At 38.5% G+C, this 57,339-nt stretch carries 60 protein-coding genes (2 of these 60 only partly in view); 15 read left to right on the top strand and 45 right to left on the bottom strand.

From position 1 onward, the window contains the following. Nucleotides 1-82, top strand: partial view of a glycosyltransferase family 9 protein gene (locus tag CQA58_RS02050; protein WP_115569058.1) — the final stretch only. Its footprint begins 857 nt before the window's first position; only the last 82 of its 939 coding nucleotides appear in the window; its start codon lies off the left edge, out of view; its stop codon occupies nt 80-82. On the opposite strand, the gene selD is transcribed toward CQA58_RS02050, so the two are convergent. Genes selD through CQA58_RS02020 form a run of 6 tightly spaced genes read right to left on the bottom strand, consistent with a single transcriptional unit; the run spans nt 79 to nt 6,354 of the window. Continuing rightward, a complete protein-coding gene (gene selD, locus CQA58_RS02045) occupies nt 79-1,056 on the bottom strand; it encodes a selenide, water dikinase SelD (RefSeq protein WP_147288591.1) in 978 nt (325 codons plus the stop codon). The two genes, CQA58_RS02050 and selD, sit on opposite strands and share 4 nt — an antisense overlap. Before the next feature lie 58 nt (nt 1,057-1,114). Then, a complete protein-coding gene (yedF, locus tag CQA58_RS02040) occupies nt 1,115-1,726 on the bottom strand; it encodes a sulfurtransferase-like selenium metabolism protein YedF (protein ID WP_170126718.1) in 612 nt (203 codons plus the stop codon). After that, the gene (gene dapE / locus CQA58_RS02035) at nt 1,723-2,838 is read right to left on the bottom strand and encodes a succinyl-diaminopimelate desuccinylase (RefSeq protein ID WP_115569055.1); all 1,116 of its coding nucleotides are present in this window, start codon (nt 2,836-2,838) and stop codon (nt 1,723-1,725) included. Before dapE ends, yedF begins: the two co-directional genes overlap by 4 nt. Nucleotides 2,839-2,840: 2 nt before the next feature. After that, nucleotides 2,841-3,551: a carboxy-S-adenosyl-L-methionine synthase CmoA gene (cmoA, locus tag CQA58_RS02030; protein ID WP_115569054.1), complete on the bottom strand. Its 711-nt coding sequence runs from the start codon at nt 3,549-3,551 to the stop codon at nt 2,841-2,843. Continuing rightward, complete coding sequence (locus tag CQA58_RS02025) at nt 3,548-4,927, bottom strand: NAD(P)H-hydrate dehydratase (RefSeq protein WP_115569053.1); 1,380 nt, start codon at nt 4,925-4,927, stop codon at nt 3,548-3,550. The genes cmoA and CQA58_RS02025 overlap by 4 nt, the downstream gene beginning before the upstream one ends. After that, nucleotides 4,927-6,354 carry an acetyl-CoA carboxylase subunit A gene (locus CQA58_RS02020; protein ID WP_115569052.1) on the bottom strand — a complete coding sequence of 476 codons (1,428 nt, stop codon included), beginning with the start codon at nt 6,352-6,354 and terminating at the stop codon, nt 4,927-4,929. The genes CQA58_RS02025 and CQA58_RS02020 overlap by 1 nt, the downstream gene beginning before the upstream one ends. Nucleotides 6,355-6,482: 128 nt before the next feature. Between CQA58_RS02020 and CQA58_RS02015 the strand changes: the two genes are divergently transcribed. Beyond that, on the top strand, nt 6,483-7,247 hold the full coding sequence (locus CQA58_RS02015; RefSeq protein ID WP_115569051.1) for an undecaprenyl-diphosphate phosphatase: 765 nt from the start codon (nt 6,483-6,485) through the stop codon (nt 7,245-7,247). Between the two features lie 45 nt (nt 7,248-7,292). Here the strand turns inward: CQA58_RS02015 and CQA58_RS02010 are convergent, their stop codons facing one another. The 13 genes from CQA58_RS02010 to CQA58_RS08190 all read right to left on the bottom strand — a co-directional run bounded on the left by CQA58_RS02010 (nt 7,293) and on the right by CQA58_RS08190 (nt 20,807). Continuing rightward, on the bottom strand, nt 7,293-7,529 hold the full coding sequence (locus CQA58_RS02010; protein ID WP_115569050.1) for a hypothetical protein: 237 nt from the start codon (nt 7,527-7,529) through the stop codon (nt 7,293-7,295). Nucleotides 7,530-7,683: 154 nt separating this feature from the next. Then, nucleotides 7,684-8,781, bottom strand: a complete 1,098-nt coding sequence (locus CQA58_RS02005; RefSeq protein WP_115569049.1) for an HP0729 family protein — start codon at nt 8,779-8,781, stop codon at nt 7,684-7,686. Nucleotides 8,782-8,847: 66 nt separating this feature from the next. Next, nucleotides 8,848-9,036 (bottom strand): hypothetical protein, encoded by a 189-nt coding sequence (locus tag CQA58_RS02000; RefSeq protein WP_115569048.1) that lies wholly within the window; start codon nt 9,034-9,036, stop codon nt 8,848-8,850. A 63-nt stretch (nt 9,037-9,099) separates the two neighbouring features. Beyond that, a complete protein-coding gene (locus CQA58_RS01995) occupies nt 9,100-10,293 on the bottom strand; it encodes a DUF445 domain-containing protein (protein WP_115569047.1) in 1,194 nt (397 codons plus the stop codon). A gap of 2 nt (nt 10,294-10,295) precedes the next feature. Next, nucleotides 10,296-11,318 carry a patatin-like phospholipase family protein gene (locus CQA58_RS01990; RefSeq protein ID WP_115569046.1) on the bottom strand — a complete coding sequence of 341 codons (1,023 nt, stop codon included), beginning with the start codon at nt 11,316-11,318 and terminating at the stop codon, nt 10,296-10,298. A gap of 3 nt (nt 11,319-11,321) precedes the next feature. After that, nucleotides 11,322-14,453 carry an ATP-binding protein gene (locus CQA58_RS01985; RefSeq protein WP_115569045.1) on the bottom strand — a complete coding sequence of 1,044 codons (3,132 nt, stop codon included), beginning with the start codon at nt 14,451-14,453 and terminating at the stop codon, nt 11,322-11,324. After that, nucleotides 14,453-14,959, bottom strand: a complete 507-nt coding sequence (locus tag CQA58_RS01980) for a hypothetical protein (RefSeq protein ID WP_115569044.1) — start codon at nt 14,957-14,959, stop codon at nt 14,453-14,455. The genes CQA58_RS01985 and CQA58_RS01980 overlap by 1 nt, the downstream gene beginning before the upstream one ends. Nucleotides 14,960-15,047: 88 nt before the next feature. Next, on the bottom strand, nt 15,048-15,755 hold the full coding sequence (locus CQA58_RS01975) for a hypothetical protein (protein ID WP_115569043.1): 708 nt from the start codon (nt 15,753-15,755) through the stop codon (nt 15,048-15,050). A 10-nt stretch (nt 15,756-15,765) separates the two neighbouring features. Next, nucleotides 15,766-17,919 (bottom strand): acetate and sugar kinases/Hsc70/actin family protein, encoded by a 2,154-nt coding sequence (locus CQA58_RS01970; RefSeq protein WP_115569042.1) that lies wholly within the window; start codon nt 17,917-17,919, stop codon nt 15,766-15,768. 41 nt (nt 17,920-17,960) lie between these two features. After that, nucleotides 17,961-18,881, bottom strand: coding sequence for a coiled-coil domain-containing protein (locus CQA58_RS01965; RefSeq protein ID WP_115569041.1), 921 nt, complete (start codon nt 18,879-18,881; stop codon nt 17,961-17,963). Beyond that, a complete protein-coding gene (locus CQA58_RS01960; RefSeq protein ID WP_170126717.1) occupies nt 18,878-20,083 on the bottom strand; it encodes a GTP pyrophosphokinase in 1,206 nt (401 codons plus the stop codon). The genes CQA58_RS01965 and CQA58_RS01960 overlap by 4 nt, the downstream gene beginning before the upstream one ends. A gap of 232 nt (nt 20,084-20,315) precedes the next feature. Beyond that, a complete protein-coding gene (locus CQA58_RS08195) occupies nt 20,316-20,480 on the bottom strand; it encodes a hypothetical protein (RefSeq protein WP_170126716.1) in 165 nt (54 codons plus the stop codon). Nucleotides 20,481-20,516: 36 nt separating this feature from the next. After that, nucleotides 20,517-20,807, bottom strand: coding sequence for a hypothetical protein (locus tag CQA58_RS08190; protein ID WP_170126715.1), 291 nt, complete (start codon nt 20,805-20,807; stop codon nt 20,517-20,519). 251 nt (nt 20,808-21,058) lie between these two features. Between CQA58_RS08190 and CQA58_RS01955 the strand changes: the two genes are divergently transcribed. Then, nucleotides 21,059-22,099, top strand: a complete 1,041-nt coding sequence (locus tag CQA58_RS01955) for a ParA family protein (RefSeq protein ID WP_115569039.1) — start codon at nt 21,059-21,061, stop codon at nt 22,097-22,099. 61 nt (nt 22,100-22,160) lie between these two features. Here the strand turns inward: CQA58_RS01955 and CQA58_RS01950 are convergent, their stop codons facing one another. Continuing rightward, nucleotides 22,161-22,550 carry a DUF445 family protein gene (locus CQA58_RS01950; RefSeq protein ID WP_115569038.1) on the bottom strand — a complete coding sequence of 130 codons (390 nt, stop codon included), beginning with the start codon at nt 22,548-22,550 and terminating at the stop codon, nt 22,161-22,163. A 72-nt stretch (nt 22,551-22,622) separates the two neighbouring features. Then, nucleotides 22,623-23,753 (bottom strand): YcjF family protein, encoded by a 1,131-nt coding sequence (locus tag CQA58_RS01945; protein WP_115569037.1) that lies wholly within the window; start codon nt 23,751-23,753, stop codon nt 22,623-22,625. A gap of 235 nt (nt 23,754-23,988) precedes the next feature. Between CQA58_RS01945 and CQA58_RS01940 the strand changes: the two genes are divergently transcribed. Continuing rightward, nucleotides 23,989-24,267 (top strand): hypothetical protein, encoded by a 279-nt coding sequence (locus CQA58_RS01940; protein WP_115569036.1) that lies wholly within the window; start codon nt 23,989-23,991, stop codon nt 24,265-24,267. Here the strand turns inward: CQA58_RS01940 and CQA58_RS01935 are convergent, their stop codons facing one another. The 7 genes from CQA58_RS01935 to CQA58_RS01905 form a co-directional block, all read right to left on the bottom strand. Beyond that, nucleotides 24,268-25,140, bottom strand: coding sequence for a helix-turn-helix transcriptional regulator (locus CQA58_RS01935; RefSeq protein ID WP_115569035.1), 873 nt, complete (start codon nt 25,138-25,140; stop codon nt 24,268-24,270). Between the two features lie 111 nt (nt 25,141-25,251). Next, nucleotides 25,252-25,998 (bottom strand): hypothetical protein, encoded by a 747-nt coding sequence (locus CQA58_RS01930; protein WP_115569034.1) that lies wholly within the window; start codon nt 25,996-25,998, stop codon nt 25,252-25,254. Next, nucleotides 25,986-26,183: a hypothetical protein gene (locus CQA58_RS01925; RefSeq protein ID WP_115569033.1), complete on the bottom strand. Its 198-nt coding sequence runs from the start codon at nt 26,181-26,183 to the stop codon at nt 25,986-25,988. The genes CQA58_RS01930 and CQA58_RS01925 overlap by 13 nt, the downstream gene beginning before the upstream one ends. Nucleotides 26,184-26,193: 10 nt before the next feature. After that, entirely contained in the window at nt 26,194-26,421 is a 228-nt protein-coding gene (locus tag CQA58_RS01920; RefSeq protein WP_115569032.1) for a hypothetical protein, read from the bottom strand. Beyond that, nucleotides 26,414-26,593: a hypothetical protein gene (locus CQA58_RS01915; RefSeq protein ID WP_115569031.1), complete on the bottom strand. Its 180-nt coding sequence runs from the start codon at nt 26,591-26,593 to the stop codon at nt 26,414-26,416. Before CQA58_RS01915 ends, CQA58_RS01920 begins: the two co-directional genes overlap by 8 nt. Before the next feature lie 22 nt (nt 26,594-26,615). Then, nucleotides 26,616-28,124 (bottom strand): VWA domain-containing protein, encoded by a 1,509-nt coding sequence (locus tag CQA58_RS08380; protein ID WP_245942737.1) that lies wholly within the window; start codon nt 28,122-28,124, stop codon nt 26,616-26,618. A 27-nt stretch (nt 28,125-28,151) separates the two neighbouring features. After that, entirely contained in the window at nt 28,152-29,597 is a 1,446-nt protein-coding gene (locus tag CQA58_RS01905; RefSeq protein ID WP_115569030.1) for an AAA family ATPase, read from the bottom strand. 232 nt (nt 29,598-29,829) lie between these two features. Here CQA58_RS01905 and rpoD point away from each other — a divergent pair, with 232 nt between their 5' ends. The 4 genes from rpoD (at nt 29,830) to CQA58_RS08185 (ending at nt 33,845) form a co-directional block, all read left to right on the top strand. Next, entirely contained in the window at nt 29,830-31,698 is a 1,869-nt protein-coding gene (gene rpoD, locus CQA58_RS01900) for an RNA polymerase sigma factor RpoD (RefSeq protein WP_115569029.1), read from the top strand. Nucleotides 31,699-31,829: 131 nt separating this feature from the next. After that, entirely contained in the window at nt 31,830-32,510 is a 681-nt protein-coding gene (locus tag CQA58_RS01895) for a hypothetical protein (RefSeq protein WP_115569028.1), read from the top strand. A gap of 9 nt (nt 32,511-32,519) precedes the next feature. Further along, nucleotides 32,520-33,179 carry a hypothetical protein gene (locus CQA58_RS01890; RefSeq protein WP_115569027.1) on the top strand — a complete coding sequence of 220 codons (660 nt, stop codon included), beginning with the start codon at nt 32,520-32,522 and terminating at the stop codon, nt 33,177-33,179. Between the two features lie 9 nt (nt 33,180-33,188). After that, nucleotides 33,189-33,845, top strand: a complete 657-nt coding sequence (locus CQA58_RS08185; RefSeq protein ID WP_170126714.1) for a hypothetical protein — start codon at nt 33,189-33,191, stop codon at nt 33,843-33,845. A gap of 8 nt (nt 33,846-33,853) precedes the next feature. Here CQA58_RS08185 and CQA58_RS01875 read toward each other — a convergent pair whose 3' ends face one another. Genes CQA58_RS01875 through CQA58_RS01860 form a run of 4 tightly spaced genes read right to left on the bottom strand, consistent with a single transcriptional unit; the run spans nt 33,854 to nt 41,290 of the window. Then, nucleotides 33,854-36,535 (bottom strand): cytochrome c biogenesis protein, encoded by a 2,682-nt coding sequence (locus CQA58_RS01875; protein ID WP_342767770.1) that lies wholly within the window; start codon nt 36,533-36,535, stop codon nt 33,854-33,856. A gap of 8 nt (nt 36,536-36,543) precedes the next feature. Next, nucleotides 36,544-37,131 carry a thioredoxin fold domain-containing protein gene (locus tag CQA58_RS01870; protein ID WP_115569024.1) on the bottom strand — a complete coding sequence of 196 codons (588 nt, stop codon included), beginning with the start codon at nt 37,129-37,131 and terminating at the stop codon, nt 36,544-36,546. 38 nt (nt 37,132-37,169) lie between these two features. Further along, complete coding sequence (locus CQA58_RS01865; RefSeq protein ID WP_245942735.1) at nt 37,170-39,332, bottom strand: rhodanese-like domain-containing protein; 2,163 nt, start codon at nt 39,330-39,332, stop codon at nt 37,170-37,172. A 44-nt stretch (nt 39,333-39,376) separates the two neighbouring features. Continuing rightward, on the bottom strand, nt 39,377-41,290 hold the full coding sequence (locus CQA58_RS01860; protein ID WP_115569022.1) for a cytochrome c3 family protein: 1,914 nt from the start codon (nt 41,288-41,290) through the stop codon (nt 39,377-39,379). A gap of 366 nt (nt 41,291-41,656) precedes the next feature. Between CQA58_RS01860 and htpG the strand changes: the two genes are divergently transcribed. Genes htpG through CQA58_RS01840 form a run of 4 tightly spaced genes read left to right on the top strand, consistent with a single transcriptional unit; the run spans nt 41,657 to nt 47,008 of the window. After that, a complete protein-coding gene (htpG, locus tag CQA58_RS01855; protein ID WP_170126723.1) occupies nt 41,657-43,513 on the top strand; it encodes a molecular chaperone HtpG in 1,857 nt (618 codons plus the stop codon). 13 nt (nt 43,514-43,526) lie between these two features. Beyond that, on the top strand, nt 43,527-44,267 hold the full coding sequence (locus CQA58_RS01850; protein WP_115569020.1) for a hypothetical protein: 741 nt from the start codon (nt 43,527-43,529) through the stop codon (nt 44,265-44,267). 21 nt (nt 44,268-44,288) lie between these two features. Continuing rightward, nucleotides 44,289-46,670 carry a heavy metal translocating P-type ATPase gene (locus CQA58_RS01845; RefSeq protein WP_115569019.1) on the top strand — a complete coding sequence of 794 codons (2,382 nt, stop codon included), beginning with the start codon at nt 44,289-44,291 and terminating at the stop codon, nt 46,668-46,670. Beyond that, nucleotides 46,667-47,008, top strand: a complete 342-nt coding sequence (locus CQA58_RS01840) for a fluoride efflux transporter FluC (protein WP_115569018.1) — start codon at nt 46,667-46,669, stop codon at nt 47,006-47,008. Before CQA58_RS01845 ends, CQA58_RS01840 begins: the two co-directional genes overlap by 4 nt. On the opposite strand, the gene CQA58_RS01835 is transcribed toward CQA58_RS01840, so the two are convergent. The 7 genes from CQA58_RS01835 to lpxD all read right to left on the bottom strand — a co-directional run bounded on the left by CQA58_RS01835 (nt 47,005) and on the right by lpxD (nt 52,086). After that, the gene (locus CQA58_RS01835) at nt 47,005-47,286 is read right to left on the bottom strand and encodes a YkgJ family cysteine cluster protein (RefSeq protein WP_425454670.1); all 282 of its coding nucleotides are present in this window, start codon (nt 47,284-47,286) and stop codon (nt 47,005-47,007) included. The genes CQA58_RS01840 and CQA58_RS01835 overlap by 4 nt on opposite strands. 44 nt (nt 47,287-47,330) lie before the next feature. Beyond that, nucleotides 47,331-47,660: a hypothetical protein gene (locus CQA58_RS01830; protein WP_115569016.1), complete on the bottom strand. Its 330-nt coding sequence runs from the start codon at nt 47,658-47,660 to the stop codon at nt 47,331-47,333. Nucleotides 47,661-47,672: 12 nt separating this feature from the next. After that, nucleotides 47,673-48,209 (bottom strand): hypothetical protein, encoded by a 537-nt coding sequence (locus tag CQA58_RS01825; protein WP_115569015.1) that lies wholly within the window; start codon nt 48,207-48,209, stop codon nt 47,673-47,675. After that, a complete protein-coding gene (locus tag CQA58_RS01820) occupies nt 48,209-49,213 on the bottom strand; it encodes an ATP-binding protein (RefSeq protein WP_245942734.1) in 1,005 nt (334 codons plus the stop codon). The genes CQA58_RS01825 and CQA58_RS01820 overlap by 1 nt, the downstream gene beginning before the upstream one ends. Nucleotides 49,214-49,500: 287 nt before the next feature. Next, nucleotides 49,501-49,767, bottom strand: a complete 267-nt coding sequence (locus tag CQA58_RS01815; RefSeq protein ID WP_115569014.1) for a hypothetical protein — start codon at nt 49,765-49,767, stop codon at nt 49,501-49,503. Nucleotides 49,768-49,913: 146 nt separating this feature from the next. After that, on the bottom strand, nt 49,914-51,101 hold the full coding sequence (locus tag CQA58_RS01810; RefSeq protein ID WP_115569013.1) for a HipA domain-containing protein: 1,188 nt from the start codon (nt 51,099-51,101) through the stop codon (nt 49,914-49,916). Nucleotides 51,102-51,126: 25 nt separating this feature from the next. After that, the gene (gene lpxD, locus CQA58_RS01805) at nt 51,127-52,086 is read right to left on the bottom strand and encodes a UDP-3-O-(3-hydroxymyristoyl)glucosamine N-acyltransferase (protein WP_115569012.1); all 960 of its coding nucleotides are present in this window, start codon (nt 52,084-52,086) and stop codon (nt 51,127-51,129) included. Nucleotides 52,087-52,152: 66 nt separating this feature from the next. On the opposite strand from lpxD, the gene CQA58_RS01800 reads away from it, so the two are divergent. Continuing rightward, nucleotides 52,153-52,923 carry a pyridoxine 5'-phosphate synthase gene (locus CQA58_RS01800; RefSeq protein ID WP_115569011.1) on the top strand — a complete coding sequence of 257 codons (771 nt, stop codon included), beginning with the start codon at nt 52,153-52,155 and terminating at the stop codon, nt 52,921-52,923. Continuing rightward, nucleotides 52,920-53,837 carry a 4-hydroxythreonine-4-phosphate dehydrogenase gene (gene pdxA, locus CQA58_RS01795; protein WP_115569010.1) on the top strand — a complete coding sequence of 306 codons (918 nt, stop codon included), beginning with the start codon at nt 52,920-52,922 and terminating at the stop codon, nt 53,835-53,837. Before CQA58_RS01800 ends, pdxA begins: the two co-directional genes overlap by 4 nt. Here the strand turns inward: pdxA and CQA58_RS01790 are convergent. From CQA58_RS01790 to CQA58_RS01770, 5 genes are read right to left on the bottom strand one after another with little or no spacing between them, the layout of a single operon-like run. Next, nucleotides 53,794-54,426: an energy-coupling factor ABC transporter ATP-binding protein gene (locus CQA58_RS01790; protein WP_115569009.1), complete on the bottom strand. Its 633-nt coding sequence runs from the start codon at nt 54,424-54,426 to the stop codon at nt 53,794-53,796. The two genes, pdxA and CQA58_RS01790, sit on opposite strands and share 44 nt — an antisense overlap. Further along, the gene (locus tag CQA58_RS01785; RefSeq protein ID WP_147288590.1) at nt 54,384-55,007 is read right to left on the bottom strand and encodes an energy-coupling factor transporter transmembrane component T family protein; all 624 of its coding nucleotides are present in this window, start codon (nt 55,005-55,007) and stop codon (nt 54,384-54,386) included. The genes CQA58_RS01790 and CQA58_RS01785 overlap by 43 nt, the downstream gene beginning before the upstream one ends. Continuing rightward, nucleotides 55,004-55,585, bottom strand: coding sequence for a cobalt transporter CbiM (gene cbiM / locus CQA58_RS01780; protein WP_115569007.1), 582 nt, complete (start codon nt 55,583-55,585; stop codon nt 55,004-55,006). The genes CQA58_RS01785 and cbiM overlap by 4 nt, the downstream gene beginning before the upstream one ends. Next, entirely contained in the window at nt 55,585-56,019 is a 435-nt protein-coding gene (locus CQA58_RS01775) for a hypothetical protein (protein WP_115569006.1), read from the bottom strand. The genes cbiM and CQA58_RS01775 overlap by 1 nt, the downstream gene beginning before the upstream one ends. Next, entirely contained in the window at nt 56,016-56,705 is a 690-nt protein-coding gene (locus tag CQA58_RS01770) for a DUF4198 domain-containing protein (protein WP_115569005.1), read from the bottom strand. Before CQA58_RS01770 ends, CQA58_RS01775 begins: the two co-directional genes overlap by 4 nt. Nucleotides 56,706-56,938: 233 nt before the next feature. Here CQA58_RS01770 and CQA58_RS01765 point away from each other — a divergent pair, with 233 nt between their 5' ends. Beyond that, nucleotides 56,939-57,247, top strand: coding sequence for a DUF5666 domain-containing protein (locus CQA58_RS01765; protein WP_115569004.1), 309 nt, complete (start codon nt 56,939-56,941; stop codon nt 57,245-57,247). Between the two features lie 21 nt (nt 57,248-57,268). On the opposite strand, the gene fic is transcribed toward CQA58_RS01765, so the two are convergent. Beyond that, a protein-coding gene (gene fic / locus CQA58_RS01760; protein WP_115569003.1) for a protein adenylyltransferase Fic crosses the window boundary here: on the bottom strand, nt 57,269-57,339 show its 3' end. 538 nt of this gene lie beyond the right edge of the window; the window shows 71 of its 609 coding nt (coding positions 539-609); the start codon falls outside the window, past its right edge; the stop codon is at nt 57,269-57,271.

Raw genomic sequence — 57,339 nt, 5'->3', positions numbered from 1 at the left:
GAATATGAGCTATGTGCTTTTAAGCCAAGATAGAGAAAAAACTATCAATAAAATCATTGCTTTGACACACTCTCTAGCCTAAAAGATATAAATCTCTTTTTCTCTCCTACTCACAAACTCCCCAATGATTGCACTTCTTGTATATCCCACTCCTTTAAGCGATTCTACAAGTTTGGGAGCTTCAGCCTTTGGCAAGGCAAGGAGCAATCCCCCTGAAGTTTGAGCGTCAAAGAGAGCAATGCTATAAGGTGAAGTGGTTGATAGCTCAACGCTAGGGAGCAAATAACTTTGGTTTTGTTTGCTTCCATTGGGGATAAAGCCTTGATTGATTAGACTTGGAACACACTCAAACAGAGGGATATTCTCCATCACTAGCTCCACACTTTTATCTCCTGAAGTCATCTCAAGCAAGTGTCCGATAAGTCCAAATCCTGTAACATCGGTACAAGCGTGGATTTCAAACTCTTTGGCACAAAGAGAAGCGTTTTGATTGAGAGCAATCATACTCTCTATCCCCTCTAGTTCTTTACTGAAGCTGAGTTGATTGTTTTTGAGAGCTGTGGCTAATATCCCTGTCCCCAAAGCCTTTGTCAATACCAAAGCATCGCCCTCTTTTGCAGTGCAATTTTTCCAAATCTTGTTTGGACTTGCCACCCCACTCACGCTTAGTCCATATTTTTGCTCCAAGTCCCCTACACTATGCCCTCCAAGAAGTGAAACTTTTGCCTCACTCACTCTCTCAGCCCCACCTCTTAAAATCTCTTTTATCATCTCTTTGCTGATATGGGCTTGATCCCACATTAGCACATTCATCGCTGTCTTTGCCACTCCCCCCATCGCAAAAATATCACTAAGTGCATTTGAAGCAGCAATCTGCCCATAGATATAAGGATCATCAACAATTGGCGTGATAAAATCCACACTCTCAATCAAAGCTATCTCATCACTTAAGCGATACACCCCTGCATCATCGCTTTTTTGGTAATCCACGATTACATTTTCATCTTGGTAAGTTTGTATGCCTTCCATCATTTGTCTTAGGTCTTCCAGACCCACTTTGGCAGCTCAACCTACACAACGCACAAAAGGTGTCATCTTTTGCATATTTCCCTCCTTATAGGCTAATCACAGAGCTTGAGAGCAACCTATCCATAATCTCTTGAGCATTGGAAATCTTGCCTACTGCCACACTCTCTTTCACCCTCAAAGCCTCCAAACAAGTGCGACAAAGCAAGAGCTTTACTCCCTTTTGCTCTAGGTTTTGTAAATCTTTGAGGATATTGGCATTTCTACGACTATCAGCACAGAGTAAAACTCCACGATTAAGGAAGATAATTTCTTTGGGGAGTTTGTGGCTTAGAGTGAGTTGAGAGAGGAATCCATCAGCAAGTTTTTTGCCTAGTTCTCCCTCTCCGATTCGATCATCTCTGAAAAGCAAAATTTTGTCTTCAAACTCTATGGGTTTCTCCTCTAGTGCCTCAATTTTTATCTCCTCTTTGCCTTTGACAAGGATAGCAAACTGCTCTCCATTGCCTGAAGTCTCAAAGATATAACCACTATTGATCAAAAAATTCTCCACACTCTCTAAAGCCAATTCACTATCTCCCAAAATCTCAATCTTGCTTACAGAGATTTTCTGCTCTCTGAGTTGCTCCAAGACTGATTTGACTTTGTTTAGAGGATCTTGACACACACTTTGAGTAATATCAATTCTTGCTTCTTTCACTTGCTCTCCTTTGCAAAAGATAAAATAAAATTTTTGAAAATTTTTGCTAAATCTTGTAAATCCTCGACACTAACATTCTCATTTTTGGCGTGAATCCTATCATTTAGCACTCCAAGTTCAGCCACAGGGATTCCATATTGGGCGAAAAACCTTGCATCACTTGTCCCCCCTGTGCTTCCTAGAGCTGGGGTGTAGCCCTTAACTGCTTGGATACTTGAGATAAGGGTTTGCACTAGAGAGTTTGAGCTTGAAGTCATAAAAGGAAGGGAGCTAACATTAAGCTCTAGGCTATGAGGGATTTGAGATAGCACCTTTTCTAAATACTCCTCTATATCTTTGGCATTTGTGAGGGTAGAGTTTCGCACATTAAACATTATCTTTAGCTCACTTGGAGTTACATTGCAAACTTCCATTCCCCCACGAATATCAGTAATCACAATCTTGCTAGGCTCAAAAAACTCATCTCCACTATCTAGCTCCACTCCTGCTATCTCTCCTAGCTTTGCTCCCAAAATCTCCACAGGATTTTTACATTTGCTTGGATATGCCACATGTCCTTGCTCTCCAAAGATTTTTAAAACCCCATTGATAGAGCCTCTTCTGCCTATCTTTATCATATCTGCGATTTTCTCTTCACTTGTAGGCTCTGCCACAATCACAAAATGAGGCAAGAGATTTGCCCTCTCTAGCTCTTCTAAAACATAGCGACTTCCATCTTTGCCCTCCCCCTCTTCATCGCTTGTAAGCAAGACTGAGAGTGTAAGCTCTTGGGGAGTAACCTCACGCAATGCACTCAAAAATGCCGACACTCCCCCCTTCATATCTTGAGCCCCTCTGCCATAAAGATAGCCTTCTTTTAGCGTTGGCACAAATGGATCACTCTCCCACCCCTCCCCTGCTGGGACGACATCGATATGTCCTGCAAAGCATAAATGCCTAGCATTGGGATTAGGACTTCTGCAGAGCAAAAAGAGATTTTTTGTCTCCCCTCTATCAAATCTCATGACTTCAAAGTTAGGCAAAAGAGAGCAAATATATTCATAGATTCCACACTCTTTGGGGGTGATTGTGGGATAAGTGATGAGTTTTTGTAAAATCTCTAAAGCACCCATTTTTATTTCCTTGCAATCAGTAGGGCGAAATTCACCCATTTGAAAAGAATTTCCACACTTTTAAATCCTGCGTTTTTGAGCATTGAGAAATTTTCTTCTTGAGTGTAGGGAACTAGCACATTCTCTAGTGCTTCTCGCTTTTGGTTAATCTCAATTTGAGAGTAGCCTTGAGTGGCTTTGTATTGATGATATCTCTCAATCATCAAGCGATCTAGCACCTTATCTGAGCTTACCATTTTCTCACTCATCAAAAAGATTCCATTCTCTCTCAAACTTTGATAAATCTTGCTTATCATCCTCTCCCTCATCAAAGGACGCACAAACTGCATCGTCCAACTTGCAATCATCACTTCACTTGGCAAAAACTCATATTCCAAAAAATCTTGGTGTAAAAACTTGATATTGCACGCCTCATAAGCCCTAGCCTTTAGCCTTGCTCTCTCAATCATTGCAAGAGAAGAATCAAGTCCGATTAGCTCGGTGTGAGAGGGAATTGATTTGTAAAGCTCAAAAAGCACATTTCCTGTCGAACTCCCCAAATCATACACCCTCCCCCCATTGCTTAAAGAGAGAGAGGCAAAGTGAGCGATAAGAGAGATTTGCTCCCTATAAAAGGGAACTGAGCGATCAATCATATCATCAAAGACACTCACCACGCTTTCATCAAACTCAAATTGCTTCTCTAACTTGTCTTTGAAAATTTCATCTCTCATAGATATTTCACTGCCTCGATTAAATCCATAGGATTAAGCCCATAGGAAGTTTTGATTTTTTGAGAAGCTAGGGCGTGAGCTAGAATGGCATTGGTACTTGCTTTTAGCCTATCCTCTCCTTGAGCTAGAAGTGAGCCTATCATTCCTGCTAGAATATCTCCACTTCCCCCTTTTGCAAGGTTATTGCTCCCAAGTGTGCAAATATAGAGTTTGCTTCCTTTGGCTATGAGGGTATTAGCCCCCTTTAGCACTACCACCACTTCAGGATAAAGAGAGCAAAACTCAAGCAATAGCTCATCTCTTTTAGCCTTGACTTCCTCCACGCTCAAATCTGCAATGCCACAGATTCTAAGAAGTGAGGCAAATTCTTTGATATGAGGGGTAAGGACTAGCTCTGAGTTTTGGGCTAAAAAGTCTTTGAGGGCTTGAGAGTAAAATACATCAGCATCTAACACACAAGTTTTGGAGTGGAGTTTGCTAAACTCTCTCTCTCCCACAACCCCTGCACCCATACCAAAGAGCACCACACTAGAGCCAATCTCTTCACTTCTCATCACTTCATAAGGCAAAACCTCTCTCCCCCCTACTATACTCACTTTCCCCACACCAAAAGCAATGGAGCTAAGGGCTGAAAGCACACTTGCTCCTCCTTTGCTTCCCTCATTTTCAGTGGTTAGGATATTGAGAGTTCCATACTCTCCTTTGTGTGTGTCTTGTTTGCTTCGATAAGGGAGTGAGAGGTCTTTGGCTTCTAAGAGCTTGATATTTGAGGGGATTTCATAGTTTTCTTTTGAGATTCCTAGGGGAGCTGTGAGGATTTCTCCCACATAGTCCTTTGCCCACTCACTAAATAAATCAAGCTTCAAAGCCCCCATACATAGGGTGTAGTCTGCCCTAAAAGCCACGCCTTTAAAGAATCTCCCCACTCCACTAGGCATATCACACGCAATTTTTTTTCTTCCACTTTGATTCATTGCTTCAATGAGCTCTCTAGTCTGTGGGCTTATCTCCCCTCTAAACCCACTGCCAAAAAGACAATCAATCAAAACATCGCATTTATAAATCTTTCTGACAAACTCCACGCCTGCACTTTTGCACCTAAGATATTCTTGTTTGGCTAGTGGGGTTTTTGGCTCATCTGCCATATAGACTTTGAGAAGATAATCAGAGCTTATTTTTCTAGCTAGGGCTAATCCATCAGCTCCGTTATTTCCCCCACCACAGATAATATAAACTAGACTTTTTTTGTGAGTGATTTTGCTTAATAGCTCTTTGAGGGCGATTGAGGCGTTTTCGCACAAAATCTCCTCACTCAAAAAATATCGCTCTATGGCTCGTTTATCTAGCACTCCTGTTTCTTTGTAAATATTTTGCATTATTTTCCTTCTGCTGATTTTAGGGCTAAGATTGCTGAGATGATTGCCACCTCATCGACTTCATCTTTTTGCTCTTGAGGGATAAGATGAGGGAGGTTTGTGGGGATATAAGAGGTATCAAAAAAGCCTTTTTTAAATATTGAATCATCACAAATCTTTTGCAAAAATGGAATGGTGGTTTTCACTCCTCTAATTGTAAATTCACTCAACGCTCTTGAGAGCTTCCTCACTGCTAGATCATAGCTTGTAGCTCTGACAATGAGTTTGGCTACCATTGAGTCATAAAAAGATGGGATTTCATAATCTTTGTAAATACAGCTATCCACTCGTACAGAAGGACCAAGAGCGGGATAATAAGTGGTGATTTTGCCCGGATTTGGAGCAAAGTCAGAGCTTGTGTCTTCAGCGTTGATTCTAGCCTCAATGGCATAGCCTTGAAAGACAATGTCTTTTTGCTCTAGCTCTAGGATTTCTCCCCCTGCGATTCGGATTTGTCGCACGACAAGATCAAGCCCTGTGATCTCTTCAGTAATGCCGTGCTCAACTTGAATGCGGGTATTCATCTCCATAAAATAAAACTGATTATACTCATCAAGCAAAAACTCCACCGTTCCTGCATTGACATAATCCACTGCCTTTGCTGCTGCGATTGCTACTGCTCCCATTTTCTTACGCAATCCCTCATCAATGCTTGGAGATGGAGCGATTTCGATAAGCTTTTGGTGGCGTCTTTGGATAGAGCAATCCCTCTCCCCTAGATGAATGACATTGCCATAGCTATCAGCTAGGATTTGAAACTCAATATGGCGTGGGTTTGTAATACATTTTTCCATAAACACATCATCATTCCCAAAAAACGCTTTTGCCTCTCTTTTGCACGCCTCAAAGCTCTCACTCAAATCCTCTTCTCTCTCCACCACCCTAATGCCCTTTCCTCCCCCACCTGCACTTGCTTTGAAAATCACAGGATAGCCCATAACTTTGGCAATCTCAGCTATCTCTTGAAGTGTTTTATCATTGAGTGGATCAGTTCCAGGGACGATGGGGATACCATTTTGCTTCATCAAGGCTCTTGCGACATTTTTATCCCCCATATTGGCAATAACTTTATCATTTGGACCAATCCACACAATCCCACTCTCTTGCACTTTGCGTGCAAAGTTGGCATTCTCTGAGAGGAATCCATACCCTGGGTGGATCGCCTCTGCTCCACTCTCTTTGGCAATCTTGATAATCAAATCAATATCCAAATACCCACCGATTGGATCATCACTGAGCTTGTAGGCATAATCTGCCATTTTTACATGCAAAGACTTGCTATCTGCTTGAGAGTAAATCGCAATACTCTCAATCCCCAAATCCTTACACGCACGAATGATTCTTACCGCAATTTCCCCACGATTGGCAATCAAGATTTTTCTAAACATTTTGGCTTCCTTAGATTTGAGAAAAGTTTGCATTATTCTACTTAAGAATCTCAAGGGCGATGAGTAAAAATAGGAGAAAAAATCAAGGTTTTGGTAGAATCCACCCCATTTATCTTGCAAGGAAAATTATGGGAATCATTGAAGCGATTATTTTGGGAATCATTGAGGGGATTACTGAGTTTTTGCCTATCTCCTCCACGGGGCATATGATTTTGGGCTCTAAGATTATGAGGCTAGAGCAAACTGACTTTCTCAAGACTTTTGAGGTGGCTATCCAGCTTGGCTCGATTTTGGCTGTGGTGTGTATGTTTTACAAAAAGCTCACTTGCTCCCTTGATATATGGGTGAAGCTTATTGTGGGATTTATCCCCACAGGGATTTTGGGGCTAACGCTCTATAAGATGATAAAGGGGCTTTTCTCTCCCAATGTAGTGGCGTATATGCTGATTGTGGGAGGGGTGGTGTTTTTGCTGATTGAGAGGTTTTATAAAGAAAGCTCTCATAGGATTGAGAGTGTGGAGCAAGTGGGGTATAAACAAGCCTTTTTGATTGGGCTTTTTCAGTCTTTGGCAATGATTCCTGGCACTTCTAGAAGTGGCTCGACGATTGTTGGGGGGCTAATGCTAGGGCTTTCAAGGAAATGTGCGGCTGAATTTAGCTTTTTGCTTGCAATCCCCACAATGTTTTCTGCCACACTTTATGATGTGTATAAAAACTATCAAGTGTTAGATCTTGCAAATATTCAAGCTCTTTTAGTGGGGGCATTTGTAGCGTTTGTAGTCTCACTTGTAGTCATCAAAGTCTTTTTGAGGTTTATCTCTTCTATTGGGTATGGGGTGTTTGGAATCTATCGGATTGTTTTGGGGGTGGTGTTTTTGGTGTGGGTGTTGTGAGGGAGTTCTTCACCCTACACAACCTCCTCAAGCAAAGGCATTGTCTTATTGCAATCCCCTACTTTCAAGCTCTGTATAAAAAGCTCTTTTTGCATAAGAATTGTCAATATCTGTCGCATACTCATATGCTTGTTGTATCTCCCAATTCTCACAATCTTTCAAAAAACCTCTTTTGTGCATAGAGAGCATAAAATCTATATAGGTTTTTTTAACAGATTCTATGCTTTTCTTCATTTCATACTCAGCATAACCTTCTGTAATCAATGTCCAAAGTGATGCCATTTTTACTCCTTTTGTTTTGATTTTTGATATTTAATCCAAGAGTTGCGACAGGTTGTGTCGTTTTTAAAACATAGGTTTTATAGTGAAGGGTTGCAAGGGATTTTTCTATTGTTTATCTCTTCCCTCAAGTGCTAGGCGTTTATTGAGAAAATACCTAATTATTCCCCATATTTATTTTATTGATCTCTAAACGTTTTCTAAGAAAATCAAAAATAACCTGATTTTCACCAATACCCAAAATTGCATTTCTCATTTTTTCTATTTCATTCAAGGATATTTTTCCTTGATGTGCCGCACGATTTCTAACTCTTTGAATTATCGTGATATTATCAACTATATTTTTTGAAGCCCATTTAAGCTGATTATCCCTAATTGTCTTTGCAATAATCGAATTAGCTAACAAAACCTTATAAGCCCCCAAACCTGGATAAACTTTTTTAAAATCCGAAACTTTAGTTTTTTGACCATATGCCAAAAAAATCACATTGGACACCCTTTCTTCTTTGCGCATCAATAAAGATAGGAAGAAACTAAAGAACCAATACGCCTCCATTTCAAGTGCTTTTCCATACCGCATTGCAACTCCAGTAAAATCATAAAGTTTATCTTCTTTATTTTTCTCAAACTCCATTTCAGCAAAGACTAAATTTTCCAAGCTCTCAGGATGAAGTCGATACCCCAAATCTCCAAAAACATAAGAAATCAAATTGTTTTTGATAGAGAGAAACTCATCAGATTTATAAATATTGGGATAAAAAAGCTCGTTGGAAGTAAAATAGTTTATCTCATTTTTCATCTCCACTTTAAGGGGATATTGATAAGAATTGCCATAAATTGCATAAGTGTGATTGCCATAATCTGGGGTTGTGAAATTTGCAAGGAATAGATCTCTAATTTTCTCAAAATCCTTATGCACTAGCTCAATCATATCAGCTATCACAAACCAAGCTTCCACTTCTAGGCTCTTTTCTTGATAATAGCTTGGAGCAAGAGTGGGATCAATCTCTGCACTCACGCTCACAACTTTGGCTACAAAAAGAGAGGAATAATCTGTGAGAAATAGCTGAAGTGGAGAGGTAGAAGAAACACTTGAGAGAGAGTCCCAATCTAGCTCTTTTGGGGTTGAGAGAGAGGTGAGCTTGGATTTGATTTTGCCAAATCCTACTGCCCCTCTGTCTTTGAGAATGGCAATGTGAGAATCAATCACATCTTTTTGATAGTAGGGGTTGAAGAGAATGAGGAGATTTTGCATAATTTTTCCTTTGAGTATTTTGATTGACATTTTATCGCAATGAAATACCCAAAGTGAGGTTTTAATCTACTTGAAAATATTTAAAACCATATCCACCACCTCTTTGGGAGATGGAGTGGGATTAAAACTGACATCTTTGACTTCTAGCTCAAGTTTACATTTTTTGCAACATCTTGGAAATTTCAAACACCCCTCTGTGTGGCTCTCTCTTCTACCACACTTGGGACACTCATATCTTACTCTTCTTGGAAACATATCTTCTCCTTCTTTTTGGATTTTTGATATTAAACCCAAAGGAGATGACAGGTTGTGTCGCTCTTAAGAGATTAGAGCAAAAAATCTCTCAATCCCATAAATCACCCCACCGATGATTCCACCCACTAGCATTCCATTGATTCGAATAAATTGCAAGTCTTTTCCCACTTCAAGCTCTAGCTTTTGGCTAATCTCTTGGCTATCCCAAGACTTGATTGTGTTTTCAATAAATCTTGCAATCTCATCACTATAATCTCCTACAATATTGACAATCTTATTTTTTATCCATCGCTCTGTGGCAACGAGTTTGCGAGTATCATTGCAGAAGTTTTGGAGTGAGCGTTTGAGCATGTCAGCAATTGTAGTAGAGATGATTTTATTCTCTTGAATATGCTCTAAAACTGCTGTAAGAATTTTGGCACTCGTCTCGGAACTCAGTGCTCCTTTGATCTTGGCATTAACAGAGTTGATAGTGCTTTCATCGTGGAGAAGCTTGTGGATATAGTCTTGCAAAGCAAGTTTGAGTTGATTGAGTTCTTTTGCACTAGGGTTTTTGAGCTTGTCAATATACTCTTCAATCCCATTGATGACTTTATCATCATAACTTGTGAGAAAGCTTATACCTTTGTTTATCCAAGAATCTCCCACCAACTCTTCCCTTAGCTTGCTCTTTAGTCCTTGAAACTTCTCATCAATAATCTCTACAAGCTCTTTGACAATCTCATCATAAGAAGCACTATTTTGGATAGAGTGCAACCCCTCTCCGATGAGCTTGGAGAAATTGACTTGCTCTAAAAATCTTAGATTTTTCTCCTCATCTTTGATTTTCTCACATAAAGTGGGGATTTTGCTCTCTAGGGCTTGGGTGAGGGCGTGGAGAGAAAATGAGGTGCTTTTGCCCTCGATAAAGCTCTCGATGATTTTTTTGAGACTGAGTTTTTCTAGGAAAGTGGATTTGCGTAAATTCTCTTTGCTGAAAAACTCAAGCTTGATAAATTGTCCCAAGTTTTTGGCTATCTCATCTTTGCTCTTGGGGATAATAGCAGTGTGAGGGATAGGAAGCCCTAGAGGGTGTCTAAAAAGTGCCACCACTGCAAACCAATCTGCAATCCCTCCTACAAGTGCCGCTTCACTCACAGCCCTAAGCCAATGACAATCTAGCACAAAAGAAAGATAGAGAAACCCACCTGCTACAAAGAGCAGAGAGGTTGTGAAGAGTTTCATTTTTTGAAGTGCCTGTTGTTTATTTTGATTCATTTTTACTCCTTAGTATTGTTTTTTTGTATTAGGGCGACTAACCCTTGTATCGCTGTTTTTACTATGGTTTCTTTGACCTCTTGTGTTTTATTTACACCTAGTTTTTCAATAGTTTTGCCCTCTCTGAAAGCTTTTAAAACTTTTTTGCTATCTTGATATCCTCTTTTCATCCAAAAATCAATCTTCTCTTGATTGAATCTTAGTGGATCCAATGCACTTGTAAAAGTATCTTTTCGTGGGGTTACTTCTATAATTTTTGTATTTTCAAACTCACCATACTGCTCTACAAATGAAACCTTATCATCTAAATGACATACAAAAATAAGATTGCATTTTTCCTGCTGAATGAGTGGCAAAACAGGAGCGTTTGCTGAAGAATCGTAATTTACACCAAGACAGCCATCTCGATACATTTTTCCATCAATCTCTTGAGCGTCAAACAAAAAAGGAAGAGCCGCTGAGGCCAAAATACACTTATAAATATTTTCATCTTTTATTTCTTGAACTTTTAGATAATGAGTTTTGACTTTTGTGAGATTCAAAAATCTATTTAAATCCATTAGGTGCAAAACATCTTCTAGTGTGTCATTTGCTTCACTCATTGAAATATAAAAGGGTAAGCCCTTTTTTATCCCTTGTATTGATGTGTTTTTTTGCAATATTTCCAAAACAGGATTTGTCTGAAAAATCCCCTTATTTTTTGGAGATAGGGCAGTAGAAGAGAGTGAGCCACCATTTTTGACAAGAAGTAGCAAATCTGTTAGGTGCAATGCACTATCAAGCTTATCAATTTTTAGAGGACTTTCTTTTTTGAGCCGATTCCAAACTTTTTTTAGTATCTTGTAAGTATCTTGAGTGCTTTTCAAAGATGCATACAAACACCCATTGAGTGCCCCGATGCTTGTCCCAGCAATCACATCAGGCTCTATCCCAAACTCACTCAAAGCCCTAATAAAACCCACTTCATACGCCCCCTTAGCTCCACCCCCAGCAAGGACAACTCCAATTTTTTGCTTTTTTCTCATTATCTAAAATAGCTCATCATTAAAATATCTCACATCAGATTCGCACAAACTATTACTAAGATATTTTGCCAAAAATTCTTTTGCATATTCTAGCTTCGTCTCACTGATCGCATTCTCCACGATAAAATACTTTGCAAGAAAATCTACACTTAACTTATCAGCAAATCTTTGAAGACTTTTTAAGAGTTTGGGGGCGATTTTTTGCTTTGCTTCCCAGTGTTTTTTTATCTCTCTCATTAGCCCACCTCTTCTCTGCAAATCAAGCAAGATAGCAATCTCTTCCACCCCCACGCTCTCTAGCCAAGAAGAGCCTACAATCACGCCACTTTTATAACAATCAGCATAGAATTTATAAACATTTTTTTGCAACTCCTCTTCGGTAATGACAAGATCTGAGGTGGTGTTGGAAGTTTGGGAGATTTTTGTGGCAATCGCCTTGTTGAAACCTCCTGAAAACACAATCGCCACACCTGCATCAAGTTTGCTTAAAAACTCTTTTTGTTCTTCTTCAAGTGCCATTGTATTTGCGATTGCTTGTTTGTCATCTTCTGCAAAAAGTCGATGAACGATTTTGGTATTTGTGTTTTTTAGCACTTCAGGAGTGAGTTTGTTGGGGATTTGATCTGCTATCATCAAACATTCCCCATATTTTCTTATCTCAGCAAGCATATCTGCAAAAACCTCAACCCCTTGTTTTTTGTTGGGGCTATCACCTGCTTGAAATTTACTGAGCAATCGATGAGCTTCTTCAATAAGAATAATATGTCTTACTCCACTCTTTTGAGTGCTTGAGAGGAAATTTGCCTTGATTGCTTCTATCACATTGCTTAGCACAAATCCCATCACAAGAGATTTCTCACTTCCATTGCGAATCTCTTCTATCTCCAAAACTACGCGTTGATTAAGCAATTTTCTAAAATCAATCGATCTTTTGGTATTGAGCATAAAACCTTTTGAGCCTACAAGTAAGCCATTCAATCTCGCTTTGATTGAGCCAATATAGTCATTTTTTAATCGCTCATCAAATCCCTGCTCTTTCACAACCACTTCAACTTTTTTTACTAAATCCTCTAAAGTGGGAAAAGAATAAACTCCATCATCAAAGGCATTTTCTCCATAAATCTCGTTTTGATTGGTTGCGATATTCCACCCATAATCTTTGTAAATCTCATAGATTGCACTCTCAATAATTTGAGGGATAGCTGCTTCCATATCAAAAGATGATTCTATACTTGCTTTGATCATATCCACTCTTGAAGTTATACTTTCATGAGGAAAGAACTCAAAGGGGTTGAGCCTAAATGGGGCTGTGGTATCTTTGCCAAGCGTGAAAATTAGTAAATCTTCATATCTTTCTTTGAGGATTCGATACTCTGTTTTTGCAGGTTCAATCACCAAAAAGGGGAGATTGGATTGGATAAGGATATTTTGGCAAGTCGTAGTTTTCCCACTCCCTGTAACACCTGTGATGAAAATGTGTTTATCAAGATTGGAGTATGCAAGATTGACATTTCTGCTAGTGATATTTCCGCTTTGCATAAGTTTGCCAAGTGTGAGTCCCTCATCTTCGCTAACCTGTGGAAAATTCAAACCAAATTCCACCTCTTCCCTCAACTCCAATCCCACCACATCCTTTTTGGGCAATCCTGCAATCAAACTAAGTTCTTTGGAGCTCATCCAATTACCCAAAAACTCATCGCATTGAGAATAAAGAATCTCGCTAGATTGGTTTTTTGTTTTTTGATCAAATCTTGGAAGTTGAAGATTTTTTATCATTTCAATCTGTTTTATATCCTTGAGCAAAAAAGCCCTCAAAGGAACTTTATTGCCAATATCTCCACTAAAAAGAGAGATAACTGTATTCTCAAGTTTTTTAAGCACAGCCTCAGAATCTGAGAAGCAAAACATACCCCCCACAAACATTCCCTTACCCTTTCCATAATCTACTCTTGGAAGTAAAATTTCATCAATATATTTGACCCAGTCTTGAATTTCTTTGTTTGAAAATTCCTTTGTCATAGATTCAGAAGTAGAGCTCCCCGTACTTTCCCCCTGTGTTTGAGCCTGACTTGTGCCTTCTGTTTTGCTTTTGCTACTCCCATTTGTTTCCGTTTTGCTTTTTCCGATACTCTTGGATTGATTGGTTGTCGTTGAATCTGTTTGAGATGTAGTTTCTGTCCTAGAATTACTTTGAGTTTTTCCTGCACTTGTTGTGGTGCTAGAGTTGGTTCCATTGCTTGTACTGTTGCTTGAAGATTTGTCTTTGCTATAAGTGCTCCCACTTGATTCAGTAGTTCCTTCTGAAGTACTTACTGAAGTATTGAAATTTTTGCCCTGTGTTGTTGACTCGCCACTATTTGCAGTTTCTGATTTTGCTTGAGAGTGTGTGGTTTGAGATGAGTGTGATCTGCTCTCTCCGTGCGTTTGGCTTTCATTACCCCCCTCACTTTTACTTGTGTTGGTGCCATTGGTTGTGCTTGTATTAGTTGTATTTGTAACACTTGTATTTGAACCTGTATTTGTAGATTGTGTTTCTTGCTTGCTACACTTGGCTTGAGGAGAGAATGCATTGTAAAGCTCGAAAATGCCTCTTTCGATCTTTTCTAATTGTTCATCATTAAGCAAAGAAGCAATGATCATAAAACCAAAATGAGACCCACTCATCACATCAACTAATCTATCGCTTCCTTGAAAATCATCTTCTTTTTTTAAGACCCCCGGAACTCCCTCAATCATGCTAGAACATTTGAAGTTAAGTTGATTTAAGATTTTGCGTTTTTCCTCCCCTCTAATCAATCGAACTTGAGAACCTCTAAAGTTCCCTTTGATACTGGGTTTTAAAATAAACTCCCCTATCTCATTGATACTCAATTCTGACTTTGAAGCATTAAGATCTCTTGAAACACCATAATAAAAGTTTGTTCCATTTTCGTCTCCTATAATAAGATAAATAAAGTTGATTCCCTCAATCCTCAAAGAACTCAAAACATTTTCTAAAGCCTCTCTTTTGGGAGCTTCTTCTTCATAAGTAATGCTTTCTACTTGATATAGAACAATATCTTGAACATCAATCTGTTTTTCTTGTTTTATTAAAAGTTTTTTGTGATTGAGATATTTTTGTCCTAAAGCTTCCATTATCCTCTCCTTCGCTCTCTTTCTCTTCTTTTGTTTTCAAAATACCACCAAGCTGGGGATTTCCCTTCATCGTCCTTGCAGATGACTTCTTTTTGTTTTGAAGGCTGTTGAATGAACTCACTCCACACGATATTGCTATAAAGTTGCAGTGAAGATTTTTTTGAATCTTTAAGCAGTTTTCCACGACTATCAACCACCTTAGCATCAATACCAAGATCTCTTAGTAGATTTAAAACTTCTCTTTGATTCCAAAAGTCAGATTGTAACTCTGCAGAGAAAAATTCACCATTATGCAAAATCTCATCTTGTTTATCCCAAACAAAGCAAAGATCCAACACATCATCTTTGACATAATCCATCTCCTGCTTCCACCATTCCCAAAAATTCTCATCAACGCAAATGAGCCTCTCCCCTTCTTTTTTGACTTCTTCCATTTGATGTTCAATCTTAAAAAGACGAAGTTTTGAATCCACTAGCACAAAAGCCATTCTAATCACTCTTTGCATTTTTCTTCCTTGTCTAGCTTTTTGTTTTGATTATTTTTTGCTAAAGCATAATTTTTAGCATATTTCCCCCTCCCTCCCCCTTGTTGGACTACTGCTTAATCAATTCATTGAAACGCTTATCAATTTCCAAATCACTCAAAGATGGGTTGCTCTCTTTTAATCCACCAATGATGACAGAAGAAACTTCACTCTTTTTATTGTCTTTCACTTCTTCTCCCTTGAGATAATTGGAAACATTATCGAGTTGCACTTCAGCCTGACTGGCTTTTTGGATAATGGATCCTACCTCTTTGGGCTCAAGCTTCCCATCATGCACTTTTTTTCCCATCTCTCCCCAAAACTCTGCACTTGGTTTCATTCCATATTTTTCACCAAGTCCTTCACTTAGCAATGCCACACCCATCATTTTTTCAGAAAACAATTCAATCCCCTCTGATTGTCCAAGCTTGACATTGCCCTTTTTTATCTCCTCACGCAAGTAGTCAATATAGTCATTGATACTATCAAAATCTTCTGGTTTTTTCTCAGCCTGCTTCATTGCAGCTCCCAAATCTTCTACTTTTTCATCTTTTGGAGAATCCATCAAAAGCTCTGCAACTGCTTTAACCAAACCAATAATAGCATCAACGATTGTGGGCTTCACAGGAAGCTCTAAGATTTTTTGAGCCAAAGTCCCAATCCCACTTGCTATCGCTCCCCCAATGCTTGAACATGCACTGCCAATAGCTGAGCACACACTTTTTACCCCACTAACTATACTTGATCCTATACTACAAATTGTGTCAAAAAGTCCCATATACTCCTCCTTAATCTTCTAGATCAAACTCTTGGATTTCCAAGATTTCTCCATCTTTCTTCTTAGCTATCAACCTAATCTTGCTTGGACCAAGAATCTCAACATAAACCCCTCCATCCTCTTGCTCTGTATTAAAACTTATAGGCATCCTTCTTGTCTCTCCAATTCCAAGTCCTCCTTCACCTGCTCTTGGATCTTTGGTGTAATACAAAATAAAGTCACCTACATAATCCTTGATGCAATATTTTTCACTTCCTACTGCCTCGTTAGGATCATAAATTATCTCAAAACAACCAAAATCCTCATCACCTAGATAAAACTCAAATTTTGCCTCCTCATCCTGACTCACTTCTGGGATCACCTTGATTTTTCCTGATGGTAACCCATCAAGCAATCCAAAAACCACACCAGATTTGCAAGTTACCTGACGACTATAATCTTCTGTGCCTTTATTTAATCCAAGCTCTTCTCTTAGTTTCTCCGATTCTGGAGTTCCAAGTGGAGGATACAAAACAAACTCGAGTTTGTCTCCAAGATCGGCATAGTCCTCAATTGCTCTCTTAAAAGCCTCGCCTACTAGACGTGATCTCGAAGAGTTTCCCCCAAGAAAAATATGGAGTTTCTTTAACCCAGGCATTTTTTCTGACGCAATCTCAAATATGCTAAAAAATTGATCTACACCTTCTTGGATTTTTTCTTCAAGCACTTTTAGCATTGCTTGTGCATCAAATTTAAGAGTTACAACACAATCGACTCCTTCTTCTGGCACTAGTGTCAATTGCAAACTCCCTGTTTCAAATTCTGAAGATGCACCATTTGTTTTTTCTCCAAAAATATGAGCATTTTCCCAAAAAGACCTCAAAAATTCCATTAGAATTTTTGTATTTTTTTGAGCTTGTTGGGATGAAGAAATTAAAGTTTCTAGTCCTCCCGGAACTTTTACTTTATAATTTTCAGGTTCTGAAAAAGAACACCCCTTCTCTTTCATTGCTTTTTGATTGACTTCATCTTCAAAAACCCTATAAGCCAACAATTCAAGCAGATTCTCTCCCCCAAGCTCATTGTTTCCTCCAGATTTAAAATGTTCAATCTCCACACTATAGCGACGATCTTCTGACTTTCTCCACACTCCAAAGTCAAAGTCGGTTGTTCCTCCCCCAAAATCAAAAACTCCATAATAATGCTCTTTATCTTTTTCAAATGCTTTGGATGAATAAAAACCATATTCTTTCAAAGCACTGATTGCATAAGCAGCAGGTTCACTTACAGAAATCTCCACCTCAAAGTCTTTTCCATTCTCAGGATGAGTGAGCACAGCATAAGGAATGGCCTTTTTCAATCCTCTCTCAAAACTCTCTTTGAGCTTCTCTCTAACATTTTTGGGATATTTTGCAGGATAAGAAAGAACATAGTGTAGATAAATTCCATCCATCATATTATTGATATATCGTCCAATATAATAGGCATACACTTCGATTGGATTGAAGTTCTTTTCCCCACAATCTACGAAATTCTTTAAAGGTCTTATACCTCTTGTATCTACAATGTTTGTGGGTGTTTTAGTATTCTTTTTTGCCCATTGTTTCAAATCTGCAAAATATTGATAAAAACGAGATCCATCTCTGCTTCTATCAAATTCTCTTTTGGGTTCATAGGCAACGCTCAAATCTCTCCATCTAGTAAGGGGTCTAGATTTCCCAGAATGATAATCATTCCAAAAGGAATCAATATCCGCAAAATACATAAAAGTTGGGTTCTCATAATCCTCTTTTGTTGCATCATCTTTCAGAAACTCTCCAGCACCAATTCTCAACAATCGCTTATCAGATCTTTCATCCATAACTGCCACGGTTGTGCTTTTCGTTCCAAAATCAATTGCAACCACTCCTTTTTTGATATCTAAATTTGGGCTTCTTGCCATCAATGGGCGTGATAGAGGAATAGAGATGGTTGATTTATTTTCCTCGCTATCACGATAAATATCCCAATGTCCCAAATTTGGATCTGTCAATCTGCTTTGTGGATAAGTCAATGAATTTGCTACAATTTTCTCAACATTAAGCAAGACTTGTGCAATCTCATCGGGTTTTGACTCTAGTTCCTTTGCCAACGGCTCATTCTTGTGAAGAATAATCTCATCAATTTGTTTTATTTGCTCTGACATTTTAACTCCTTATTAATGCATTAAAAAAAATCATTAGTTCCCTACTTTACCTCCACCAATGATTCTTTTGTCATATTGTCCTGCTTGTATCCTAGAAAAAGGACATCAGCAACTCTTCTCTGAATTAATTCACCCTTTATAGATATCATCTCTTTACTATTGTAGTCATCCCCCTCTTTTGTTTCAAGACGTTTGAGTGATGGATTGTATGTTTGACTTGCTTTAAACAATAAGTCAAAAAAAGACTTCAAATCCTCTACCCATGGTTGATTGTTTGTTATAGCCCCATGAATAAAAGTATGGAGTTCTTGCAATATGCGTTCTCTTCCACTTGTTTGCAAGAATGCAAAAATATTTATAGGAACAATATAGGTAAATTCATTCCTAAAATCACTCGGAAGATTGCAATACTGCTCATAAAGTTCATAATGGATTTCTTCTCTTAGATTTTTCAAATCTGCTTCGATGTTGTTTTTTTCATCTTCAATTTGCTCATAAGCTTCAATCCGCTCATTAAGAGCTTTTTCTTTTTGCTCCCACTCCCTCTTATTGTCGTCATATTGTTTTTCTTTTTCTTCACAATCTGTTTTCAGTTTAGAATGAGCTTCTTGCTCGTTTTTTAGTTCTATCTTTTTGCCTTCAAGTGCTTTTTTAAGCGAAACTAGCTCACTATTGTTTTTGTTTTCAACAAGATCTTTAAGCTCCTTAAGCACCTCCTCAATCAAACCAATCTTGTCTGTTTTGGATCTTATCCCTTCTATTTGTCGATTGACTACACCTTGCTCTTCATTCAGTTTCTTTTCAAGATTGGCTATCGTCTTATCTCTCTTCTCTATTGCCTTAATAGCGTGAAGCTTTATACTCCTGATCGTTTCTTCGCATTCATTAAAATATTGCTCATATTCCTCTTTACTCAATATTTGATTCTCATCATAATTGTTTATAATTTCTTGCCTGTTCATGTTAACTCCTTTTGTATGGTGTAATTTTTGATATTTTCCAATAAACGAGGATCGACAAAGCGTTTGTCTTTGATTTTGTCAATCTGATTGGGATACTTTAGACAGATTAAAATCCGAAGAATGAGAATTTGAGGATAAATCGTGTGATTTTTCCTTTTGGATTGATGATCGTTTTCTATGCAGTTAATCATCTCTTGAAGTAGTTTATCATCAAACAAAAGCTCATCTAAATCTCCAATACATTTCAATCCAACAATCTTGAGCAATTCCACAAAAGATAAACCGATAAAATCAGGTTTTTCATTATCGATTTGAAAATATTGGGATTTGATATTTGAGAAATGTTGCTGTATTGTTTTGTGGGTTAGATAAGAGTGGATATTTTCACTATTCAAAACCTCTGACAAACCTTCTTTGTTTTGCACCCTCTCTTTAGGTGCATTATGCTTGGTGGTTATATTTTCGTGGAGTTTTCGCTCTTTTTCTCTGCTTTCTTGGATAAGAGCCTTAAACATATCATCAGCGATCTCTACAAGTGCAGCTAATCTGTCAAAGGTTCTGCTTTTCTCATCTGAAAGCTCTTCTCCAGGCTTATATCTTGCTCCATGTTCAATCTCAGCCCACACATGTTGAAGAAGAGTTTTGATTTGGATTTCGGCTTTTAATCCAATAAAATCTTCTAGACTATATTTACTCCCCCCCCCCCTTAAATATTCTTGAATCTGTTTTTGAACACCTTGATCATTATAGATCGGTTTTAGTTCTTTTATCAAGTCTTCCTTGCATTCGATTACTAAATGTCTACCAAGATATCCAAACTGACGATTTTCTTTCTTTTCATGTGTTTTGTCTATGCAATGCTCTTGGATTTTGTAGCTTTGAAATTTTTGATTTAAAAGATTATAGACAATCTCCTCATCAGGCAATGAGATTGGCATCACTTTAAGACCCACCAAATCTGTAACATCTTCAATCGGATTTTTGTATTTCCCCCTCTTGTCTTCTCGTGAAATTTTTTTTCTAAAGCTTTCAACTTCTTTGGTGCGTGATTCGATAATGGGAGTTTTTGAAAAGCTCTCTGCGTTAAGCTTTTGTGCAATCTCCTTCTCAATATAAGCCCTCAAAACAAGTTCAAAACATTGATATTTTTTTCTATCTTTTTCAAACAGCTCGGCTTGCTCCCGTGGATCATACTCATTCATCTTCGTCCCTCCGCTTTTCATATTTTTATTGCTCTTTTGCTCTTAAATCAAATTGTATTTTTATTGTAAGCAGAGCAAACATATTCAGTTTATCAGTATATAAAATGTATTAGGATTTATTTAATAAATATTGGGCTAATTTTAAACATAAATCTCCGCTATTGTCAAGGTTTTAGAGCAAATTTTTGGAAATTTTGAAAATTTTTTATTTACGACACAACCTGTCGTGAAGTTATGAGAAAATGCCAAGCCGATGATTGAGAGGTAAGAAAGGGACAATTGGTTCAATATCTTTAACTCTTTGCTCTATTGCCTCATCAAATTTTATTGATGTGTCATTTAGGGTATTTTTGAGTTGCTCAAGATAGTCAATATAACATTCTTGTTTTTCTAACATTTCAACATCTCCTCTCACACATTATCTACTTATCCACTATACCTCATCTTTGGTTCTCCACCTTCTTCTTTCTAAAGTGTGTTTATGGTCGCTTGTTTCTCGACAACGACTATTCCAACTAGAAACATATACTGCTCTTCCACAAGAACTACACCATTCCCAACTTGAAAAATTATCATCAAAATAACCACTAAAAGCATGACCGCATGCCTTACATTGATAGCCTTGCATTAAACCAAATAGATTTGAATATGCCTCTACACGGTTAGAATCGCACTCTGGACACAATGGCTTAAATCTTGGATCCGCACAAATACTACTGCCCATTTTTACTCCTTATTTGTCTTAGTTGTAAGCATCATTATTTCATTACATTGCGACAGGTTGTGTCGCAAAAGATGATAAAAAAATATTTTTTGCTTCTAAGAACAATATTCTATCCTTATCCCCCCCCCCCCATTGTCAAGGTTTTAGAGCAAATTTTTCCCCATAGGGTTTGGCACAAAAGTTCTATGCAATCTTTAGTTTTACGATATAATGAGCAATTTCAACAAAAAACAAAATAGAGGGCAATCGATATGAAAACAATCTGTTTTTTCAACCACAAAGGAGGGGTGAGCAAGACTACAACAGCATACAATCTTGGTTGGGCTCTATCTCTATTGGGGAAAAAGGTTCTTCTTGTCGATCTCGATCCACAATGCAATCTCACCGGATTGGTTCTTGCAGAAAAAGCCATAGACGATCTGTTTATGCAAAACTTTTATCAAAATCGAGGTAATCTTACCCTTGATCCTATTGTAGAAAAGGTTATAAAGGGAGCTTTAAGTTCCGATATTGCACAAGATGGCAAGGTTTATCCGGTAAATGAAAACAACCTCTTTCTTCTTGCTGGAAGTCTTAATCTATCAAATCTTGATAGTCAAATCACTACTGCCCTCAAAACCGCACCAAGTATTCCTATCATGGGGAAAGTCATCTCAGGTTTCTTTGATACTCTTATTCAAATTGCACATATGCAAAATGTTGATTATATGCTTCTTGATCTAAGCCCAAGTATTGGAGGATTAAATCAACTTGCACTAATGGGGAGCGATTTTTTTATTGTTCCAACTAGTCCTGACTATTTCTGCTTACAAGCAATTCATTCAGTAAGCAAAAAAATTCAGGAATGGCACACCGATATCGAACAATTTAAAGCCATCACAAATGTTTCAATAAAAAATCATCCTGTATTCTTGGGCACAATCCAACAGCGTTTTAGATTACGCAATAATGCACCGACAAAAGCTTTTGAAAACTGGATTGATAAAATTCGTATCAATGTCAATGAGATTCTAATCCCAAAATTAAAAACCCTAAATTGTGTAGTTGATGAAGATCTTTTTAGACAAGTCGTGACAGATCATGAGCCTTACGATCTTGCTCAAATTCCTGATTTCAATACACTCATTGCTATTAGTCAAAGGTGTCAAAAGCCTGTATTTATGCTCAGCGAAGAGGATCTCAAAGAAGCCAAACAATTTGGTCAAGCCGAAGAAACAAGTAAAAACAAAATCGAAGATTTCAAAAAGCTGTTTGAAGACTTAGGGAAATCCATCATTGCATTGACAAGATAGAGATAAACCTTGTTGCTTTAATTTTTTCAACCCCAATAGCCTTGTTTGTTTTGGCTTCTTTTTAAATCGTCTCCAAATATCCTTTCACCCTCTCTTTAAGTCTTTCTTTTAGGCTCTCAGGAGAGAGGATAAGAATATGGGGCATCCACTGCTGAATGATTCGCAAAATCTCTTCATTGTAGCTTGATTGTGTGCTTACTTCCATTCCATTCTCATCTTTGCTCTTGGGGATAATAGCAGTGTGAGGGATAGGAAGTCCTAGAGGGTGTCTAAAAAGTGCCTCCACTGCAAACCAATCTGCAATCCCTCCTATAAGTGCCGCTTCACTCACAGCCCTAAGCCAATGGCAATCTAGCACAAAAGAAAGATACAGAAACCCACCTGCCACAAAGAGCAGAGAGGTTGTGAAGAGTTTCATTTTTTGAAGCTTGTATTGTTTGTTTTGATTCATATCCTTCTCCTAGTTTTTTACAAACAGAAGTTTAATCTAGGAGAATGACAGGTTATGTCTTTTTTAAAACTTCTATTTTTGTTCTATAAAAATTGGAAGATTTTTTAAGACAAAATCTGGTGTCAAAACATTGTCCATAAACTTATTATCCAAAAATTCAATATACGCATCACCCATTAGCTTGGTTGTAGTTCCTGCAACAGTGGCATTGATAAGCCCTCCAGCAACACTTCCTAATCCTGGTATAAATTTTAGAACTGCACCTACACCCATTTTTACTGCGTATCCAGCTCCAGCTACAGCAGTTAGGGCAGTAATGAGTTTTGTAGCATTTTCTTGATTGATTTCCATTTCATACACCTTGCTGATATGCAAAATCATAGCAACCTGTGTGGGAAGCAAAATTGCAAAATCAGAGAAAGGAATTGGGGTTGCTGCTACGGTAGAAGCTGCCGCTGTATAATATTTTACTTTTGAAAAAGCATCTTCTTTTAATGCCTCCCTTCTCATAGTCTTGTTATAGTGTTGCTTTTTAGCAAATGCACTCTTTTTCCCCTCAGGAAGAAGAAGATAACTTCTATTTACAAGAGTATCAATTCCCATAATTTTCTTGATTTCTCCTTCATCATCTGAAACCTCCACTGCACGAGTGCGGATACAATCCTCATGATTGATTTTTAAAATTTCTATAACCTTCTCTCTAAAACTCTCACCTTTTTCATCTTTGTCTTGCTGTGCTTTTGTTATCACCACAATTGTTGGTATCTTTTCTTTTTTTAGTATTTCCAAAACCCTCTCTTCGCCCTCAACTCTTCTCAATGATTCATTGATACAAAGCCAAGCAATATGAATCTGGTCCTCTGCACTCCCCTTGGCAACATTTTCCTGCAAGAATTTTTCAATATCTGAAATAGTCTCTTCAAAATTTTCAGATTCTATTCCTCTTGTATCAAAGATATTCAAGCCATTGTCATCTCCAAATTTCTCAAAACCCCTAGTTACAGGCTTTCCTTGCCCAGTTTCTGCCATATCTTTTCCAAAAACCGCATTGATCAATGAGCTTTTTCCTACGCCACTTTTGCCGAGCACTAAAACATTGAGACGATTGCTCTCTTTGTCTTCCTCCATATGCTTTTGAAATTCTGCAAATGCTTTCCCTAAAATTGCACTCACATCAGCTGAAAAATCTTTTTCTGCAGACATAACTACTCCTTAAAAATAAATTTGAAGCAAAAGTATTTCATTGCACTATGACAGGTTGTGTCGCAGTATCAAAAATATTTTTTGCTTTTAAGTAAAATATTATACCCCCCCCCCCCAAGTGTTTGTCAAGGGTTAGAATCGATTTTGTGAAAATTTTTGAAAAATTTTTATTTACGACACAACCTGTCGCAAGATTATGAGAAAATGCTAAGCCAATGATTGTAAAGGAGAGAAAATGTTTATCCCATATACATTAGAAGTGCAATGTCCAAAATGCCAAAGAAAAGGGGAAATAGTCATTGATGATTTTGATGAACTTAGAGATGAGATTTTTTGCAAATGCACAAAATGCAAGATTAGTTTTTATGCCCCTTCACCCTATCCAAAAAGTGAAGAAACGCAAATCAATAAAGAAGAACTAGAGGAGAGAATGAAAGAGTGGTTAGCAAGATTGCCAGAAAATCAGCCCTCCTCTACTCACACACAAGGCATTGTTGAGCCACACAAATTTTGACTACAAAACCTCCAAATACCCCCTCACCCTCTCTTTGAGTCTTTCTTTTAGGCTCTCAGGGGAGAGGATAAGAATATGAGGCATCCACTGCTGAATGATTCGCAAAATCTCTTCATCATAGCTTGATTGCGTACTTACTTCCATTCCATTCTCATCTCTGCTCAGAATCTTTTGATTGGGCAGTATCTTGCGTTTCTCAAAGTAAGGCATTGCATAGCTGTCGATATAGAGCACAATCTCATTTCTATCTTTGGAGAGGAAGTTAAATTCATTTTTTTCAATCTCTTTGACTAGCTCTTCATCAGGAGTGAAGTCTTCTTGGGAACAAATTATGAGATTTTTAATCTTCTCTAATGCAAAGGTCTTAATACTCTCATTTTCAACTCCGAGCAAATACCATCGTCCTAGATAGTGCTTGAGTTTGTAGGGTTTGATTTTTCTTTCTTTTTGATTGTAGTGAAACTTTATCAGCTTGTGCTCCAAAATCGCCACTTGAAGCTCTTCAAAAATCTTACTCTGAATCTTTTCAAAACTTGCAGGGTTAATGAGAAGAGAAGTGTTGAGATTGGGGTTAAACAAATCTTGCAATGCCTTATTTTCAAGACTAGGGAAAAGCTCTTCAATCCCACACATTCTCAAAAAATCCCTCAGATTCTCAAAGCTCACACTCCCTAGAGCATAAGAGGCCAAAAAAAGTTTGCCTTCCTTCTTCTCTATGGGAAGGAATGAAAGTCTTTGGATATCCCTCTGTATCGTGCGTGAATCCACCCCAAACTCTTTGGCAAGTTCAGCGATACTCAAAAGTTCCCCACCATTGAGCTTGGCGATGGTATGGGCAAGGCGTGTGGCAAGTTTGTCGTGTTCTTTACTCATCTAAAAATCCTCATTAAAAATCAATAAATGAGTATAGTCATTTTTATGCAATCTTTCAAGGAAGCTAAAACGAAAAATGTATGTTTTTGCTCTCATCACTGATACCAAAGTCTAAAATCTAAACACTCTCTCAGAACTCAATCTCCTAGCCATGGTAATCTCGCGACGGATTCCTCTTGAAACCTCCTCTTGAAGAGAGCAATCAAACATGTAGTTTCCACACATAAAATCAGGATGCAAAACATCAAATTCCTCAATTTCAGGATGGTGATTGGCAAAGATTTCTCTCAGTATCTTTCCGCTAATTTGATGCATTTTTTCCTTTGCAAGATATGATACCCTCTGCCTCTCACACTCTTTGACAATCAAGTTTCTTATCACCAAAAGCACTCTAGCAAGGTTCTCCTCTCTCATTTTGTATCCATAAATATGAGCAATATGAGCCACCATACAGGCTTGAGCAACAATTGTAGAGACAAAAAACTTATGACATTGATAATAGCTTTCCCCTTCTCTCTCACCTCTCAGATCATAAAACCCATCTATGTCCTCATACTCCGTGCGATAAAATCCCATTATATCATCATTTTGATAGCGTTCTATTACATCATCACTCAACTCAAGCATATCCCTCATTGTTTTAATCTTGGGTTTTACTCGTGTGGCAACACCCTCTAAAATCCTTCTAAAAACCCCAATATGAATGCACTCCATATCACTAGGTATCTTATGCTCTCCACCCTGGATAAGTTTCTCACTGCAAATTTCTTTGCAAACTTGCTCTTCTCCTTCTTTTTCAAAAGGAATAAGATTTACACATTGATCAATTACCTCACCATCAAGTCCTAGCTTCTCCATTGCTCTTCCACCCTCTCCACAGCTCTCTCCCCCTCTCCACATAGCTCATCTGTCCATTCTTCAAACAAATCCAAAATCCCATAATCCTCCCCCTTCTCAGCCCTTCTCTCTTGCACTATCTCTCCAAGTGCATATCCTGCCACGCCCAATGCCACGCCACCTAGTGTCATCAAAATCTTATCCATCATCTTCTCCTTACATTAACCTTTTCAAAAATAACCACACTCTTGTGATCCAACTTACCTCTCTCCAATTTTTCTCTTTGAGCTCTTGGGGGATTTGAGAAAGCTCCAAAATCGGTATCAACCTCTCCCCACAAAAGAAGCACCCACACCCCTGCGTATAGCTCCTATCTGAGTAGATATGCACTCCACATCTTTGGCACTCAAAGAGATAAATCTTTGGCAAAATGCACTCAATCATTCTCTCTAAGCTTCCTTCCCTCTCCACTCAAATCCTCAAACACCTCACTCACAAAATCTCCAAGCCCATACTCCTCATCACCCCTCTCTTGGCGAATCTTTTGCACTTTCTCACCTAGCTTATATCCTGCATAGCCAATCATAGCACCAATAATCAAATCTGAAAAATTCATTTTTTACTCCTTGTTTTGAATTTCAAGGGAAGTTTAGAGGATCAGTGCGACAGGTTGTGTCATTATCAGATGAATATTGTGTAGATTTTGCATTTTTTCTATCATAAAGCGTATCAATCTCTTGAGTTGCTGGATCATATCTCCAATGTTTGTCAAAAAGATCATTTGCACTAGCAAAAGTAGATACATCCAAAAGATAGAAGCGATTATCTAATTCTTGTTGTTCTAACACTTCTTTTCTCAACCCATCAGATATTAGCCCAAACCCACCATCAGAAATAACTAGCAAGTCTGATTTTTCAAATTGTGGTTCTTTCATTTTTTCTATCCCTCTTTTTAGTGCAGGAGCTATAGTTGTTCCACCATTAAAACTTTTAGATAAAAACTCCTCAAGTTCCACGATTCCTCCCTTTTTGCTAAGTTCCATACACTCAATCTCAGTGCTGAAATTGATCAAAAAACAGGGGCGTTTTTGCTTCTTTGCTTTTGCTGCCAAAAACAATGTTGCGGCTTTTGCAATCAGTTCTGGATCTCCCATCATTGAGCCACTTGTATCCACACAGATAATCATCGCTCCCTTATCTTGCGATTCATCTTCGTCTTGTTGTTCCACCTCTTCTTCAATCTGCTCTTCTCTCAAAAATGAAGAATACCCCTCCTTTTCAAAACAAAACAAGCGATTTTGAATAAATTTTAGATAAAACAAGATTTCAAGCTCATTGTCATCTAGCATACCCAACTCTTGAGGCAATAGATTTTCTATATCTCTACCCAAACTCACTCCAACAATCTCTTCTTTATATTCTTTGCTTAGAATCTCTTCATTAAAAGTATAGGTTCTTTGCTCCATAATTTTTTTTGTGCGTTCTTCTTGCTCTTTTTTCTCTAACTCTCCAAGCAAATCACAAATTTTTTGCAACGATGAAGAATCTTTTATTTCCTTAAAGAGGCGAATGATTGTGTCCATTCTTTCTTTGCCTGCACCTCTTACCCTTCCTTCTTTATCGATAGGCTCTTTGCCACCGCCTAGATTTGATAAATCCAAAGATTCAAGAGCATCTTGTTCTAAATCTCCAAACAACTCTTGGGCTTCACTCAAAGCCTTTTTTGTCTCTCGTGCCTGCCTAATTCGATCCAACCATTCTTGTATGCGTTTTTCAAATTCTCTTTTCAATCTAGCAATCTCTTGCTCTCTCCATTCGCTGATTTTTTTAGATAAGCTCTCTTGATGTGAGTTATGAATAAATTTGCGAAGTTCTGAAAGATTTTCTATACTCTCTCCTGCTTGAAGCTTCTCTCTTGCAAAGGCCAAAGAAGGGTGATTGGGATAATATTTTTCTAGTAGCTCAATATCCTCTTGGGTTATTTTTTTATCTGAGGGAAGTTGAAGACGCAACGAGCGTCCATAAAGCTCTGCTTCTTCTTCCTGATAAGGATGCTCTAACTCTTGACATTGTCTCTGAAAATCCCGAAGTGCTTCATCATACTTTTGCTGAACCTGCTCATTTTCTCCTTCAATATAAACATTCATTGCTAACTTTACTCCAAATCATTTTATTTATCGAAATTTGTCAGCTATGTTTCCCAACAAGCCTCCGTATACTATTCCTCTTTTATTCAATATTTCATCTATTTGATTTTGAATCTTGTCGGCCTCTGATTTGGGTTCTTCTATTGCTGTTTTGAATCCTTTTGCTTCTTGAACTTTTTTTTGTTTTAGAAAATCTTTTTGATTTTCAATGTTGTATTTGAGTTCTTGAATCTTGAGTTGGAGCTGTGTGTATTTTGATATCTGCTCATCAATTCCCAAAAATGCGACATTAAAATCTTCTTGAGGAATAAAAAGATTTTGATTTTTGGATGATAGAAGCAGTTTTTCATCCTTAAGTTTTTCAACAATCTTAGAAATATCATCTGCCATTTGATCGCATTGTTTTAGATAAAGATTTTTTGTCCCCAAAGTAACATTTCTGTCAAAGCTTCCATCGCTTTTATAAAAAGTTTTATCTGAATCTGCTTTGAAATTTAGATATTCTTTTCTTACTTGAACATATTCATTCTCTTTTGCAGGAGCAAAATTTTGTAGTGCTTCTTCAAAGATCTTTTCTATATTCTCCCTATCTTCAAGTTTCCCCCACAAACAATGTTTTAGCAATAATAAATCAGAAGGAATAATCTCCTCTCTTCCACTCAAGAAAACCGAAGTTTTGACTAGCTCAGCCATTTGCCCCCAACGACGATCTGAAACATAAATGCCTCCACTATTTTCATTCTCATCACCCCTGCCTTCTTGAAGTCTGATTTTTATGAAGTGTAGTGTATCTAGTGCTTCCTTGGAGAAATCTACTTCCTGACTTAGCGTTGCAATCTCTTCTAATTCTTGGATACTAAAAGTATCTGATATTTTAAGTTTTTCTTCTTGTTTTTTTCTCAAAAGCTTTTCAAAATTTTCTCTCTCCCGCATTGGATAGACACAAAGTCTTACAAGCATCCTATCATACAAAGCTTCTAGCCCTTGATCTGCCTTAGGAAACTCATTGCTTGCACATACAATACCTTTGAGTGGAACTTTTATATTGTCATTTCCATCTTGATATGTTCGCTCATTGATGATAGTAAGCAAAGTATTTAAGATTGCAGGAGAGCTTTTCCATATTTCATCCAAAAAACAAAAATATGCTGTTGGTAAATACCCACTTGTATTACGCTTGAGTTGATTTTGTTTGAGTTTTGCAATATCAATTGGCCCAAAAATCTCTTCTGGTGTGCTAAAACGATTCATTAGGTATGAGAAAAACTTCTTGTTTTTATCTTCATTCACACTAAAAGCCATTGAAGCACGCTTAGCAATCAAACTCTTAGCTGTCCCTGGAGGTCCATAAAGAAAAATTGATTTGCCTGCAAACATAGAAAGCAAAATAAGTTTCAAATGCTCTTCTCTCTCATAAAGTCCAATAGATAGCTCACAAAGAAGCGTCCTGATTTTTTGAGAATAATTATTCATAGCAATATCCTTTTGTCATTGATTTTCAAACATATTATACCCATCCACCACGGTATATAGACACAAGAAAATTAGCTAATACCTGCGACAGGTTGTGTCATAAAGCAAAAAAATCAAGAAAAAAATTCATTGCAAAACAAACAAAAATTTCGGTATAATCCACCTTTATTTTTACTTAAAAATATCACAACCAAACCGATATTGTTTCCACAAATCCACTAAAAGGCTAAATATGCAAGAATCACAAGAGACAAAAAAAGTCAAAAAAGACCCCATCAAAGAGTTAGAAACACTCTTTCAAGAGGAAGAAATCCCCTACATCTCTTATGAGAAAATCGCTCAAACCCTAGAAAAAGCTCCCACCCCTGCCCAAGTCAAAAAAGTCAAAGAGTTGGCAAAAAAATACGACAAGCAGTTGATGAGCTCTTCAGAAGTCGCCAAACGCCTAAATCTCCACGATAAAACCAAGCTTCAAGAGGAAAAACGCAAGATTTTAGATGGCGAGCTAGAAGAAGAATTTGACTTTATGAAAGAGCGTGAGCTTTTGGAGTGGAGCAGAAGCGATAGCCCTGTGAGAATGTATTTGCGAGAAATGGGGCAAATCCCACTACTCACCAAAGAAGAAGAGGTAATGCTAAGCAAACAAATTGAAATCGGAGAAAACACAATCTTAGATGCGATTTGTTCAGTCCCCTACCTCATCGACTTTATCCACGATTACCGCGATGCCCTAATCAATCGTGAGCGAAGAGTCAAAGAGCTATTCAAAAACTTTGATGATGAGGAAGAGGGCGAAGAGGAAGAAGAGGAGAGCGAGGAGATTGAAGAGGTTGAGGGAGATGAGAAAAAACCAATCTCCAAAAAAGATCAAAAACGCATTGATAATGTTATCGAGAGCTTCAAAAACCTTGAAAAAGCCAAAAAAGAATGGCTCAAAGTCTTAGAATCAGAGCCAAACCCTCAAGATGATGAGCTAGTGCATATCTTGCTCCTAGCTCACAAAAAGCATATTCTCAAAGAAAGTTTGCTAGAGCTTGGACCTACAAGTAAGCTCATCAGCGAACTTGTCAAGGCAATGGAAAACACTCTTAAAAATGGCGATGGATTTGAGAGAGAGCTTAAAAGGCTTGAATACAAGCTTCCACTTTTCAATGAAGCATTGATTGAAAATCACAAAAAAATCCTAGAAAATATCACCAATATGTCAAGAGAGGACATCGCTGCTTCTGTGCCTGAAGCGACAATGGTAAGCGTATATATGGAGCTAAAAAAACTCTTCCAAACCAAAGAAGCGAGTGAGGGTGGGTTTGACTTAGAGCCTGAAAAACTCAAAGAGATTTTAGAGCAAATCAAAAGAGGGAAAAATATCTCAGACAAAGCCAAAGGCAAAATGGCACGCTCAAACCTCCGACTTGTCGTCTCTATCGCCAAACGCTACACCAATAGAGGATTGCCTTTCCTTGATTTGATTCAAGAGGGGAATATCGGACTAATGAAAGCAGTAGATAAGTTTGAGTATAAAAAAGGCTTCAAATTCTCCACTTATGCCACTTGGTGGATACGCCAAGCCATTTCAAGGGCGATTGCCGATCAAGCAAGGACGATTAGAATCCCAATCCATATGATTGAGACAATCAATCGAATCCACAAAATTATGCGAAAGCATATCCAAGAGTATGGCAAAGAGCCTGATGTGGAGATGATTGCCAAAGAGGTGGGGCTAAGCGTGGATAAAGTCAAAAATGTTATCAAAATCACCAAAGAACCTGTGAGCCTAGAAGCACCCATAGGCAACGATGATGATGGCAAGTTTGGGGATTTTGTCGAGGACAAAAACGCCATAGGTCCGATGGATCATATCCTCAAAGAGGATTTGAGGGGGCAGATTGATTTGATTTTGGATCAACTCAATGAGCGTGAAAGGGCTGTGATTAGAATGAGATTTGGACTCTTAGATGATGAGAGCGATCGAACACTTGAAGAGATTGGAAAAGAACTCAATGTTACACGAGAGCGAGTGCGACAGATTGAATCAAGTGCGATTAAAAAGCTCAAACACCCCAAAGTCGGACGACAACTCAAAAACTATATGGAGGAGTGATTCCTTCATATCATTACTTTTAGTAACTCAAAGTAAAAATTCTTCTAAATTCTCTCTCTCTCTCTCTCTCTCTCTCTCTTGATTTTTATGTTAAAATTTTTAAAAATTTTTCAGAAATTGGGAATAAGAATATGATAAAAAGAAGTTTATTTTATCTTGCGTGTTTGCTGTGTGTGATAGGGAATGCTGAGGAGCTAGAATCCTCTCCCCTCTCAAGCTCTTCTGAGATTGGGAAATGGAGAGAGTTTGTAGGGGTGAATGTAGGTGCAGGGCTTTATGATATAGGATTGGGTTATATTTTTTGGCTCAACACTCGCCTAGCAGGATATGCCCCTAGTAGAGCTTTTGGTGGAAATATTGCAATCACCACAGGGAAGCAAAAATACACTTATGAAAAAGTGGGTTGGAGATATTTATTTGCACTTAGAGCGGATTATATGAATGGGTGGAAATACCGAAGCGATGAGAAGAATTTTTATCTCAAATCAGGGTGGGGGCTTAATGCGACTTTTGCAATAGATGGATTGTTTGATTTTGTGAGAGAAAACAATTCAAGTTTTGGAATGATTTTGGGGGTTGGATTTGAACTTTTTGATTTGAAAGTCATCAATACAGATTCCAAAAATGCTTGGAGTGTTACGACACCTCTTGCAGGGAGCTTTAGACTAGGATTTAAGGGGCAGTTTGATAAAAATGTGGTTGATTTAATTTTGTCAATCCCTTATGCTGGAGGGATAAGCATATCAGGAAGATTAGGCACTCACATTATCACTAGCTCTACCCTAACTCTAGGCTACAAATACCTCTTTTAGGAGATAAAAATGAAAAAGATACTTTTAATCCTCACGCTTTTACTCTCTTGTGTTTGGAGTGAGGAATCAGAGGATTCTCAATGGAGAACATTTATCGGTATCGAGGGAGGTGTGGGGCTGTATAGCATATTCCCTTCAGCCTTTGTCAATTTCAATTATCATTTGAGTGGAGTCAAAGCTTATGCTAACTCTCTAGGATACAACCTTGCTTTACAAATAGGGTGGCAGAAATACACTTCAGAGAATTTCGGAAAGCGTTTTATTCTCTCATTGCGTGGGGATTATATGCAAGATTATGGAAAGTATAAAAATGGCGATAAACAATTTCCTCTAGGCAATGGTTATGGGTTTATGCTCTCTTTTGATACTGATTGGCTTTTTGATTTTTCAGTGCAAGGCAAAAATCGCTATGGAATGTTTGCAGGGATTGGGATTGATGTTTTGGGCTTGGATTGGTTTCAAAAAGTTTCAGGGAGATTGGGAATCTTTGCTTCTTTAGTAGCTAGGGTTGGATTTAAAACTCAAATTGAAAATAATGTGATTGATTTAACCCTTAATATTCCGATGGTTGGACTAATGTCAGGAGGAAATTTCGCTACAAATGGAGGGGACTTCCTTAACGCTCCTATCAACTCCACCCTAACCCTTGGCTACAAATACCTCTTTTAGGAGCTAGAAATGAAAAAGATACTTTTAATCCTCACGCTTTTACTCTCTTGTGTTTGGGGTGAGGAAGATTCTCAATGGAGAGGATTTTTTGGAGTCGAAGGGGGAGCAGGAGTATTTGCAACAAATGTAGGTTTTATGCTTGTAGGAAACACGGTGTTTAATAGCAACTCCCCTTTGGGATTAGGTTATTCTGTGGGTGTTATGGGTGGATTGCAAAAATACACTTATGAAAAAGTAGGAATCAGACATTCTTTTGGTTTTAAATTCTCATATATTCCAAATGTAACCTCTATAAGAGATAAAACCCTCAAAGAGTATTGCGTAGTCAATTGTGATAAAGCCAAAGAATATAAATTTAGCAATACTCACGGCAATCAAAGTGTTTTATATTATGCCCTTGATGGATTATTTGATTTTGTAAAAACCGATAAAACTCGTTTTGGAATGATTCTAGGAATAAGTGTAGATTTTGCCTTCACAAATGGAGAGGGAAGCGATAGTGTCGGTGGAACGACTTGGTTATTTGGTTCAGCAAGAACGGGATTTTATACACAAGTTAATAACAATATCTTTGATTTGACTCTCAAACTTCCTGTGCTAGGGTGTGGTGTAGGAAAACCTGTGTTTGATACCACCCTAACCCTAGGCTATAAATACCTCTTCTAACCCCCACCTCACTTATGCATTTTTGGAGCTTTTAGCCCTCTTTGAGGGAAAGCTAGGAGAGGGAGAAGCACACTTACCCCTAAACAATACCATAGAAAAGTAGGGATAGGGAGATTATCCCCACTTGCATAAGAGTGCATTCCTGAAAGATAGTAATTTACCCCAAAATAAGTCATCAAAATGCTATAAAACCCCCATATACTTGCCACAGCAAAAACATAAGGGGAGTTGAGAGAGGGGATAAATCTCAAGTGCAAAATGATTGTATAGATGATGATAGAAATCAAAGCCCAAGTTTCTTTGGGATCCCAACCCCAATATCTTCCCCAAGATTCATTAGCCCATACCCCTCCTAAGAAGTTTCCTGCTGTTAGCATTAAAAGTCCGATAATCATAGAAATCTCATTGATACAATGAAGATTTAGCAAACTTTGATTGATTTTCTCTCTTTTGGCTCTGAAGATAAAGAGGATTAAACTCACTAATCCTAGCATCAAAGAAAGCCCCAAAAAGCCATAACTTGCTGTGATGACAAACACATGGATATTGAGCCAATAAGACTTTAGCACAGGCACAAGGTTGCCAATCTGTGGATCCATAAACCCTAGATTTGCCACAAATAGCACGATAGCTGAGAGCAAACTTGCCATTGCTTGAGTAAGGTAGGATTTGGGGAAAAACACCACTCCTGCCACCACACTCGCCCAAGAGATAAATATCATACTCTCATACGCATTACTCCAAGGGGCGTGATCGCCCACAATCCAACGCACAATAAGTCCAAGCGTTTGGATAATCATACACACCCACAACAAGACAAAAACTCCAAAAGACGCCCTAGAGAGAGGGGAAGAGAGGAGAGAGTAGAGGGAGAGAAGCAAAAGAGCAAGTCCCAAAAGCAAGTAGGCAAAAATCAGATAGTAGAAAATATTGCAGTGATTGAGCCAAATCTCTAGCGTGATTTTTTGCTTAGAGGGAGAAATATCACTTCCATACTGACTTTGAAGCGATTTGATAGAATCAAGCCAAATAGAGGCATCTTCCCAAGAGTTTTGCTCTATGCCCTCTCTTAGTCCTTGCAGATAACCCATAAGAGCGATTTGGGTTTTTCTAGCAGTTGGCATTTCACTAGGAGAAAACCATTTTTGACTCTCCCCACTCATATCAGGAAATACTCTCAATGCTTCCCCACTATAAATTAAATAAGCGATATTAAATCTCTCATTTAGCCCTAATACTTCTTTGTCAAATGTGCTTCTCTCTTGGGGTTTTTTGCGATTGGCTTCTTGAATATAATTGATAAGTTTATAGCCCTCATCACCAATCAAATCATTATAAGCAATGTATTTTTGAGATTGAGGGATTCCTAGTGTGTCTTTGAGTGCAGGGGATTTGATAGGAAACATTTTTATCGCTCTAAACTCATCAGGGAAAACTAGCATTCCTAGAAAAATTTGATTGTAATCCATTCCCAAAAAGCTATCTTTTTTTGTCATCTTATGCACAAAATCCATTGCCATACTATCCATAGGCTTCACTCTCCCCCCAAAATCTTGCACTAGGAGTGAGGAGAATTGGGCTGAATGCTCTTTGGAGTGGGTTTTGACTTTTTCTATCACCTCCAAAACCCTCTCTCCCTCATCGCCAAAACTTGGAGTAAGGGCAAAAAGACATAGAGCTAGAGCGATTTGACTATGAGCTTTGAGATAATTTCTCAATGCACTTATGCGAGAGCTTGGAGAGAGAAGTATCCAAAGAGAAGCCAAAATCAGCAAGGTATATCCTGCATAAGTGGGGTATTTGCCTATATCTTTATTGACAGAGAGAATCGTGCCTTGCTCATCTTCATCATAAGAGCTTTGAAAAAAGCGATACCCACCATAATCAAGCACATTATTCATAAAGATTTTATAGCTTTTACTCTCTCCCCCCTCAATCACTTGCACGATTGATTCATAAGAAGATGGGCTATTTGATCCTGCATAACGCTCTAGGATAAAATCATCAAGCCTCAGAGAGAAAGGCAAAGTGATAAATCTTGGCCCCCAATTTAGGGCATAAGTGCTATCTCCTAGAGTGAAAGGAACGATATTGTCTTGCACATAGTTTTCTATCAGTAAGATACTTCTACTCTCTCCCCCATTGCTTAGCTCCACTTCCAAAATCGGAGCAGAGTATTCTGACTCTTCTAAGGGCGTGTAGCGTGTGGTTTTGAGTGTGAGGGTTTTGCCACTAAGGGTGAGGGTTTGGGAGAAGTGTTTTTGGTGCAATGGGGTGAAAACCACAGGGAAACTTATCTCCTCTTGGCTATCTTTGTCATAGAGGGTAAGATACTTTTCACTTGAGATAACAAGATTGCTACTCTCCCCCTCACGGATATGCATTCCCCCCTCTACTCCAAAATATCGTGTAACCCCTGCTCCCACAACGATAAGCAAAAAGGAGCAATGAAGCAAAAAACTTGCCCTCTTCCTTCTCTGCCACATTCTTGAAAAGATTATCACTCCTAAGAGATTGAGGGATAGAAGCAAATGCAATAGATCAAACCACAATGCCCCATAAACAAGGGCTTTGGCTGAAGGTGTGCCAAAGTCATTTTCTAGCCAAGTCGCCACCCCACAAGCCACAGCATAGGCTAGAAGCAAACCTAGAGTTACCCACATTGAAAAAAACTTTTTTAAGACTTTCAAACTCTCTCCTACAATAAAGATTTTTGAGCATAGAGATTATAGAGCTTCTCTGCGATTTGCTCCTCATCTAAATTGAGATTTTCAGAGATAAACTCTAGGGCAATCTCTAGCTTCTCTCTCCCCATAAATCCCACAATCTTAAAAATCATCTCTCCTTTTGGATTGAGGAAAATGAGCGTGGGGGTGGAGCGGATTTGATAGGTTTCTCCTAGCATTTGAGTGTCTAGCTTGTTTTGGAAGAAGAGATGAGTTTTTTGATAGCTTAGATTGATATAGTAGGAAGAAAAATCATTTTTTAGAGCATTTTTGAGGGCTTTGCTTTTGAGAATCTCGCTTTTGAGCTTATCGCAGTATTTGCATTGATTGCTTCCAAAGATAAGCAAAACCCCCTTATTGTCCCTACTTTCAATCATTGAATTATCTTGGAGATAGGGAAGAAGTTCAGAGTAGGAGTTTTTATCAATATTTTGGTGCATTTCTTTGGCTTCTTTGCTTGAAGCACTGCCTTTAGAGATAGATTGAAGTGTGGGTTTCTCACTCTCACACCCTACAAAAAATAAAAGTGCCAAAAACAAAAAAGCTTCTTTAAAACGCATAAACTCCCTTTATGCTCCTAGCCCCAAAGGGCTAGAGGCTAAAACATTTTCTCAATGAAATCATAAATCATCAAAAACAAGAATGCAAGTCCTAAGAATAGCATTACAAATCCTGCACTCTTAGCCAACCACTTATAAGAGGCAAATTTTGAGTCTTTATCATAGAGTTTTTCAAGTTTTCCACTCTCTTTAAGTCGCTCATACCATTGTCCTCTCTCGTGCTTGACTTCCTCTTCACTGACAATCCCTGAGAAAATCACCGTATCCATTGGGAATCTATCGGCTCTGAAGTGGGTATTGAAGAAGTGGATTGCAAATATAAATCCTGTCGCCAAAAGTGCCTCATCAGAGTGAATCAATGTCGCTGCATTGATAGCCCAACCAGGAAGGAAGAGTGAGAAGAATGCAGGGAACCAAAGGATAAGCCCTGAGATTCCAATCACAAACATACCCCAAAATACTGCTAGATAGTCAAACTTCTCCCAATAAGTCCAGCGATCAAATTGTGGGCGAGGACCACGACCAAAGAACCACTTGAAGTGTGCTTTCATATCTCTAAGATCTTGCATATTTGGCATCAAAGAATCAGGACCAAAGAGAGCTTTGAGGATTCTTCTAATCTCAATCTTGCCTGTTTGAGGATTTCTCACGCTATCTCTTCTTCTCCAATTGAGGATTAAAATCTCTCCAATATGAGAGAAGAAGACTGCAAACATTACAATGGCTGAGATGTGGTGGATTGTAGTGGCATTAGTAATATCTCCACCCATCCAATCAATCATCGTTTTTGCCCAAGAGGAGTCATAGAACTTTTGAGGCAATCCTGAGAAAGAAAGTCCCAAGAAACTTGAAGCCATAAAGAAGTGTTGAATCCTATGCAATGTGCTAAAGCGTCGGATTTTGACTTTATCAGCATGCATTACTTTTTGAGCTTCTTTCCACTCTTTGGGGTGTTGGATTCTTAGCATAATGAGGCGAATCGACCATAGCAGTGTATGAGCTCCAAAGAATAAAAACACTCCTACGACTAAGCAAGTCATAAAGATATAGATATAAAATAGCACTGCACTTCCACCATCTTTTTTGGTGTAATCAGCGTGAGCTATCCAATCTGAAAAGTTTTTGTCAGCATTGGGGTGGCAAGATTTGCAAGTATCTACACGATTGATTATAGAAAGCGTTGAGTTTCTATCTTTGCTAGGCAAAATATTGTGCTTTCCGTGGCAGTCAAAACAAGTAGCTACACTTGGAGTCTCTCCAGCACTGCTAAGTGCCATTCCTTTGCCGTGAAATGTGTGATGAAAGCTTTTTTGCTTCTCTTTGTGGCATTCTCCACATTTGAGATCTGCGACTTGCTTTTGAGAGAGTATGCCATTGAAAGTAGGGGTGATATGGATAGAGTGGCAGTCATTACAAAGGGGTTTTTGCTTAATATCTTTTTCTACCACATCTCCACAATGCTCACTTTGAAGTGGGGCTTGAAGCTCTTTACTAGGGTTTTTGGATACCTCAAGCTCTTTGAGGATTTGCTCTCTTTTGGCTTCTTTATCAAAGTAGCTTAGACTATGCACACTTTTATCAAAATGCTCTTTGGTTTTTTTGTGGCACTCAGAACATTTTTGATTGATAAGCTCTCTAGTGGCAGCTGTGGTAACTTTGATTCCTTTATTATCCCCTGCGTGGCAATCACGACAAGCAGGAGTGGCTTCAAAGGTGAGTCTTGAGTGGATTGTGTCTTTGAAATCTAGGATTTGCTTTGCATCTTCCCATTTGACAATCTCTTCTTTCTCAACCTCTCGCCCTGAAGTAATCCAAGTCTCAATCCCATCAAGCATTACAAAAGAGTTTTTATATCCTCTCTCAATCGCTGCCCCTGCAATCTGACTTGCTTGGAAATTGAAGCGATTAAGTCCATAGAAAATGAGTGTAGCGTTTTTGTCTTTGGGGAGCTTGGATTCCCAATTTTGCTCATTGATTGAGATAGATTTAGGAATATACCCATTGCTTTTTCTATCTTTCTCAGAGTTAATGTCAAAAACATAGACATTTGGCTCTCCCATTAGCTTTTGGGCTTCAGATAAACTAATTGTAGGGACACCTTCTATTGCTCCTATACGACCATTACCCTCAGCATTTAAAAAAAGTGTTGGGAGTGTCAAAGTCATCACAAGGAACATCAAACGACATAATATTGTTTTCAAAGTCTTCTCCTTGTAGCACATACCCCTCTAGGGGGTATTTGAAGTTATTTCAAGATATTTTGAGCATCTTGGATATAAGTCAATGCCTCATCGATAATTTTCTTAGAGTAAGCAGGACCATGAACTCCCCAAGAGCCATCTTTTTCGAGTTTTTCTGCAATCTCTTCAGCCTTTTTTGTCAAGAGAAGAACTTTTGACTTTTTATCTACTGCAAGTTTAGGCTTGTCTGCCAAAGTCTTATCAATCTTTTTGATTCCTGTAATGATTTTGGTGTATCCCTCTTTTACAGGGTTTTGCCACTCCATTACTTTGTCATAAATCATCTCTTGATTTGTGAAATGCAACTTCTTGGGCAATGTAGATTGAACTGCACTATGGCAACCACTTGCTCCTGGTCCTACAAGATTGATATCACTTGCACTTGTTCTTCCACAGCTCCACATCAAATCAATAAAGAATTTGCCTTCTTCATCTCTTGCGATAGTCCAGCCTTTGACTTGTGAGCTTCTCTCTTTGCCTTTTGGAGGATTGAGAGTTTTGGCAGTTTTATCGACTTTGATATTCCAAATATGAGCGGCACGAACATTGTCAAATCCACCAAAATCAGGAGTTTGAATCGCACTAAAATCTTCACAGCTCATCATATTTGGCATATGGCAAGAGGTGCAGTTATCTTTGGCGTGGATTCCACCTTTTTGGAAGAAACTTGCTTGAGTAGCGTGGCAATCTTGACAAGTCTTTTTCAATGCAGTTTTAGTGTATGGATCTTTCCAATCATTTGAAGTTACTTCGTGTGGATCGTGGCAAGTGCTACATCTGATTCCTTTATCATAGTGAGCTGAGCTATACATTTGAGCTCCCTCTGTTCCACAAGCAGGGTTTGCTGATTTGAAATAAGAGTTAAATGGTTTTTTGGGGTTGAGCTTTGCGTCTTCTTCATTATAGACAAACCTTTGGTGGCATCTCTCACAATTTGAAGGCATTCCTGCTCCTCTAGCTCCATAGAGGTGTGCTCCTGCTCCGTGGCACTCTTCACAAGAGATTCCTTTAGAGATTGTGTGTTTTTGAAGCTCTTTTGAATTTCCTAAAGCCTTATAAAGCTCATCTTTGCTCTTGAAGTCAAACTTGAAAGTATGGCAAGTTTCACAATACGCACTTGCAGGTTGGAAAATCATTTTCTTTCTGTAAGTTGCAGCATAGGAGTTGATCCCCCACACATAGCTTCCACTTCCACCAAATTCAGGCATTGTAGTAGGGAAGTTTGGCACAAATGAAGCGATTTGTTTAGCTTTCTCTGGTGTTAGGAATTCAGCCCAAAATCTTGAAAATTGATTCCCACCTGCGACTAGATTTCCTGTAAGTTTCCCAAAGCTACCATTCTCAACGTGATATGTCCCTCTTACAAGCCAATTATCAATAAATCCATATTTTGTCCTAGGTGTCCCAATCATTACAAACACATCACTTGCCTCAATCCCTTTAGGCAATGCTGTGGCTTGGGAATTGTAAAGAGGTTTTTTCATATCTCCACCAATTTCTGTAAGCTCGTGAGGGAATCTCACTACCTTTGCGTGTCTTGATCTCTCCCAAGCCTTATATTGTGCAGGGTGGCACTCACCACATTTCTTTGGTCCTACAAATTTGTTGGGTAAATCAAGGAAAGATTCAAAAGGCAATCGATAAGTTACTGCTGTATGCTCTAAGCCATTATCTTTGGCAAAGAGTGGTCCTCCAGAGATTTCCATAAACTCTTCTTTTCTATCACTTAGTCTAATCTCCCCAATCACTCTGCCTTCTTTTTGGTATTTGAAGATTGGGTGATTCTTTTTGAGAAATTTATAGAAGTCATCTTCTTGCTTGACTAATCCCTCTAGCGTTCTTGGTTTGCTGACATCTTGGGCAAAAGACAATCCCAAAAACGCAAAGCAAACACAAAAAATCAACTTCAATGTTTTCATTGCTACTCCTTTGAAATACAAAAATAAGCCAATGCAATGCCAAACCCACCACCAAAGAATCGCACTAACTTTTGTAAATAGCATTTTCCTACTTTCTGCAAAAAAGTGCGTTCTAAATAAATGCTATGTAAATCAAAAGTAAATACAAAAGAATGGAAATGAAACATTTTGGAAACAACTCTTTACTATCTGTTACTAAACTACACACAAAAATAAGTTTTTTGGTAAAACACTTGGATAAAAAATATTTTTCTATATCAATTTTACAAAGAGAGGGGTAATATCTTTAGGTTTTTAAACCATTTAAAAACCACAATTTTTCTTTAGCTTGTTATAATCTCAAGTTTTAACTTCATAACACAAGGAATATCAATGGCAAAACATACCTTTCAAACTCAAATCAATCAATTATTGGACTTGATGATTCACTCACTTTACTCAAACAAAGAAATCTTTTTGCGAGAGCTTATCAGCAACGCTTCAGACGCTCTAGACAAACTCAACTACCTCACTCTCACAGATGATAAATACAAAACTCTCTCTTTCAACCCCAAAATTTCAATCAAATTTGAAGAAAACAAAAGTATCACAATCAGTGATAATGGGATAGGAATGAATGAGCAAGACTTAATCGAGCATTTAGGAACGATTGCTAAATCAGGCACAAAGAGCTTCCTAGAAGCCCTCAGTGGGGATAAGAAAAAAGATTCTGCCCTCATTGGACAATTTGGTGTGGGGTTTTACTCAGCCTTTATGGTGGCAGATAAAATCGTGGTGCAAACCAAAAAAGCTACAGAAGATAAAGCTTATGCGTGGATTAGCGATGGAAAAGGAGAGTTTGAAATCACAGAATGCTCCAAAGAGGGCTATGGGACAGATATTACCCTCTATCTCAAAGAAGAGGATAAAAACTTTGCTTCAAGATGGGAACTAAAGAGTATTATCGATAAATACTCCGATCATATCGCTTTCCCAATCTTTTTGGAATACACTGAAGTCAAAACTGAAGAGAAAGATGGCAAAAAAGAAGAGATAAAAGAAGAGAAAAACGAGCAAATCAACTCTGCAAAAGCTCTATGGAAGATGAGCAAAAGCGAACTCAAAGATGAGGATTACAAAGAGTTTTACAAATCCCTCTCTCACGACAATAGCGACCCTTTGGCTTGGATTCACACCAAAGTTGAGGGGACTCTAGAATACACCACACTCTTTTATATCCCTGCTAAAGCTCCTTTTGATCTCTATCGAGTGGATTACAAATCAGGCGTTAAACTCTATGTCAAAAGAGTATTTATCACCGATGATGACAAAGAATTGCTTCCTTCATATTTGCGATTTGTGCGAGGGATTGTGGATACTGAAGATTTGCCTCTGAATGTCAGTCGTGAGATTATCCAGCAAAACAAAATCCTCTCCACTATCAAATCTGCTTCTACCAAAAAGATTCTAAGCGAGATTGCCACTTTAAGCAAAGATGAGGAAAAATACAAAGAGTTCTATTCTCAATTTGGAAATGTGCTTAAAGAGGGGCTATATGGGGATTTTGAGAATAAAGAAAAAATTTTAGAGCTTCTTAGATTCTACTCTCACAAACTTGATAAAACAATCTCTCTCAAAGAATACAAAGAAGCAATGGGTAAAGAGCAAAAGAGCATTTATTATCTTTTGGGAGAAAATCTTGAAGTGCTTAAAAACTCTCCGACTTTGGAGAAATACACCAAAAAGGACTATGATGTTTTATTGCTAAGTGATGAGATTGATGGCTTTGTTGCTCCAAGCATTGGAGAGTTTGAGAAAACTCCATTTAAAGACATTACAAGCAAAGAAGCCCTAGAGGAAGTGCAAGAAGAGATTGATGAGAAAGTCAAAAAAGAGTTTGAGCCTTTGATTGAAAAATTTAAATCTTGCATTAGCGATACAATCAGTGAGTTTAAACTCTCCAAAGACTTGGATTCTCCACTCTGTCTTCTCACTCAAGCACAAAATCCGATGATGGCAAATTTGATGGCTCAAATGGGGCAAAGCCTCCCACAAGAGAGAATCTTAGAGCTTAATATCACTCACCCCATCATCACAAAGCTAAAAACTCTAAGTGATGAAGAGAAACTCAAAAGCACAATCACGCTCCTCTATGGCAATGCCAAGCTCTTAGAAAGTGGCTCTTTGGGCAATGCTCAAGATTTTTGCAATCAACTCAATACTCTCATTGAGAAAACTCTATAACAAAGGATAAAAAATGAAAAAAATCATCGCACTCTTTGTCGCTTTGGCGACTTTTGCTTTGGCTGATAAGGCGTTTTTGGATAAAGTCAGCACTTATCTTAGTCAAAAAACAGGGGCAAAAATCAATGCTATTGAAAGCTATGATCTCAAATCTAGCCCAAATGTGAAATTTGTCATCTTAGAAGACACTGCAACCAAAAGCAAGATTCCCGTTTTTGTCAGTGCTGATGCTCAAATGGTTTTGGGACTTTCAAATGTGCTAATCCCCTCAAACAATGATGATTTAGCTCTCATTCAAGATGTTTATCAAAAAATTGAGGGAAGCAAAGCCCCTGATCCCAAAGTGCTAGACAAATTTTTCTCCTCACTTAAGCAAACTCGCTATATCTCACTCAAATCGGATATAAAAAATCCTAAAAAAACTTTCTATATGGTGTCAGATCCACGATGCCCAGGGTGTAGAAAAGAGCTAGGAGAGGTTGAGAAAAAACTCAAAGAAGGCGATGTCAAAATCTTGCTTGTTGCCTTTTTGGGAGAAGAGTCAGCAAGTAAGGCAAGTGTGATTTATGAGAGATTGATTGGCGTAAAGGACAATGCAAAAAAACTCAAGATTATGAGAGAGGTGTATAACCCTGATTTTGCCCTCACTCCAAAAGATAAAAAACTCAGCACAAAAGCTGTAATGCAAAACAATGAAGATGTTGCTAAAGCAGGAATCCAAAGCGTTCCATTTGAACACATCATCAACAAATAATCCCCCTCTAGGGGCTAAGTAATGAAATGTAGCCATTGTCAAAATACTTTTCCAAAAGACTCTTTGCAAGTCTGCAATGATGAGGGGGTGGAGCTGTATTTTTGCTGTAATGGGTGCAAAAGCGTGTATTTCCTCCTCAAAGAAAACCACGCCCAAAGCTTCTATGACAAACTTCAAGGCTCTACCCTTAGCCCCAAAGAAGAAAAAACTAGTTTTTCAAACTCTTATTATCAATCTAGCTCTTTTAGAGAAAAATACATTACTACCACACAAGAGGGGCACTCTCAAATCACGCTTTTAATCCACAATATCCACTGCTCGGCGTGTATTTGGCTCAATGAAACGATGATAAACAAGCTTGAGGGTGTGCTAGAAGCTCATATCAACTACACCAATCACAAAGCCACAATCACCTATGATGAGAGCAAAATCACTCTTCCTGACATTATCAAACTTATTGAGAGTTTGGGATATGGGGTGAGTGTGGGGGAGCAAATGGGAGCAAAAAGTCAAGAGGAGAAAAGAGATTTTTTCATCAAACTTGTGGTGGCGATTTTTTGCTCGATGAATATTATGTGGCTTGCAATCGCCCAATACTCAGGCTATTTTCAAGGGATTAGCTCAGAATACTCACTTCTACTCAATATCGCTTCTTTTATCCTCTGCACCCCTGTGCTGTTTTTCAGTGGAAGCATTTTTTATAAAAGTGCGTTTATGGGGCTAAAGAGGGGCTTTGTGGGAATGGATTTGCTCGTATTTTCAGGAAGCTTTATCACTTATTGTTATTCTATCTATGCCTCTTTGAGTGGAGGGGAGAGCTATTTTGAATCGGTGAGTATGATTCTTACCTTTGTGCTGATTGGCAAGTTTTTGGAGCTAAAGAGCAAGAATTCAGCAGGAGAAATCCTAGAAGCCCTCTCCTCTCAAATCCCTCAAAGCCTAAGAGTGCTTAGAGAGGGGCAAATCTATGAAGTCGCTCCTCAAGAAGTGAGAGTGGGAGAGAGAATTGAGGTGCTTGTAGGGGAGAGAATCGTTATCGATGGAGAGCTAGAGAGTAAGAATGCTTTGCTTGATGAAGTCGCACTCAGTGGAGAGAGCAATCCCATAGCCAAGATTCAAGGAGAGCTTCTCACTTCAGGAAGTATCAATCTAATGCAAAATATCACATACAAAGCAACTAAAACCTTTGAAGATAGCTCTCTAAACTCTCTTATCAAACTCATCACCAACGCCTCATCTCAAAAACCTGCTATTCAAGAGATAGCCAATAAAATTTCAGCAAGATTCTCTCAGTTTGTGCTTGTGTGTGCTTTGGGGACATTTTGCTACTACTTTTTCACCCATCACCCTTTCAATGAGGCTCTAAGGATAGCAATCAGTGTGATAATCATTGCTTGTCCTTGTGCTTTGGCACTTGCTACGCCAATCTCAAGCATCGTAGGGCTTAGTAGGGCATATCAAGAGGGGATACTTTTTAAGCAAAGCAAGTTTTTGGAAACTTTAGCGAAAGTGGATTATCTGTGCTTTGATAAAACAGGCACACTCACTTGTGGCACACCCCAAGTCATCAAAGAACTCAAATTCTCCTCTTATAATCCTGCCTTACTTGAAGGACTAATGCAAAAAAATATCCACCCCATTGCCAAAGGAATCCTCTCTTATCTCTCCCTCCCCTCCACTCTCCAAGTAACTGAAGTCAAAATCCACAGCCACCAAGGGCTTGAAGCCCAATATGAGAGGGAAGTGATTTTGGGAGGAAGTGTGGAATTTTTGAGAGAGAGAGGAGTGGAAATCCCACATTTGGAGGGAGAGGGAAGCGTGTTTGCGTGGAGTGTGGCAGGAGAGCTTCAAAGCGTGTTTTTCTTGCAAGATTCTCTCAAACCCTATGCCAAAGAGGTTATCGATTCTCTCAAGCAAAAGGGGCTAGAGATGTGTATTTTGAGTGGGGATAGTGAGAGTGAGGTGAGGAGAATTGCAAATGAGTTAGGGATAGATGAGTTTTACTCCAAACACTCCCCCACTCAAAAGGCTAAAGTGATTGAGGGATTAAGGAAGAGGGGCAAAAAGATTGCAATGATAGGTGATGGGATTAATGATGTTTTAGCCCTCTCTCAAAGTGAGATTGGAATCTCTATGGCAGATCGCAATGATTTGGCAATCGCAAGTAGTGATATTGTCTTGCTTCACTCTGATTTGCACTCACTCTCCCAAACTTTCTCTATCGCACAAAGCACACTCAAAAATATCAAGCAAAATATCCTTTTCTCTCTGCTTTACAATACCACCACTATCCCTCTAGCTTCCCTTGGATATATCGCTCCAATCTTTGCAGCCCTAAGTATGAGTCTTAGCTCACTTGTTGTCGTGCTTAATGCGATGAGATTAAAAAGGGTGAAGCTATGAGTTTGCTCTATGTTTTGCTTGGAAGTGCTTTGGGAGGGCTAAGTCGCTATCTAGTGATGAGCTTTTTCCCACTCTCCCCTCTTGCTAATCTCCTAGTCATCAATGTAGGAGGAAGCTTTATCTTTGGGCTACTTTATTCACTGATTGGGACAAATGAGTGGAGAATGCTTATTTTTGTAGGGTTTTTAGGCTCTTTTACCACCCTTAGCACACTAAGTTTTGAAGTCTTCTCACTTCTTCAAAACTCTCGCTACCTCTTAGCTCTTCTTTATGCTTGTGGTTCTTTGGCTTTGAGTGTGATTGCTGTGGGGGTGGGAATGTGGGTGGGGAGAGGTTAAATCTCACCCTTTTTTAACATCTCACAAATTTCAAGATTCTTTTTATAAAAATCTTTTTTGCTCATTAGTGATTTGTATTTTTCCTCAAACATCTCATCTACACGACACACTAAGGGGCGGGTATTATATATTTTGCATTCTTTTGTAGATATGTCGAAAAATTTACAAACACCATTCCCTAGGTCGTATTCTTGCAATTCAAGGATTGTTGATATATGACAACAACAAGCACCACATTTATCACACGAAAAAATATTTTCTTCACTCAAAGACATCATATCCTTGTCTTTAAAGGTTTCAATTGTTTGGGTATCCAATTATGCTACTCCAAAACAATCATATCTTTATTGCCAAAAACCCTCTTGGTTTCTTCATCTAAGCTATCACTTATCATCCCTTCAGCATACGGATTGCTTGATTCTTCTCTTCCAACAATCTCCCCCTCTCTCGTGTTAAAAAGGCACTTTATAAGCCCACAATCACCATTCTCTAGTTTTTCTTTCACAGCAACGGCAATATTGTCCATATCTTCTTGTAGTTCTCGCAATCTATTTGGATTTTCAAACCAAGACACAATATTGTCAACAAATCTTATGATAGTCAAGACTATTTTTTTAATCCATCTCCAAGCTCTAATAATAGAATCAAACATGCATCACCTCAACTATTCAAAAACAATCATATTTTTATCACCAAAAGCATCACTACAATCTTGATCGATTGACTTTGCAATCACTTTTAGATACAAATCACCCATATTTGACAAAGGTTTTTTATCAAGTCCTAAAAAGCAAATTTTCAATACAATTTCCTTTTCGCCCTGCTCTTTTAAGACACAAGCACCTATATGTTTTTTTTCATCAAAGTGATCTTGCACCCATTCAATTGCATCCACTAATTTAAATAAAGCCACCTTTCTTTCTTCATAGTTGCAGGCTGCTCTAATAGTGTCTATATCTAAATGCTTTAGATACTCCTCAATCTCTTCAGGCTTCTTTCCTTTTTTCTCAATCAAAAAAGAAAAAAAATCATACAAGATATTCCCACTCTTTTTCTCTAGCAGTGCCTCTCTTATATTTTCAGGACTTATTTGTTTCATCTTATCTATAAAACTGAGAATTTCATCTTTATCAAGCTTTCTATTCTCAACAAACTCCACAAACTGCTTTTCAGCCTGTTTTTCATTACTTTTTCCAAACATTATTTTCTCCTCACTTTTTTATAATTTTTGCTCTTTAGATTTTTTCCTATTTTTTTGCCTAAAGTGTCCTTCCTCTTCACCTCCTTGTGATTTTTATCAAAGTCTTTTTTTGCTTTTTTGAATGCTTCTTTGAAAATCTCAAAACTTGGAAGCACTTCATCCATAACTGCCATATTCAATGCTCGCAATACAGCATTCTTAATCTCTCTACCTCCATATCCCTTAGTCAAACTAGAAAGGGCATTAAGCTGTTCATCATCAAATTCCACCATACCTTTTTCATAAAGTTTTTTTGGAATTAGTCGCAGAATAATTCTCTTTCTCAAATTCTTTTTTGGAAGTTTGAATTCAATGGATCGAAGAATTCTGCTATGGAAAGCCTTATCATAGTTTTCTTGAAGGTTTGTTGCAAAAATCACAATGATAGGTCGCTCTTCTAAGAGCTTTAATAACTCGCTTCGCAAAGAATTTGCAGCTTGATCTGCACTTTGTGCTACATTTGTAATCCTCTTACTCAAAAAACTATCTGCCTCATCAAAAAACAAAATCGCATCTTGTTTTTCTGCCAAGTCAAAAGCTTTGACAAGATTTTTTGGAGCATCTCCTACATACTTTGATTCGATATCTGAGTAATTTGCACTGATAATCTTTTTGCCCAACTCACTTGCGATAATGTGAGCCGACATTGTCTTGCCTGTCCCTGGTTTCCCATAAAAATTGATGATTGTTTTTGGAATCTCATCAATCTCTCTAAACCCCCAATCATCATAAATAATTCCTCGCTTTTGAATCAAAATAATTGCTTCTTTGAGTGCTTTTTCTGCCTTTTTATCAAGCTCTATTTGCTCCATCTTAAAGCGAGGATTTTTTGCCTCAAGCAAGAGGGGTTCAATATTCTTTCCATTTTTATTGTTTTGAGTTATGGATTGGATTTTGGCTTCACCATTAAGGACTTTTCTTACTTTTTCGGCATCTTTTTCATTGGTTGTGATATAAAAGTCCAAATTGTTTTTAAAATCACCTTTTGTTTTCTCAATCAAAAATTGAATCCTTGAACACATTAGAGAAAAACCAATTTTTTCTTCATGAGAGAGTTCTGTTTCACATTCTATATTGAGTTCATTTTTTCCACTTTCAACAACCTCGATAAAAAAACAAATACTTTCAAATCTTTTTAATCCATAATCTTGTCTACCTATTATTTCAACAACAGATTGTGCAAAATGTTCTAATTCCTGTTTAGAATCTTTTGTAAGTTCTTGACTCTTGTCAATAATTTCAGTTTTAATCATCATCTTGTTTGCCCCACATAAATTTCTTGTGCAACCTCATCTGTCACCTCTACGGTTTCGTGTCCAACAATTTTTCCATTTTTATTAAAGGATATTTTGACCTTATTGTATTTTCCATCTTTATATAGGCTGCTAATTTTCGCCTCTGCAGCTTTTAGTTCTTTCTTTTTTTCATCAACTTTGTCAAAAAAATCAGACAATGTCGATATAACAACTGCCGCAACTAGTGCAGCGACTCCTAATCCAATCAGCCAAGGCAATGCCATTTTTTACTCCTTTTTACTTTTTAAGAAGCATAATGATACCCCCCCCCCCCAAGTGTTTGTCAAGAGGTAAATGCAAATTTCTGAAAAAAATTTTGATTTTTTGAATTACGACACAACCTGTCGTTTGTGTATGAAAAAATGGGGTGCTATTTTTTGAGAGCGATTGCGATAGCCTCTTTGGCTCTCTCTCTGATGAACTCTGCAATCCCCTCTAGCCAATGATTGGGGAGATTGTATTGAGGGTGTTTGACAAACTCAAACTCTCTGAGATTTTCAAGCATAGGGATATGCTCTTTTGTAGCAAAGATTTGCATTTGTTGAGTGAAAGAGAGATCAAACTTTGAGGTTTTTCCCACCAAAGCTCTAGGAATATCATTTAACTCATCATCACTCAAAAAGTTAAAAACACAAAGTCCATTATCAAAGATAGGAGCAGGTTTGAGGAAGGCATTGTCCTCATTGCTTACAAGCATTCCGAAATTCCCCAAATGCCTATCGGTGTTGTAAATCAGAGAATCAAATATCATCAAATCAGCCAAAGCCCTCTCTCCATAGATTTTCTGAATAGCTTTGAGTAAATCAAATTTTTTGAGCCTTCTCTCCTCTCTGTCAAGACAAGAATACATCGACAAAAACCCCACATCCTCACTTGTAAAAAGCCTACACACACTCACAATCTCTTGATGATATTCTTTGAGATCGTAAGCCACACACTCAAGTCCCATTGTTTGGGCAACTTGTGCCATATAAAACTCACCATAGGCTTCTTTGCCTCCATTGGCAAATGCTTGGCTTGAAGCTTTGTATAGACAAATCTCCTCTCCCACATTTCTCCAGCATTTCCTCAAAGCCCCATAGGTGGTGTATTCAGGAGTAGTGATAAGCTCACTTGCTTGATAAGAGATTCCATCAAATGCCACTCTCTCAAGCATTTCATCAAATCTATTAGAATAAAGATTGCAATCCTTCCATTGATAAGCACACTCGCTAGGCACTATCCAATAAGTATCATTGAGAGAAAACCCCAAAGAAATATCAATATAATCCATTAAATCATTATTGAGAATGCAAGTGTTCAAAATCTTATCGACAAAGGCTCGATTTTTGGGAACTCTTCTTTTCTTTATCCATTTGTGTAATGTGTTTGGAGTGCATTCACTCTGCAACTCATAAGGAAGCATTGAGGGGATTAAAATCTCCAAATCCACAATCTCTATAATTCCCTCTTCCACTTTTGAGCCATTGAAGATTTGCTCTACTTTTCTCCTCTGCAATCCAAATCTTGCAATTGCCCTATCTTTGTTTTTGAGAAAATAATGCTTCTTTTCACTCATTGCCCTATCCTCTCAAACCTCGCTCTCACCCCTGCTTCTTCACCATTCTCCTCAAAGTTACATAAAACTTCATCCACTCATCAAGCTCCATCAATGGGTGTCCTCCCCATTTGGTGTGAGGTGGGAGGTTTTTGCCTACTGCTCCACGCCCTGCAATCTGTGTGAAATCTCCGATATGGATATGCCCTCCACTTCCTGCCTGTCCTCCCATTACCACATTTCGCCCTGTGGTAGTCGAACCTGCCAACCCCACTTGAGAAACCAAAATCGTATGCTCTCCGATGATGCAGTTGTGTCCGATTTGCACCAAGTTATCAATCTTGCTCCCCTTTTTGATGCGTGTTTCTCCAAACACTGCTCGATCTAGGGTGCAGTTTGCCCCAATCTCTACATCATCTTCGATAACAACCCTTCCATTATGATAGATTTTGATATGAGCTCCATCTTGGGTATGAGCGTATCCAAACCCATCACTCCCCACCACGCTTCCTGCGTGGATACTCACTCTATCTCCGATAAGTGTATCCGCATACAACACGACATTGGGGAAGATTTTGCACCCATTACCTATCTTTACCCTATCGCCTATCACTGCCCCTGCCATAATCACACAATCCTCTCCAATCTCCACATCTCTCCCCAAATACGCCCCACTCATTACCTTTGAGCTACTTGCCACCTTTGGCTCTGCTCCACTCTCCTCAAACATCTCTCTTGCAAAAAAGCTAGAGAGATAAGCAAAGGCTAGATGAGGGTTTTTCACTACAATGGCTTGGATATGAGAGGGAATTAAAGGAGCATTTTTCTCACTCACAAGAGTTGCTCCTGCTTTGCAAGTGCTAAGTTTGTCAAGATATTTGTCTTGATCGATATAGATAAGATCACTTGGTGTGGCTTCCTCTAGGGTGCTTAGAGATTTGACTTCAAAGTCTTTGAGATTGCTTGTATCAATATCTAGGTATTTCATCATTTCAAATAAACGCATTTCATTTCCTTACTCAAAATTTTTGCAACAATTTTATAATACTTTATTTTCAAAAAGGAGCTTTATATGAAACTTGGAGTGAATATCGATCACATCGCCACATTGCGAGAAGCAAGAAAAATCAATGAGCCAAACCCCCTAGAAGCTGTCTTTTTGCTCAAAAACGCAGGGGCTTCTCAAGTAACTTTGCATTTGAGGGAAGATAGACGCCATATCCACGATGAGGATTTCAAAGCCATTGTCTCTCAAAGTTTTTTACCTATCAATCTTGAATGTGCAAGTTCTATGGTTGAGCAAGTCATCTCCTACTCCCCTCATCGCATTACCCTAGTGCCTGAAAAAAGAGAAGAAGTTACCACTGAAGGGGGGCTAAACCTTGCCCAAGAGCAAGTCAGAAATGCAATCAAAAAACTTCATTTTCACTCCATTCCCACCTCACTCTTCATCGATCCAAAGCTAGAAAATATCCAAATCTGCAAAGAGCTAGGAGTGCAAAGCGTTGAGCTTCATACAGGAGAGTGGGCGAACCTCAATCTAATGGCTTACACAAATCTCAGACACACTCACAACGCTATCCCCTCACTTGATTTGCCCCTAGAAGTGCTAGAAGAGAAGATGAAAACTTGCCTAAAAGAGATACAAGAATGCTCTAAACTTGCCAAAGAGTTAGGGCTAGAAGTCTTTGCAGGACACGGACTAAACTATCAAAATGTCTCTCCTATTGCCACTATTACAGAGATAAGTGAGCTAAATATCGGACACTCAATCATCGCTAGAGCTGTCTTTGTGGGGCTATCTGAAGCAGTGAGAGAGATGAGGGAGCTTATTGAGAGATGAAAAAGATTGCTATAAGTTGTGGGGATATCAATGGAGTGGGATTAGAAATCCTGCTTAAGGCCCATGAGCAAATTATCCAAACTATCTCTCCAATCTATTGCGTGCATTATGAACTCCTCTCCACTGCCTCTTCTCTCCTCTCTCTTCCTCTCCCCTCTTCTCTCACCCCCTCAATGTGCCTCCCTCCCCCTCTCCCACTCCCTACAATCTCTCCAAAGACTATCAGCCAAGAGAGTGGAGCATATAGCTATGAGAGTTTTATCCTAGGTTGCAAACTATGTGAAGAGAGAAAAGCTAGTGCATTAGTAACCCTTCCTATCCACAAACAAGCTTGGCAATTAGCAGGAGTGAGGGAAATCGGACACACTCAAGCCCTAAGTGCAAGATATAAAAAAGAAGCGATTATGATGCTTGGTTGTGAGAAAATGTTTGTAGCCCTCTATACTGATCATATCCCCCTCAAAGAAGTTTCAAGCCATATCAAGAGAGAAAGGCTTTTTGAGTTTTTCAAAGCCCTCTATCACACTCATACAAAAGAGAGTTATTGTGTAATGGGGCTTAACCCCCACGCAGGAGATGGGGGAATGATAGGAGACGAAGAGCGTGAGATACAACTAGCCATCAAGCAAATCAATAATGAGCTAGGCAAAGAAGTGTTTAAGGGCGTGTATCCCCCTGATTGCTCTTTTATCCCCTCTAGGCAAAAAGAGTTTGATACTTGGATAGCGATGTATCACGATGTCGGACTTTGTGTGCTAAAGGCGATTTATTTTGAAGAGAGTATCAATGTAAGCCTAAATCTCCCTATCCTTAGAACCTCAGTCGATCACGGCGTGGCGTTTGATATCGCTTATGAGGGCAAGGCAAATATCACAAGCTATCTGAATGCAATTGCGTATGCGAGTGCAAAATAATCTCTCTCTCCCACTCTAGCCCTCCGTGAGTGGCGATGAGGAATGCTCCATTCTTTTCTTGAATGATTGATTTGATGATTTCTTGACGTAAAGAATCAATCTCATTGAATGGCTCATCAAGGAGATACAAATCACACTCTAGCACTAGCACCCCTGCAAGGGCGACGAGGCGTTGCTCCCCACCTGAGAGATGATAAAGGGATTTTTCACTCAAATGAGAAATCTCAAGTCGCTCTAGCATTTCTCTTGCCCTCATCTCTGCCCTCTCCTCTCCTTTAGCAAGGAGAGAAAATGCCACATCTTCTAGCACACTTGGAGCGATAAACTGATCTTCACTCTCTTGAAAAAGATACCCCACTCTTAGCTCTCTCTCCCTCTCAACCACTCCAAAACTTGGCTTCAAAAATCCTTGCAAGATTCCAAGCAATGAGCTTTTGCCACTGCCATTTTTTCCTTTGAGAAGCACCCTCTCCCCCCAAGAGATTTCAAAGTTGAGATTTTCAAAGATGATTTTATCCTCAATGCAATAGCCCAAATCTTTTGCTTTTAGCATACAACACTCACAATCATTGCCAAAACTAACCCCCAATCTTTCACCTCTACTCTCTCCTCTCTTAGGGCATAAAAATGTCCATTATACCCTCTCACCTCTAGCATTGCTCCTATTTTCTGAGCTTTTTGCAATCCAAGACAGATGATTTTGCCAATAAGATAGCCATAAGAGTGGCAAAGAAATGCAAATCCTCCCCTCCCACAAGTTCGCACTTTTAGAGTATATTTAGCCTTTTCTATCTCTACCCTTAGCTCACTCATCATCTTTGAGCTCATCAAAATCAAAAAATTCATCTTCTTTGGCAAAAAGCTTTGCAGAGATTGAGCGATAAACAAAAAATCTCTTCCAAAAAATAGTCCCAAACTCAAAGCGATAATACAATTTGCCCTCATTAGCACCACTATCGCCTCTCCTCTATCGCCAAAAACCCAAAGCACTCCCACCCAAAGAGCGATAAAGAGATTCAAAAAAAGTAGCCAAAGAAGTGTTTTTTTGAGATTTTTTGAGAGGACTAGCACCCCATAGAGGGCTACAAGAAGCAAAAATGGAGAAAAGTCAAAAAACACAAGGCAATCAAAAACCACCAAAATCACAAAATAAAAAAAGGGCTTTTTCATAGAGCTTTTGGCATATATTTTAAGATAAATTTCACTACTCCCACACACACCAAGCCCTCAATGCCAAGCAAGGGGAGATTGTAGAGGAAAATCGCCCAAACCCCATACTTTAGCTCTGTATGATTAAGAAGCAAGATTAGACTAAGTAACATTAAAGAAAGCAAGGTGGGTAATGCCCCACCTAAGAAAAGCTGATAGGGTTTAAGAGAAGTGATTTTGGGTTTGAGAAAATGCCATATCACAATGGTAGGAAGCGAAAGCGTGATGATATTCACGCCCAAAACCCCCAATCCTCCAAATCCAAACAAAAGGGCTTGAAAAAGCAAGGCAATTGAGATAGAGAGGATTGCATACCCTCCTCCCAAAGCCCCCACCACCCCACTAAGAATCAAATGAAAGCTAGTGGGTCCAAAAGGAATATGGATAAAAGATCCCACAAAAAACAAGGCTGAAAGCAAAGCGATTTTGGGTAGCTCTTTTTGAGGGACTTTATAGAGTGCATAAGCACAAAGTGGAGCACTCACAGCCCACCCAGCTATGAGTGTAGGGGTGTTAAGAATGCCCTCAGAGATATGCATCAATCTCTCTTTCTTGACTTAATCAAACTTAGGATTCCAAACAATCCTAGAAGCAATCCCACTGCACTCAAAACCCCTGAATATCGCTCATAAAGAGGCTGATTGTAGGTTGAGAGTGAAAAATCTTTCCCCACCTCAAAATCAAACTCTTGGGTATGCTCCCCGTGATCACTTGTGCCACTCACAAATGCTCGATAGCTCCCCTCTCTTGGAGGCACAAATGCAAACACCCCTCTCTCATCACAACTACTCTCTAGCAAAGGAATGGCTGATTCTCCCTCATAGATTGTAATCTTGGCAAAACTTGCAGGGGTGGTTTGAGAAAAATTGATATGGAAGACTAAAGCCTTGCCCTCTTTGAGATCATAGAAAATCCCGTGAGCCCACACACTCCCTAGCCAAAGACTCAATACACACAATACTCTAATCATCATTTCAACTCAAAAGTAAGCGAAGATTGAATAAAAAGCGTTGTGGCTTTGGGATCATCAAAAAGCGTTTTCTCAAAGCTCCCTGCAATGATTTGCAAACCTTTGGCTTTGATAGGGATTAGCACTTTGCCCTCGCTATCGGTTTTGACTTGCAATTCATCGTGATTTGCCACCTCAATACTCACACCACTTGCAGGTTTGCCATTTTCAAGCACCAAGATAGGGAGAGAATCACCCACTTTGAGAGAGAATGGGTTTTTGAGAGGAACTATCTCATAGACTTCACCCACAGGTTTAGTCATTGAATCACTCCAAGAAAAGAGAGTTTTTGTCATCTTGATAGAGTGCAAAGAGCTAAAAACAATGCCCTTAGCACTCATTCTATCGCCCTTGACAAAGCCTTTGTGAGTCTCCACCCAATACCCTGCATCAAAAATCGCTGTCATTATCGCAGGAGTTTTCTCACTCAAAACTAGGGCGTTTTTTTGATAATCAATCCCTGCTTTGATACTTTGCAAATCGCTTCCATAGGCTTTGATACTAAGAAGTTGAGAGGGGTTGTATTTCTCAAACCCTTCATGAGTCCAAAACGCAATCTCATATTTATTTTTCCCCACAGGCTTTGCCACGATTTGATGAGCAAACACGCCACTAAGCAAAATACTCATAGCCAAAAACGCTCTTAGCATTCTCTCTCCTTGATTGAAATAAAGGCACAATCTTAGCAAAGCAAAGTTTTTATCACACCAAAAAGTCTTAAAAACTCTAACAATTTTGGATTTTTATTTCTTTTGGTTACACACAGATTTTCTTGCTAAATTTTGATTAATTTCCTTTACATTTTATATAAAATTTATTTTTGGTTTCTACAATTGCATCAAATCCTTTGAAAAAGGGATTGAAATCAACTTTAGGAGAAAAAATGAAAAATTTATTAGTAAGTGCGATTTTGGGTGCAATGTGTGTGAGTGGATTGAGTGCTATGGATTTGAAGGGAATGATTGAGGGGATTGATGATAGCTCTAAGACAATTCAAGTCAATGGCAACACAATCAAAGTAATGCCCTACACCAAAATCAAGCAAGAATCTTGTGGCATAGGCTGGGATAGTGCCAAAAAGTTTGTTGATCTCAAAAAAGGAGATTTTATCAAAGTCGATCTCTCTAAAAACTCTCAAAAAATGGTTGCTGAGAAAATCAAAATCAAATGCGTCAAAAATCCTGCGTATTGATTGTGGGTTCTCCCCCACCCTTTAATCTTCTAACTCTTCTGTCTTATACACACAATACCCCTCATACGCATAACTTGCATCAATCCCCCTCA

Source organism: Helicobacter brantae, assembly GCF_003364205.1.
Classification (GTDB): Bacteria; Campylobacterota; Campylobacteria; order Campylobacterales; family Helicobacteraceae; genus Helicobacter_G; species Helicobacter_G brantae.
Note: the sequence above shows the minus strand (reverse complement) of the source record. Positions and strands in the feature narration are given on the sequence as shown.

Coding starts and splice junctions, on each gene's coding strand:
- dapE (WP_115569055.1), bottom strand. CDS start 2,838: ATGGGTGCTTTAGAGATTTTACAAAAACTCATCACTTATCCCACAATC.
- cmoA (WP_115569054.1), bottom strand. CDS start 3,551: ATGAGAGATGAAATTTTCAAAGACAAGTTAGAGAAGCAATTTGAGTTT.
- CQA58_RS02025 (WP_115569053.1), bottom strand. CDS start 4,927: ATGCAAAATATTTACAAAGAAACAGGAGTGCTAGATAAACGAGCCATA.
- CQA58_RS02020 (WP_115569052.1), bottom strand. CDS start 6,354: ATGTTTAGAAAAATCTTGATTGCCAATCGTGGGGAAATTGCGGTAAGA.
- CQA58_RS02015 (WP_115569051.1), top strand. CDS start 6,483: ATGGGAATCATTGAAGCGATTATTTTGGGAATCATTGAGGGGATTACT.
- CQA58_RS02010 (WP_115569050.1), bottom strand. CDS start 7,529: ATGGCATCACTTTGGACATTGATTACAGAAGGTTATGCTGAGTATGAA.
- CQA58_RS02005 (WP_115569049.1), bottom strand. CDS start 8,781: ATGCAAAATCTCCTCATTCTCTTCAACCCCTACTATCAAAAAGATGTG.
- CQA58_RS02000 (WP_115569048.1), bottom strand. CDS start 9,036: ATGTTTCCAAGAAGAGTAAGATATGAGTGTCCCAAGTGTGGTAGAAGA.
- CQA58_RS01995 (WP_115569047.1), bottom strand. CDS start 10,293: ATGAATCAAAATAAACAACAGGCACTTCAAAAAATGAAACTCTTCACA.
- CQA58_RS01990 (WP_115569046.1), bottom strand. CDS start 11,318: ATGAGAAAAAAGCAAAAAATTGGAGTTGTCCTTGCTGGGGGTGGAGCT.
- CQA58_RS01985 (WP_115569045.1), bottom strand. CDS start 14,453: ATGGAAGCTTTAGGACAAAAATATCTCAATCACAAAAAACTTTTAATA.
- CQA58_RS01980 (WP_115569044.1), bottom strand. CDS start 14,959: ATGCAAAGAGTGATTAGAATGGCTTTTGTGCTAGTGGATTCAAAACTT.
- CQA58_RS01975 (WP_115569043.1), bottom strand. CDS start 15,755: ATGGGACTTTTTGACACAATTTGTAGTATAGGATCAAGTATAGTTAGT.
- CQA58_RS01970 (WP_115569042.1), bottom strand. CDS start 17,919: ATGTCAGAGCAAATAAAACAAATTGATGAGATTATTCTTCACAAGAAT.
- CQA58_RS01965 (WP_115569041.1), bottom strand. CDS start 18,881: ATGAACAGGCAAGAAATTATAAACAATTATGATGAGAATCAAATATTG.
- CQA58_RS01960 (WP_170126717.1), bottom strand. CDS start 20,083: ATGAATGAGTATGATCCACGGGAGCAAGCCGAGCTGTTTGAAAAAGAT.
- CQA58_RS08195 (WP_170126716.1), bottom strand. CDS start 20,480: ATGTTAGAAAAACAAGAATGTTATATTGACTATCTTGAGCAACTCAAA.
- CQA58_RS08190 (WP_170126715.1), bottom strand. CDS start 20,807: ATGGGCAGTAGTATTTGTGCGGATCCAAGATTTAAGCCATTGTGTCCA.
- CQA58_RS01955 (WP_115569039.1), top strand. CDS start 21,059: ATGAAAACAATCTGTTTTTTCAACCACAAAGGAGGGGTGAGCAAGACT.
- CQA58_RS01950 (WP_115569038.1), bottom strand. CDS start 22,550: ATGAATCAAAACAAACAATACAAGCTTCAAAAAATGAAACTCTTCACA.
- CQA58_RS01945 (WP_115569037.1), bottom strand. CDS start 23,753: ATGTCTGCAGAAAAAGATTTTTCAGCTGATGTGAGTGCAATTTTAGGG.
- CQA58_RS01940 (WP_115569036.1), top strand. CDS start 23,989: ATGTTTATCCCATATACATTAGAAGTGCAATGTCCAAAATGCCAAAGA.
- CQA58_RS01935 (WP_115569035.1), bottom strand. CDS start 25,140: ATGAGTAAAGAACACGACAAACTTGCCACACGCCTTGCCCATACCATC.
- CQA58_RS01930 (WP_115569034.1), bottom strand. CDS start 25,998: ATGGAGAAGCTAGGACTTGATGGTGAGGTAATTGATCAATGTGTAAAT.
- CQA58_RS01925 (WP_115569033.1), bottom strand. CDS start 26,183: ATGGATAAGATTTTGATGACACTAGGTGGCGTGGCATTGGGCGTGGCA.
- CQA58_RS01920 (WP_115569032.1), bottom strand. CDS start 26,421: ATGATTGAGTGCATTTTGCCAAAGATTTATCTCTTTGAGTGCCAAAGA.
- CQA58_RS01915 (WP_115569031.1), bottom strand. CDS start 26,593: ATGAATTTTTCAGATTTGATTATTGGTGCTATGATTGGCTATGCAGGA.
- CQA58_RS08380 (WP_245942737.1), bottom strand. CDS start 28,124: ATGAATGTTTATATTGAAGGAGAAAATGAGCAGGTTCAGCAAAAGTAT.
- CQA58_RS01905 (WP_115569030.1), bottom strand. CDS start 29,597: ATGAATAATTATTCTCAAAAAATCAGGACGCTTCTTTGTGAGCTATCT.
- rpoD (WP_115569029.1), top strand. CDS start 29,830: ATGCAAGAATCACAAGAGACAAAAAAAGTCAAAAAAGACCCCATCAAA.
- CQA58_RS01895 (WP_115569028.1), top strand. CDS start 31,830: ATGATAAAAAGAAGTTTATTTTATCTTGCGTGTTTGCTGTGTGTGATA.
- CQA58_RS01890 (WP_115569027.1), top strand. CDS start 32,520: ATGAAAAAGATACTTTTAATCCTCACGCTTTTACTCTCTTGTGTTTGG.
- CQA58_RS08185 (WP_170126714.1), top strand. CDS start 33,189: ATGAAAAAGATACTTTTAATCCTCACGCTTTTACTCTCTTGTGTTTGG.
- CQA58_RS01870 (WP_115569024.1), bottom strand. CDS start 37,131: ATGCGTTTTAAAGAAGCTTTTTTGTTTTTGGCACTTTTATTTTTTGTA.
- CQA58_RS01860 (WP_115569022.1), bottom strand. CDS start 41,290: ATGAAAACATTGAAGTTGATTTTTTGTGTTTGCTTTGCGTTTTTGGGA.
- CQA58_RS01850 (WP_115569020.1), top strand. CDS start 43,527: ATGAAAAAAATCATCGCACTCTTTGTCGCTTTGGCGACTTTTGCTTTG.
- CQA58_RS01845 (WP_115569019.1), top strand. CDS start 44,289: ATGAAATGTAGCCATTGTCAAAATACTTTTCCAAAAGACTCTTTGCAA.
- CQA58_RS01840 (WP_115569018.1), top strand. CDS start 46,667: ATGAGTTTGCTCTATGTTTTGCTTGGAAGTGCTTTGGGAGGGCTAAGT.
- CQA58_RS01835 (WP_425454670.1), bottom strand. CDS start 47,286: ATGATGTCTTTGAGTGAAGAAAATATTTTTTCGTGTGATAAATGTGGT.
- CQA58_RS01830 (WP_115569016.1), bottom strand. CDS start 47,660: ATGTTTGATTCTATTATTAGAGCTTGGAGATGGATTAAAAAAATAGTC.
- CQA58_RS01825 (WP_115569015.1), bottom strand. CDS start 48,209: ATGTTTGGAAAAAGTAATGAAAAACAGGCTGAAAAGCAGTTTGTGGAG.
- CQA58_RS01815 (WP_115569014.1), bottom strand. CDS start 49,767: ATGGCATTGCCTTGGCTGATTGGATTAGGAGTCGCTGCACTAGTTGCG.
- CQA58_RS01810 (WP_115569013.1), bottom strand. CDS start 51,101: ATGAGTGAAAAGAAGCATTATTTTCTCAAAAACAAAGATAGGGCAATT.
- lpxD (WP_115569012.1), bottom strand. CDS start 52,086: ATGCGTTTATTTGAAATGATGAAATACCTAGATATTGATACAAGCAAT.
- CQA58_RS01800 (WP_115569011.1), top strand. CDS start 52,153: ATGAAACTTGGAGTGAATATCGATCACATCGCCACATTGCGAGAAGCA.
- pdxA (WP_115569010.1), top strand. CDS start 52,920: ATGAAAAAGATTGCTATAAGTTGTGGGGATATCAATGGAGTGGGATTA.
- CQA58_RS01785 (WP_147288590.1), bottom strand. CDS start 55,007: ATGAAAAAGCCCTTTTTTTATTTTGTGATTTTGGTGGTTTTTGATTGC.
- cbiM (WP_115569007.1), bottom strand. CDS start 55,585: ATGCATATCTCTGAGGGCATTCTTAACACCCCTACACTCATAGCTGGG.
- CQA58_RS01775 (WP_115569006.1), bottom strand. CDS start 56,019: ATGATGATTAGAGTATTGTGTGTATTGAGTCTTTGGCTAGGGAGTGTG.
- CQA58_RS01770 (WP_115569005.1), bottom strand. CDS start 56,705: ATGCTAAGAGCGTTTTTGGCTATGAGTATTTTGCTTAGTGGCGTGTTT.
- CQA58_RS01765 (WP_115569004.1), top strand. CDS start 56,939: ATGAAAAATTTATTAGTAAGTGCGATTTTGGGTGCAATGTGTGTGAGT.